At 63.7% G+C, this 44,186-nt stretch carries 46 protein-coding genes and 2 tRNA genes (1 of these 48 only partly in view); 43 read left to right on the top strand and 5 right to left on the bottom strand.

The features are described from left to right. On the top strand, window positions 1-117 hold a 117-nt coding region (locus Q8K99_02790; protein MDP2181479.1), incomplete at its 5' end, for a hypothetical protein. 89 nt (window positions 118-206) lie between these two features. Here the strand turns inward: Q8K99_02790 and Q8K99_02785 are convergent. Together Q8K99_02785 and Q8K99_02780 are read right to left on the bottom strand one after the other, a co-directional pair. Next, entirely contained in the window at window positions 207-908 is a 702-nt protein-coding gene (locus tag Q8K99_02785) for a glycerol-3-phosphate acyltransferase (protein ID MDP2181478.1), read from the bottom strand. Then, window positions 905-1,813 (bottom strand): diacylglycerol kinase family lipid kinase, encoded by a 909-nt coding sequence (locus Q8K99_02780; GenBank protein ID MDP2181477.1) that lies wholly within the window; start codon window positions 1,811-1,813, stop codon window positions 905-907. Before Q8K99_02780 ends, Q8K99_02785 begins: the two co-directional genes overlap by 4 nt. Window positions 1,814-1,933: 120 nt before the next feature. On the opposite strand from Q8K99_02780, the gene Q8K99_02775 reads away from it, so the two are divergent. Then, window positions 1,934-2,009, top strand: a tRNA-Arg gene (locus Q8K99_02775). 70 nt (window positions 2,010-2,079) lie between these two features. On the opposite strand, the gene fusA is transcribed toward Q8K99_02775, so the two are convergent. Beyond that, window positions 2,080-4,149, bottom strand: a complete 2,070-nt coding sequence (fusA, locus tag Q8K99_02770) for an elongation factor G (protein MDP2181476.1) — start codon at window positions 4,147-4,149, stop codon at window positions 2,080-2,082. Window positions 4,150-4,503: 354 nt separating this feature from the next. On the opposite strand from fusA, the gene Q8K99_02765 reads away from it, so the two are divergent. The 40 genes from Q8K99_02765 to Q8K99_02570 all read left to right on the top strand — a co-directional run bounded on the left by Q8K99_02765 (window position 4,504) and on the right by Q8K99_02570 (window position 41,045). Then, window positions 4,504-4,986: a peptidylprolyl isomerase gene (locus Q8K99_02765; protein MDP2181475.1), complete on the top strand. Its 483-nt coding sequence runs from the start codon at window positions 4,504-4,506 to the stop codon at window positions 4,984-4,986. Between the two features lie 18 nt (window positions 4,987-5,004). After that, window positions 5,005-6,387: a tetratricopeptide repeat protein gene (locus Q8K99_02760; GenBank protein MDP2181474.1), complete on the top strand. Its 1,383-nt coding sequence runs from the start codon at window positions 5,005-5,007 to the stop codon at window positions 6,385-6,387. Between the two features lie 48 nt (window positions 6,388-6,435). Further along, on the top strand, window positions 6,436-6,840 hold the full coding sequence (gene ndk, locus Q8K99_02755; protein ID MDP2181473.1) for a nucleoside-diphosphate kinase: 405 nt from the start codon (window positions 6,436-6,438) through the stop codon (window positions 6,838-6,840). 95 nt (window positions 6,841-6,935) lie between these two features. Next, on the top strand, window positions 6,936-7,958 hold the full coding sequence (locus tag Q8K99_02750) for a 4Fe-4S dicluster domain-containing protein (protein MDP2181472.1): 1,023 nt from the start codon (window positions 6,936-6,938) through the stop codon (window positions 7,956-7,958). Further along, a complete protein-coding gene (locus Q8K99_02745; GenBank protein MDP2181471.1) occupies window positions 7,955-8,809 on the top strand; it encodes an FAD/NAD(P)-binding protein in 855 nt (284 codons plus the stop codon). The genes Q8K99_02750 and Q8K99_02745 overlap by 4 nt, the downstream gene beginning before the upstream one ends. A gap of 1 nt (window position 8,810) precedes the next feature. Beyond that, a complete protein-coding gene (locus tag Q8K99_02740) occupies window positions 8,811-9,557 on the top strand; it encodes an NADH:ubiquinone oxidoreductase (GenBank protein MDP2181470.1) in 747 nt (248 codons plus the stop codon). Further along, complete coding sequence (locus tag Q8K99_02735) at window positions 9,554-10,816, top strand: Ni/Fe hydrogenase subunit alpha (GenBank protein ID MDP2181469.1); 1,263 nt, start codon at window positions 9,554-9,556, stop codon at window positions 10,814-10,816. The genes Q8K99_02740 and Q8K99_02735 overlap by 4 nt, the downstream gene beginning before the upstream one ends. Before the next feature lie 76 nt (window positions 10,817-10,892). Further along, entirely contained in the window at window positions 10,893-12,194 is a 1,302-nt protein-coding gene (gene rsxC, locus Q8K99_02730; protein MDP2181468.1) for an electron transport complex subunit RsxC, read from the top strand. Next, on the top strand, window positions 12,191-13,198 hold the full coding sequence (locus Q8K99_02725) for an RnfABCDGE type electron transport complex subunit D (protein ID MDP2181467.1): 1,008 nt from the start codon (window positions 12,191-12,193) through the stop codon (window positions 13,196-13,198). Before rsxC ends, Q8K99_02725 begins: the two co-directional genes overlap by 4 nt. A gap of 1 nt (window position 13,199) precedes the next feature. Next, window positions 13,200-13,790, top strand: coding sequence for an FMN-binding protein (locus tag Q8K99_02720; GenBank protein ID MDP2181466.1), 591 nt, complete (start codon window positions 13,200-13,202; stop codon window positions 13,788-13,790). Further along, window positions 13,787-14,449, top strand: coding sequence for an electron transport complex subunit RsxE (rsxE, locus tag Q8K99_02715; protein ID MDP2181465.1), 663 nt, complete (start codon window positions 13,787-13,789; stop codon window positions 14,447-14,449). Before Q8K99_02720 ends, rsxE begins: the two co-directional genes overlap by 4 nt. Further along, on the top strand, window positions 14,449-15,069 hold the full coding sequence (locus tag Q8K99_02710; GenBank protein MDP2181464.1) for an Rnf-Nqr domain containing protein: 621 nt from the start codon (window positions 14,449-14,451) through the stop codon (window positions 15,067-15,069). Before rsxE ends, Q8K99_02710 begins: the two co-directional genes overlap by 1 nt. Before the next feature lie 10 nt (window positions 15,070-15,079). Beyond that, window positions 15,080-15,979 (top strand): 4Fe-4S binding protein, encoded by a 900-nt coding sequence (locus tag Q8K99_02705; protein ID MDP2181463.1) that lies wholly within the window; start codon window positions 15,080-15,082, stop codon window positions 15,977-15,979. A gap of 4 nt (window positions 15,980-15,983) precedes the next feature. After that, the gene (locus Q8K99_02700) at window positions 15,984-16,346 is read left to right on the top strand and encodes a NusG domain II-containing protein (protein ID MDP2181462.1); all 363 of its coding nucleotides are present in this window, start codon (window positions 15,984-15,986) and stop codon (window positions 16,344-16,346) included. After that, window positions 16,330-16,866 carry a Gx transporter family protein gene (locus Q8K99_02695; GenBank protein MDP2181461.1) on the top strand — a complete coding sequence of 179 codons (537 nt, stop codon included), beginning with the start codon at window positions 16,330-16,332 and terminating at the stop codon, window positions 16,864-16,866. The genes Q8K99_02700 and Q8K99_02695 overlap by 17 nt, the downstream gene beginning before the upstream one ends. 13 nt (window positions 16,867-16,879) lie before the next feature. Next, window positions 16,880-17,542: a DNA repair protein RadC gene (radC, locus tag Q8K99_02690; protein ID MDP2181460.1), complete on the top strand. Its 663-nt coding sequence runs from the start codon at window positions 16,880-16,882 to the stop codon at window positions 17,540-17,542. Between the two features lie 220 nt (window positions 17,543-17,762). Then, window positions 17,763-18,788 carry a rod shape-determining protein gene (locus tag Q8K99_02685; GenBank protein ID MDP2181459.1) on the top strand — a complete coding sequence of 342 codons (1,026 nt, stop codon included), beginning with the start codon at window positions 17,763-17,765 and terminating at the stop codon, window positions 18,786-18,788. A gap of 16 nt (window positions 18,789-18,804) precedes the next feature. Then, window positions 18,805-19,662: a rod shape-determining protein MreC gene (gene mreC, locus Q8K99_02680; GenBank protein MDP2181458.1), complete on the top strand. Its 858-nt coding sequence runs from the start codon at window positions 18,805-18,807 to the stop codon at window positions 19,660-19,662. Continuing rightward, window positions 19,659-20,174, top strand: coding sequence for a rod shape-determining protein MreD (gene mreD / locus Q8K99_02675; GenBank protein ID MDP2181457.1), 516 nt, complete (start codon window positions 19,659-19,661; stop codon window positions 20,172-20,174). Before mreC ends, mreD begins: the two co-directional genes overlap by 4 nt. A gap of 81 nt (window positions 20,175-20,255) precedes the next feature. Then, window positions 20,256-22,112 (top strand): penicillin-binding protein 2, encoded by a 1,857-nt coding sequence (mrdA, locus tag Q8K99_02670; protein MDP2181456.1) that lies wholly within the window; start codon window positions 20,256-20,258, stop codon window positions 22,110-22,112. A 3-nt stretch (window positions 22,113-22,115) separates the two neighbouring features. Continuing rightward, window positions 22,116-23,264: a rod shape-determining protein RodA gene (rodA, locus tag Q8K99_02665; GenBank protein ID MDP2181455.1), complete on the top strand. Its 1,149-nt coding sequence runs from the start codon at window positions 22,116-22,118 to the stop codon at window positions 23,262-23,264. A 24-nt stretch (window positions 23,265-23,288) separates the two neighbouring features. Continuing rightward, on the top strand, window positions 23,289-24,257 hold the full coding sequence (locus Q8K99_02660) for a hypothetical protein (GenBank protein MDP2181454.1): 969 nt from the start codon (window positions 23,289-23,291) through the stop codon (window positions 24,255-24,257). Continuing rightward, window positions 24,247-26,118 carry a TIGR03960 family B12-binding radical SAM protein gene (locus tag Q8K99_02655; GenBank protein ID MDP2181453.1) on the top strand — a complete coding sequence of 624 codons (1,872 nt, stop codon included), beginning with the start codon at window positions 24,247-24,249 and terminating at the stop codon, window positions 26,116-26,118. The genes Q8K99_02660 and Q8K99_02655 overlap by 11 nt, the downstream gene beginning before the upstream one ends. After that, entirely contained in the window at window positions 26,105-26,794 is a 690-nt protein-coding gene (locus Q8K99_02650; GenBank protein ID MDP2181452.1) for a TIGR03936 family radical SAM-associated protein, read from the top strand. Before Q8K99_02655 ends, Q8K99_02650 begins: the two co-directional genes overlap by 14 nt. A gap of 11 nt (window positions 26,795-26,805) precedes the next feature. Next, complete coding sequence (locus tag Q8K99_02645; GenBank protein MDP2181451.1) at window positions 26,806-28,293, top strand: Rne/Rng family ribonuclease; 1,488 nt, start codon at window positions 26,806-26,808, stop codon at window positions 28,291-28,293. A 68-nt stretch (window positions 28,294-28,361) separates the two neighbouring features. After that, on the top strand, window positions 28,362-28,922 hold the full coding sequence (gene rplU / locus Q8K99_02640) for a 50S ribosomal protein L21 (protein ID MDP2181450.1): 561 nt from the start codon (window positions 28,362-28,364) through the stop codon (window positions 28,920-28,922). A gap of 55 nt (window positions 28,923-28,977) precedes the next feature. Then, the gene (rpmA, locus tag Q8K99_02635; protein ID MDP2181449.1) at window positions 28,978-29,232 is read left to right on the top strand and encodes a 50S ribosomal protein L27; all 255 of its coding nucleotides are present in this window, start codon (window positions 28,978-28,980) and stop codon (window positions 29,230-29,232) included. A gap of 74 nt (window positions 29,233-29,306) precedes the next feature. After that, the gene (gene obgE / locus Q8K99_02630) at window positions 29,307-30,662 is read left to right on the top strand and encodes a GTPase ObgE (protein MDP2181448.1); all 1,356 of its coding nucleotides are present in this window, start codon (window positions 29,307-29,309) and stop codon (window positions 30,660-30,662) included. 5 nt (window positions 30,663-30,667) lie between these two features. Further along, entirely contained in the window at window positions 30,668-31,765 is a 1,098-nt protein-coding gene (proB, locus tag Q8K99_02625; protein MDP2181447.1) for a glutamate 5-kinase, read from the top strand. 38 nt (window positions 31,766-31,803) lie between these two features. After that, window positions 31,804-33,057 carry a glutamate-5-semialdehyde dehydrogenase gene (locus Q8K99_02620; GenBank protein ID MDP2181446.1) on the top strand — a complete coding sequence of 418 codons (1,254 nt, stop codon included), beginning with the start codon at window positions 31,804-31,806 and terminating at the stop codon, window positions 33,055-33,057. Next, window positions 33,054-33,671, top strand: a complete 618-nt coding sequence (nadD, locus tag Q8K99_02615; protein MDP2181445.1) for a nicotinate-nucleotide adenylyltransferase — start codon at window positions 33,054-33,056, stop codon at window positions 33,669-33,671. Before Q8K99_02620 ends, nadD begins: the two co-directional genes overlap by 4 nt. 1 nt (window position 33,672) lies before the next feature. Beyond that, the gene (yqeK, locus tag Q8K99_02610) at window positions 33,673-34,254 is read left to right on the top strand and encodes a bis(5'-nucleosyl)-tetraphosphatase (symmetrical) YqeK (protein MDP2181444.1); all 582 of its coding nucleotides are present in this window, start codon (window positions 33,673-33,675) and stop codon (window positions 34,252-34,254) included. Further along, window positions 34,251-35,477: a LytR C-terminal domain-containing protein gene (locus tag Q8K99_02605; protein ID MDP2181443.1), complete on the top strand. Its 1,227-nt coding sequence runs from the start codon at window positions 34,251-34,253 to the stop codon at window positions 35,475-35,477. Before yqeK ends, Q8K99_02605 begins: the two co-directional genes overlap by 4 nt. Next, window positions 35,474-35,905 carry a ribosome silencing factor gene (rsfS, locus tag Q8K99_02600; GenBank protein ID MDP2181442.1) on the top strand — a complete coding sequence of 144 codons (432 nt, stop codon included), beginning with the start codon at window positions 35,474-35,476 and terminating at the stop codon, window positions 35,903-35,905. The genes Q8K99_02605 and rsfS overlap by 4 nt, the downstream gene beginning before the upstream one ends. A gap of 3 nt (window positions 35,906-35,908) precedes the next feature. After that, on the top strand, window positions 35,909-36,883 hold the full coding sequence (locus Q8K99_02595; GenBank protein ID MDP2181441.1) for a DMT family transporter: 975 nt from the start codon (window positions 35,909-35,911) through the stop codon (window positions 36,881-36,883). 225 nt (window positions 36,884-37,108) lie between these two features. Beyond that, window positions 37,109-37,927, top strand: a complete 819-nt coding sequence (gene thiM / locus Q8K99_02590; GenBank protein MDP2181440.1) for a hydroxyethylthiazole kinase — start codon at window positions 37,109-37,111, stop codon at window positions 37,925-37,927. After that, on the top strand, window positions 37,924-38,592 hold the full coding sequence (gene thiE, locus Q8K99_02585) for a thiamine phosphate synthase (GenBank protein MDP2181439.1): 669 nt from the start codon (window positions 37,924-37,926) through the stop codon (window positions 38,590-38,592). Before thiM ends, thiE begins: the two co-directional genes overlap by 4 nt. Further along, the gene (gene thiC, locus Q8K99_02580; GenBank protein MDP2181438.1) at window positions 38,589-39,881 is read left to right on the top strand and encodes a phosphomethylpyrimidine synthase ThiC; all 1,293 of its coding nucleotides are present in this window, start codon (window positions 38,589-38,591) and stop codon (window positions 39,879-39,881) included. The genes thiE and thiC overlap by 4 nt, the downstream gene beginning before the upstream one ends. Further along, window positions 39,878-40,705, top strand: a complete 828-nt coding sequence (locus Q8K99_02575) for a bifunctional hydroxymethylpyrimidine kinase/phosphomethylpyrimidine kinase (GenBank protein MDP2181437.1) — start codon at window positions 39,878-39,880, stop codon at window positions 40,703-40,705. The genes thiC and Q8K99_02575 overlap by 4 nt, the downstream gene beginning before the upstream one ends. Window positions 40,706-40,969: 264 nt before the next feature. Further along, window positions 40,970-41,045, top strand: a tRNA-Ala gene (locus Q8K99_02570). A gap of 208 nt (window positions 41,046-41,253) precedes the next feature. Here the strand turns inward: Q8K99_02570 and Q8K99_02565 are convergent. Together Q8K99_02565 and Q8K99_02560 are read right to left on the bottom strand one after the other, a co-directional pair. Then, entirely contained in the window at window positions 41,254-42,084 is an 831-nt protein-coding gene (locus Q8K99_02565; protein ID MDP2181436.1) for a hypothetical protein, read from the bottom strand. Then, the gene (locus Q8K99_02560) at window positions 42,078-43,139 is read right to left on the bottom strand and encodes a type IV toxin-antitoxin system AbiEi family antitoxin (protein MDP2181435.1); all 1,062 of its coding nucleotides are present in this window, start codon (window positions 43,137-43,139) and stop codon (window positions 42,078-42,080) included. The genes Q8K99_02565 and Q8K99_02560 overlap by 7 nt, the downstream gene beginning before the upstream one ends. 642 nt (window positions 43,140-43,781) lie before the next feature. Between Q8K99_02560 and Q8K99_02555 the strand changes: the two genes are divergently transcribed. Continuing rightward, a protein-coding gene (locus Q8K99_02555; GenBank protein MDP2181434.1) for a hypothetical protein crosses the window boundary here: on the top strand, window positions 43,782-44,186 show its beginning. The gene runs 615 nt beyond the window's last position; only the first 405 of its 1,020 coding nucleotides appear in the window; it begins with the start codon at window positions 43,782-43,784; its stop codon lies off the right edge, out of view.

Here is a 44,186-nt window from a genome sequence, read left to right as displayed (position 1 = left end):
ATCCGGCTCATACAGCAACGAGCCTACGGCTTCCACGACCCCTTCGCACTGATAGCGCTCGCCCAGCTCACGCTCTCCGGACTCTGCCCCCCGCTACCCGGAAGAGGTCGGGCGTGACCCACACATGTGTCACAAGATCCCCTTTCTGCATGTTCCGGATCGCGTGTAGGGGGAGTGCCGGGCCGGTGGCTTGCGATGTTCCAGGGTCAGCCCCTCGGTCCCATTCGGTCGTTGATATAGAGCTTCGGCTCGCGCCCGTCCAGCAGGCCCATGAAGCGCTTGTGGTGAGCCACATAGACGAGCAGCCCCATGACGAGCATGAAGGGCCAGTCAGGCGAACGGAGCGCGACGGCGGCCACAGGTAGGGTGAGGGCCGCGGCGACCTGGCCGGCCATCATGTAGCGCGTGATGGCGATGACCGCGAGCCCGACGGCTACGACCGCCATGAAGTAACGCCAGTCATAGGCGAGAAGCGCGCCACCACCCGTTGCGAGTCCCTTGCCGGTACGTGCGAACTTCCTCTTGAGTAGAGCCATCCACAGCGAGTAGTTGTGACCGAGAACGGTGCCGGCAAACACCGCCTGAGGTAGGAGTAGCGGCAGATATGACGCGGTGGCCTGAGTGCCCGCCGGTGCAATGAGCCATGTGATCGAGAAGTCCCCCACAACACCCTTCGCGACAGCAACGGGAATGAGGCCTTTGAAGCCGTCCGCAAACATCGCGACCGTGAACCACGCCCACGAGCCCGTTGACCGGCGGACGTTCATCGCTCCAACGTTCCCGGTGCCGTGTTGCGTGACGTCCTCGTGAGCGACGACACGCACGATGACATACGCCCAAGGGATCGAGCCGATGAGGTAGCCGATAGTCAGTGCCAGGATGACGCCGGGGGCGCTGGAGTCGATCACGGTGCGCTCCGCCTGGGGACGATGCACTCGATAGCGCCAGGAAGCATTGATATCTCGTAGCGCTTCTGAAGGAGTACCTCGCCGTCGATCTGGGCGGGTATGGGGGAGTCACACTCTATGGTGACTGAGCTGTGGCGTGACATGTGGACGGGTCGCATGCGGGTGTGCTTCCCGGTCACCACGAAGGGCAGGCGCACCAGCGCCTCAGGGAGCGAGAGGGGGTCGATCATGCAAACGTCGAACAGGCCGTCTGTCGGAATCGCTTCGGGCGTTATGAAGAAGCCCCCACCGTACGTGGGGCCGTTGGTTGCCGCGAGTATGAGGGTGTCGTGGACTTGCGGTTCGCCCCCATCGAACGCAACGAGCATTTCGAAGCTATCGAGTTCATTGAAGAGAACGTGGAGGAGCGCAGTCAGGTAGAGCCACAGGCCGGAGCGTTTCGTGGTCACCTTGTACTCGACGGCCTTCGCGGTGACCTTGGCGTCGAGCCCTGCGGCGAAGCTGTTGCTGAAGTAGATCCCGTTGCACATGCCTACATCGAACCGGCGCCGCTCGCCGGTGGCGAGCTCCAGTGCAGCCTGCGTGAGATCGGTCGAAATGCCCAACGTGCGTCGCGTGTCGTTCCCGGACCCGGTCGGAAGAAGGCCTAGAGCAGGCCGCAACTGGGGCGAGATACGCATCAGTCCGTTGAGCACCTCGTGAACGGTCCCGTCACCGCCGACGGCGACGACGAGATCGTACGCGGAAGTGTCCTGTGCGAGCATCGTGGCGTGACCGTTCGACTCGGTCACGACCGTGTCGTGGGGCAGGTCGTTCAGCAGCTTCTCGACAACCGGCAGTAGTTTGGCGGACTCACCGTGCTTGGCTGCGGGGTTGGCTATCACGAGTGCGCGGCCTGAACTCACGTTCACCTCCGTGTTGGGGGGTCGTCACGACAAGAATAGCGGCACGGAACGTTGCGCGCTAACGGTCGTGGTGGTGAGCTTCCGGGTATGGTACTCTGCGTGGGCGCGCGGCCCACGCATGCCCTCTTGGCTCAGCGGATAGAGCGTCTGCCTCCGGAGCAGAAGGTCGCAGGTTCGAGTCCTGCAGAGGGCGCCAATCGATGTGACGACGAAGGCCGGCCCTCTTGATGGGCCGGCCTTCGGTTTTCGCTGAGAGCGGGTGCGCTCTAGTGCCCCTCGGCGCGCTCCTTCTCATAGGCGTCGACGATCTTCTTGGCCATGTCTCCGGGGACCTGCTCGTAGCTGTCGATCGCGATCGTGTACGTGCCGGTCCCGCTCGACAGGGAGCGAAGATGCGGCGAGTAGTGCACCACCTCGGCGTAGGGTACTTGCGCCCTGATGAGCTGCACGCCCGGGCCGGGCGCACCCATGCCGAGTATGCGACCACGGATCGAGCTTATGTCGCCCATGACGGCGCCGGCGTACTCGTCCGGCACGATGATCTCCAGCGTCGCTATCGGCTCGAGCAAGATCATGTCGGCCTTGGCCGATGCCGCACGGAAGCCGACGCGCGCGGCCGTCTTGAATGCCATCTCGTTCGAGTCGACTGAGTGATAGGAGCCGTCGTAGACGGTGACCTTGACGTCCACGATCGGGTACCCGGCCAGGGTTCCCTCGGCCAACGTAGCCTGCACACCCTTATCGATCGCCGGGATGAACTGACGCGGTATGCGCCCGCCGACGATCTCGTCGACGAACTCATATCCATTGCCGGGGTTTGGCTCAACGCGAAGCCAGCAGTCACCGAACTGGCCTGAGCCCCCGGTCTGCTTCTTGTGACGGCCCTGGGCCGCGGCTCTCTTGCGAACGGTCTCCCGATATGGGATGCGAAGTTCCTCAAGTTCCGCTTCGACGTGGAAGCGGTCCTGCAGCCTGCTCAGCACCACGTCGATCGCAGCGTCGCCCAGAGAGGAAAGCACGGTCTGGTGCGTTTCCTCATCGCGCTTCATGACGAGCGTTGGATCCTCATCGACGATGCTCTTGAGCGCGGTGCCGAGCTTGTCCTCGTCAGCCTTGGTCTTGGCGACGATGGCGACGGGGTACAGCGGATCAGGGAAGGGTATAGGTGCGAAGACCACATTGCCCGTGGCGGACAACGCGTCGCCTGTGGAGACATCGCCAAGCTTGGGCAACACTGCGATATCGCCGGCAGGGACCGCATCGACGTCGGCGGATTCCTTGCCGGTCAGCTTGAAGACATGACCGATTCGCTCCTTCTTGCCCGTGCGGGAGTCTATGAGCTCGCTGCTGGGCGTGAGGGTGCCGCTGATCACTTTCACGAAGCTCAGCCGACCGACGTAGGGGTCGGACATCGTCTTGAATACCCAGGCTACGGTCTCCCCGCTGGTCGATATCTCCATCTCTCCGCCGTCCGCTGTCGGCACAGGGCCGTGAGCGGTAGGCTGCGGGAAGAACGACACGATCTCATCCATCAGGTCGGTGACGCCCTGCATGGTGATGGCCGATCCGACGAACACGGGAATGAAGATGCTCTGTGCGATCGCTTCATCGAGCAGCGTCTCGAGTTCTTCCTGGGTGAGGCGCTCGCCCTCAAGGTACTTCTCCATGAGGGCGTCGTCCGCTTCTGCGACGAGTTCGCATAGGCTCTCCCGCGCGGCCTCGGCGATATCCACGAGGTCCGCGGGGATATCGGTGACCTCTTCCTTGGCGTCCTCGTGGTAGTAGGCCTTCATGCGGATGATGTCGACCACTCCGCGGAAACCGGCCTCCTTGCCGATCGGGAGTTGAACCGCCCCGACGCGGTGTCCGAAGGAGTTGTCCAGTGCCTTCATGACCGCATCGAAGTCGGCGTGTTCTTTGTCCATCCGGTTGATGAAGACCGCTCTCGCGATGCCCATCTCGCCGGCGATCTTCCAGAGTCGGTTGGTCTGGACTTGTGGCCCGGAAACAGCGTCTACCACGAAGAGCGCCATTTCCGCGGCTTCCATTCCGGCGACGGCATCGCCAAGGAAGTCCGCATAGCCGGGGGTGTCGATCACGTTGATCTTGACGCCCTTGTGAGTAACGGGCGCGAGCGCGAGGTTGACCGTCAGCTTGCGCTTCACTTCCTCGGCATCGTAGTCGAGGTTACTGTGTTCCTCGTCCACGCTCCCGAGACGCTTCGTCACGCCGGCCAGGAAGAGCATTGCTTCCGCGAGAGATGTCTTGCCCGCACCGCCGTGGCCGACGAGTACGACGTTGCGGACCGTGTCAGTGCTTGGTGCTCCCAAGTGCATCTCCTCCTTGGTTATCCGTCGCCGGGTTCGGAGTCTGCGGCGACTCTGGGAAGGTGGCGCGCGACGGCGCACCCCGACAGCATACTCCTTATCAGCGTGTGGCCGCACTGGTAGAATGACCTTCGGCCCGCACCCGATCCGGGTACAGGGATCACGAGCTAGCCAGGAGGCGCTGCACACATGTCGCCAAAGCTTTCACGAGTCATCCTCGTCCTGTTCGCCATCATCCTCGTGGTGTCCGTGTTCGCACTTCAGGGGTGTTCGTCGGGTGACACCGTCGAGAAGACTGCCGATGAGCCTGCCCAGACGACACAGGAAGCCGAAGAGCCGCCGGCCAGCCCCGAGGAGGAGCCGTTGCACACTGCCACGTACAAGCCGAATGGCGACGAGGTCGCTGTCATCAAGACCGCCAAAGGCACGATCAAGTTCAAGTTCTATGCCGAGGATGCACCCAATCACGTGGCAGCCTTCATCGAGCTTGCCAACGCCGGCTTCTATGATGGGACCAAGTTCCATCGCGTCGAGCCGACTTTCGTCATACAGGGCGGGGACCCGCTCTCCAAGACCGACGATGCCATGGTAGGCACGGGTGGGCCCGGCTACCGTTTGGGGGCAGAGTTCAACTCTCGGCAGCATCTTGAAGGAACCGTTGCGATGGCGCGATCCATGGACCCCGATTCAGGCGGTTCGCAGTTCTACATCTGTCTGTCTCCGCAGCCTTCGCTAGATGGACAGTACACGGTGTTTGGGCAGGTTACAGATGGCATGGACATTGTGAAGAAGATCGCCGTGGGTGACGTCATGGAGTCGGTAACGATTGAGAATGCTTCGAAGTAGTCCTAACAAGGGGTGACTGTGGACCAAGCACGGTTCCAGGAGGCAAAGAACGCCTACAACGCCGGGGATTTCCGCGCTGCGGCAAAGGGTTTCCTCGCGGCGGCCGGGAGGGGCACCGAAGGCAACGGCTCGGCCTACCATATGGCCGGCAACGCGCTGCTCCGGTTGCGCCGCTACAACGACGCGGTCACCGTCTTCGGCCATGCCCTGAAGGACGAGCTATACGACAAGCGCGGTGCTGCAATGGCGAACCTTGCAGCTGCGCACGTCGCACTCGGTGAGTACGCCGAGGCGGTCGAGCGCTATCGGGCAGCGCTGGAAGAGCCTGACTACCACGCGCAGTACAGGGCGCTCCAGGGACTTGCGGGCGCCCTGCTTGAGATGGGTCGCTACGAAGACGCGGCCGTGGCGTACCGGCAGGCCGCTCTCGACGGTGACAACCCCGACTCGGGCAAGGCGCTGAACAACCTCGGACTGTGCTTCATGGCGATGGGGCGTCCTGTGGACGCTATCGAGGCATACAAGGCTGCGCTCGGTTTCGACACGTACAGCGGAAAGGGCCGTGCGCTTGCGAACCTGGGCATCGCCTTCGGGAGCCTCGGTCAGCATGCGGACGCCGTGAAAGCGCTTGAGAAGGCGACGCAGTTGCACGGCCACACACTCTCCGCTCAGGCACTCGAGGTCTTTGAGGCGAGTCGCGACGCGCTCGCCAGCAAGAGAGAGATCGTCGAGGGCTGGTCGACCGGTGAAATGCCACCGGTGATCGAGCAGGATTCGACCGAGCAACCGGGCTGGGATACAGGAGAGCTCGCGTCGATGTCCGGCGTTGGCCAGGCGACCGCCGTCATGCCGCAGGTAGGCGCCGAAGAGGTCGAGTCCAGCGGAGGTGTCGTGTCGGTCCCCGAGCACGATGACGAATCCGCGTTCTTCACCAGGACCGATGAGGAGATGAAGGAGCACGATAAGGCCAACCGGCGAGCGGAGCGAGATGAGAGGCGCGAACATCGCAATCCATGGATTCCGGTGTTTGCCGCTCTCGCGATGACTCTGGTGGTTGTCGGCGCGTTCGCCGCGGCGTACTTCGTGGGTCTCGGGTATCCGAGCCAGTCGATGACCGTGAAAGGAATGATGGACGCTCGTGCCGAAGGTAAACCCGTCGAGGGGTACTGGGTTGCCGTGCCCACGGCGGAGGTAGACAAGGAGATGGCGAAGCTGCCACCTGCCAAGGAGTACGGCATCGAGTCAGTCGAACGCTCACCTCGCACGTCGAAGGTCGTCATCACGGTCACTCCCGATAGCGGTGCTCCTCTCAGCTACGAGATAACACTGGCCCGTGAAGGAGTCGGTTGGAAGGTGGCTGGAGTGGAGAATGACTGGCGGTCGACTGGCGGCGGCTCGTAGGGCATACTGCGCGAGAATGCGACTCAGGCAGACAGCGAAAGGACGCGCGTGGACCAGAAGACCTTCATCATGATCAAGCCCGATGCGGTTGCCCGTGGGCTCATCGCCCCCATCCTTCAGAGGTTCGAGAACACCGGTCTAGTGATCGAGCGCCTCGAACTCGGCGTTGTCACCCGCGAACAGGCCGAGGAGAACTACCGCGAGCACGAGGGCAAGCCGTTCTATCCTGGTCTGATCGAGTACATCACATCGGGGCCTGTCGTGAAGATGGTTCTGTGCGGCCCAGACGCCGTGCTCGTATGTCGCAAGATCATGGGAGCCACCAACCCGCGTGACGCCGCTCCGGGCACGGTTCGCGGAGACTACGGTCTCATCGTTGATGCGAACATCGTGCACGGTTCGGACTCGCCAGAGTCCGCAATGCGCGAGATCGCGGTCTTCTTCGGCGACTAGGCGCGGATCTCATCCAGGATCCTGCCGAACGTGGTAACAGGCAATGGGGGGAGAGCCGGTCGTCCGTGCGCTCTGCCGGGAGTTAGGGGACACACATGTTCTTTCGAATGATGGACACGTCGCGCCTGCCCGACCTCGTGCGCGGTTTGTCCCAGAGGTATGAGGTCATCGGTCCGGTGGCCAAGGGAGCAAGGTTCGTCTTCGGTCCGATCGAAGATCCGGCCGACCTGAGGCTCGACTACGACACGACGTTGCTGCCGCCCAAGAAGCTGTTCTTCCCTCCAGAGGATCAGATGATGCGGTTCCGGGTAGCAGACAATGAGGTTGTGGACGACGAGGTCTACGCTGCCCCGCGCGTTGTCTTCGGCCTGCATCCGTGCGACATCAACGGCCTGCTGCTCATGGACAATGTCTTCCTGAGCGACTACGAAGACCCGTACTACAAGGCCCGCCGCGAGAACACGCTACTTGTCGGCGTGTCGTGTATGCCGAGCGATACGTGCTTCTGCAACGCCTGGGACACCGATGAGGTCCATTGGGGCTTCGACATCTTCCTTACCGATCTCGGCGACCGGTACTTCGTGTCTGTGCGGTCGGTGCAAGGCGCCGAGTTGCTCGACGAGTTCGTGGATACGTGCGACGTCACTGAGTCAGATACTGCAGACTTCCAGCGGGTCACGCGCGAGTTCAAGGCTGCGTTCACCGATGAGCTCGATACCACGCAGCTGCCACTGCTTCTCGATGCGAAGTTCAACGATCCGCTCTGGGACGAGCTTGGTGACAGATGTTTGTCCTGTGGCGCGTGCTCAATGGTGTGTCCGACGTGCTACTGCTTCGACGTGATCGACCGTCTGGAGGCCGACCGGAAGACCGGCGTTCGCGTCCGCAAGTGGGACTCCTGCCAGTTCACGGAATTCGCTGCCGTGGCTCATGGGCAGAACTTCCGCGAATCCCGCAGCAGCCGGGTCAAGTATCGCTACTACCACAAGCAGTGGGGCTATCTCTCGAAGTTCGAGCGCGTGCTCTGTGTTGGCTGCGGCAGGTGTCAGCGCGCGTGTCTGGCCGGCATCAGCCCCCGTGAAGTCGTCAGAGCGCTTGAGGCAGGAGGCGCCCGATGATTCTTTCCGAGTGTCAGACTCTTGAGACCAACCCGTACCGGCCGTGGCCGGCGCGAATCACGTCGATCATCGATTTGACTGACAAGGAGAAGCTCTTCGAGTTCCGCATCATCGACCCCGCGGTGCGCGAGGCGTTCCGATTCAGCTCGGGGCAGTTCGTGGAGCTGTCCATATTCGGGGTCGGCGAGGCGCCCATCTCGATCTCCTCGGCACCGAGCAAGCAGGGCTTCATCGAGTTGTGCGTCCGCAAGGCCGGTGACGTGACGGGAGTGCTGCACTCCAAGCAGTGCGGCGACATAGTTGGCCTGCGCGGACCCTTCGGCCGCGGCTTCCCGTTCCAGAAGATGAAGGGTCACGACATCCTGCTCGTTGCCGGCGGTCTCGGCATCGCGCCGCTCAAGTCGCTCATCAATCACATCCACGATGACCGTCACGAGTTCGGCAAGGTCACGATCCTCTACGGAGCCAAGAACCCTTCCGAGATACTCTTCCGCTACCAGTTCGACATGTGGAAGCACCGGGACGACTTCGACCTGATACTCACCGTCGATGATGCCGATGAGACCTGGACCGATGAGGTAGGGCGGGTCACGAACCTCTTCGAGATGATCGATGTCGATGCGGACAACACCTACGGCGCGATCTGCGGGCCCCCCGTCATGTATCGCTTCGTGATCGACGAGATGCGCAAGAAGGGCATGCATCCCGACAAGATGTACGTGAGTTTCGAGCGCCGCATGAAGTGCGGAATCGGCAAGTGCGGTCACTGTGGCGTTGGCCACCAGTACGCGTGCATCGATGGCCCGGTGTTCAACTACTGGGAAGCCATGAACCTCCAGGAGGCGATATAGGATGGTGCCTCGAGTCGTAGTCATAGGTTTGGCCAGCGATTTCGGGTGCCAGGTGCAGCTGACGAACATGGAAGACGACCTGCTGGATGTCCTCGGCGGCATCGATCTGGTGTACTGGCAGCTCGCGTCGAGCGGCCACATGCCCGAGGAGTACGATGTCGCCGTCATCGAGGGCGCTGTCACGACCGAGGCCCACATCGAGCTGCTGAAGCGAGTCCGCGAGACCGCTGCGGCGGTGATCGCCATCGGTTCCTGCGCGCTTACGGGCGGCATTCCGGCTCTCGCCGCACAAGGTTTCGATTCCCGCTACGAGGTCGTCTACGGAGACGACGGTGTGGCTGTTGCGCGAGGACGCATCGTTCCAAGGCGGGTGAGTGACATCATCACCGTCGACTATCAGGTGCCGGGTTGCCCGATCGACCCGCCCGAGTTCGTGCACGTTCTTGGTCGAGTAGCCCAAGGGCTCTCCGACCGCACTCCAAAGGAACCGATGTGCGCGGTGTGCAAGATGAAGGAGAACGTCTGCTTCTTCGAGCGCGATGAGGTTTGCCTGGGTGTCGTCACCCGGACCGGCTGCAGGGCGCGGTGCGTGAGCCTTGGTCGTCCCTGCACCGGATGCCGGGGCCTGGCCGAGGACGCCAATCTCGAGTCGGCGTTCGCGCTGCTCAAGGAACGCGGCATCGCGCGTGATGAGGTAGTGCGGCGACTTGAGATCTACAACGCCCTTGAGGAGGCGGTTGGCCGATGAGCACGCTGACGATCGAGCACATCGCCCGCATCGAGGGCCACGGAACGATCACGATCGACGTCGACGGCGGTGTCGTCCGCGACGTGCGGCTCGACGTTGTGGAGCCGGCGCGTTTCTTCGAGTCGATGGTCGTGGGTCGCCGGTTCGACGAGGCCCCTCTGATCACGAGTCGTATCTGCGGAATCTGCTCTCCGAATCACGCCCTCACATCTATCAAGGCCGTCGAGGCGGCGCTGGGCGTGGAGCCGAGCGAGCGCACGATTCTCATGCGCAAGCTCCTCCTGTACGGAAGCTACCTGCAGAACCACGCGACGCATCTCTATCTGTTCGCAGCTCCGGACTTCGTGGGACTCCCGAGCGTGTTCCCGCTCGTCGAGACGCATCCTGACGTCGTCGAGCGCGCTCTGCGCATCAAGAAGCTCGGCAACGAGCTGACCAAGCTGGTCGGAGGTCGTCCGGTCCACCCGGTGACCGCGGTCATCGGCGGGTTCACGCAGGAACTCGATCCGAGGGCACTCGAGGGGTTCGCGGGCATGCTCGACGAGATCGCGTCAGACGCCGCTGCAACAGTCAGCCTGTTCGGAGCGTTCGAGATTCCGAACTTCCGTACCGACGGAGACATGCTCGCGCTACGTGCCGAGGACGACTACGCGATCTACGAGGGTGACACGACTGCTCTCGACGGCGCCTGGAGTCGGCCGGTGGGCGAGTACCGCGAGTTCATCAGCGAGGGCCTGATCGGTCACAGCAACGCAAAGCATTCGACCGTCGACGGACGCCCGTTCCTGATGGGGGCTTTGCCGCGCATCAACATCTCCTCGGACAAGTTGATGCCGAAGGCACAGAGCACACTCGCCAAGTCTGGTTTTGCACACGGATCCCGCAACACGTTCCATATGAACGTGTGTCAGGCTGTGGAGCTCGTGGATGCGGCGGAGCGGTGCGCCGACTACATCCGACGCTTGCTCGCTATGGGCGGAAGCAGCGCACCCGTCGGGTTCGAGGTGCGGAAGGGCTCCGGATCAGGAGCGACGGAGGCTCCGCGGGGCACTCTGTACCATTCGTACACGATCGATGACGACGGGTTCATCACCGCGGGCGACGTCATCACTCCTACGGCCCAGAACCTCGCCAATCTAGATGCTGACCTGCGCGCCTTTGCGCCCACCGTTGTTGGTCTTGAGCGGGACGAGTTCCTTCTTGCCATCGAACAGCTTGTTCGGGCGTACGACTTGTGTCTATCCTGTTCCGTACACTAGGGGGAACTCGGAGGAGGATTCGACCCCGGTAGGTCGAATCAGTGCCTCACTAGCAAGAGCCGACGAGGAGAAGTACGTGACGAAGGCCGGCTTCAGGGGTGGGGTTCATCCGCCGACGTACAAAGACGCGACATGCGCGTCGGCGACACAGAGAGCACCGATACCGCAGCGGCTCGTCGTGCCCATGAGTCAGCACCTGGGTGCCCCGTGTGCGCCGCTGGTCGCCGTAGGGGACCGCGTCGAGCGCGGACAGCCCATCGGCGATGTCGATGCCATGGTGAGCGCTCCCGTCCACAGCCCGGTCGCAGGCGAGGTTGCGGCCGTGTCCTCGCGCCGTACCATAGCGGGGACGAGCGCCGTGGCTGTCGAGATCGTGCCAGATCCCGAGCAGGATTTCGACTCGTTCGTGAAGATCGACCCGATCGACAACGTAGCCACGCTCGTTCGCTCGGCCGGCATTGTGGGAATGGGCGGTGCGGCGTTTCCAGCGCACGTGAAGCTCAGCCCTCCCAAGGACGCCACGATCGAGGCGGTCATCCTCAACGGCTGCGAGTGCGAGCCTTTCCTCACGTGTGATCACCGGACGATGCTCGAGCGCGCAACTCGTGTGGTCGAAGGCTCCCGGATCATCGCGCGGACCGTTGGCGCCACGCGTATCGTGATCGGCATCGAGGACAACAAGCCTGACGCGATCGCGGCGGTGCGAGCTGCCGCCGACACCGACATCGAGGTTCTTGCGCTTCCGACGAGCTACCCACAGGGTGCCGAGAAGCAGCTCATCTGGGCCGTCATGGCCAAGGAGGTCCCGCACGGTAAACTGCCGTCCGCTGCTGGTGCTCTTGTTCACAACGTGGGCACGGCCGCGGCGATCGCCGACGCGGTTCTCGATCGGCGTCCGCTCATGGAGCGCGTGGTGACGGTCAGCGGGATGGTCTCGCGCCCGGGCAACTACCTGACGCTCCTTGGTACGCCTCTCCAGGATGTGATAGACGGCGCCGGCGGGTTCACGGGCGATGTGGGTCGCGTGATCGCCGGCGGACCCATGACCGGCATGCCTGTCGTCGACTTCTCCGTTCCGGTCGTGAAGGGTACGTCCGGAGTGGTCGCACTTGCCCCGGGTTATCTGTCCCCGGCGGTACTCGGCGACCAGCCGTGCATTCGATGCGGACGCTGCACTGAATCATGTCCGATGCTGCTTGAGCCGTTCGCCCTTGGAATCCGTGCGAATCGCCTCGATTGGGACGGCTGCGAGAACTACCACGGTCTCGACTGCATCGAGTGCGGGTGCTGCAGTTATGTGTGCCCAACCCGCCGACCCCTTGTGCAGCTCATTCGTCGAGCCAAACATGCCCTGCTCGAAAGGGGGGCGCGGTCGTGAGTGATACAACGGGGGCCGCCCGAATGAGCGTTGCGGATTCACCACACATCGCCGCCAAGGAGAACGTCACGCACATCATGCTCTGGGTGGTCGGCGCGCTCGCACCTGCAGCGCTGTGGGCCGTCTGGAACATGGGCGCTGTTGCTGCCGTTCTCCTGGTGTCGTGTATCGGTTCGTGCCTGGGCACCGAAGCTCTGTGGAACTACGTTGCCAAGAAACCGCAGACATTGCTGGACGGTAGCGCACTTGTCACCGGCTTGCTCCTGGCAATGACGCTGCCGCCACGGACGCCGTGGTGGATCGGGGTCGCAGGCGGAATCGTGGCCATTGCGCTCGCCAAGATGATCTTTGGCGGGCTCGGGTGGAATATCTTCAACCCTGCCCTCGTCGGGCGCGCCATTGTGACCATCTCGTGGGCGGGCGTTCTTGCGGAGTCGAGCGTTCCGGGGGGCTGGTTCGCGGGGCTCGACCTGCCAGCGGTAGGCAAGTTCGATGCGGTTTCGGGCGCCACACGACTCGCGCTTGCCGCCGCCGACCGGGCGGCGAGCGGCGCCTACGGGTACGACCTGCAAGCCCAGTACGGCAGCCTGCTCACCCGCAACCTCTCCGGGTGTTTGGGCGAGGTGTCCGGCGGACTGCTCATCCTCGGCGGACTCGTGCTCATACTCAAAGGCATCATCGACTGGCGCATTCCGGCCGGCTACATCGGGACTGTCGCCCTGCTCTCGTGGGCGTTCGGTTCCGACCCGGTGTTCAACGTGCTTGCCGGAGGCGTTCTCCTGGGTGCCTTCTTCATGGCTACAGACTATGTGACCTCGCCCATGACCAAGACCGGGCGCCTGATATTCGCCTGCGGATGCGGGCTCATCAACGTCGTGGGTAGGTTCTACGGACCCATGCCTGAGTCCACGACATTCGCCATTCTGTTCATGAACGGCTTCGTGCCGCTGATCGACCGTTCCCTCAGGCCAAGGACGTTCGGATGGGGGGCGCGCCGTGGATAGGATGCCCTCGACTCCGGCGCGCATGGTGCTGAGTGTGCTGGTTACGTGCATAGTCGCGGCCGCTGGTCTCGCATTCACGTACCAGCTCACCGCCGAGCGAATCGCCGCGCAGGCTCGCCTCGCCGAAGAGAAGGCGCTGCAGGCGGTACTGCCCAATGCGACCGAATTCACGCTGGTCGGTGATGACGTGCTTGCAGCGGCCGCGGAGGCCGCTGGTGAGACACGCGTCGATGCGGTGTTCGTGGCCGAGAGTGTGTCGGGTGAGGTCGGGTGGGGAGTGAAGGTCGCTCCGCGCGGCTACGGGGGACCGATGCAGATGGTTGTAGGTTTGGATAGAGATGGGTTAGTCACGGGTGTCAGTGTCATAACACACAATGAGACTCCGGGGTTGGGCTCGAACGTCGTCACCAACCTTGACTTCATGGGCCAGTTCGAAGGCTGGAACGGTGCCGACATAGACAAGGCCGCGAAGGCTCTCGATGCGGTCTCCGGTGCGACGAAGTCCTCATACGGGGTCAGGAAGGGCGTTCTGGCTGCCGGACATATCTACGCCGATGTGCTGGGAAGTGCGGAAGGGGGGAGTGGGCAGTGAAGAGATGGTTCGAAGTCTTCCAGCGCGGTCTGTCCATCGACAATCCGCTGACCGTTCTCATGATCGGGTTGTGCGCCACACTTGCCGTCTCGACGAAGTTCGATGGTGCGCTGTTCATGGGAGCAGCTGTCATCTTCGTGCTTACTATGTCCTCGGCTATCGTATCCGCCCTGAGGCGTCTGACGCCCGAGCAGGTCCGGATTCCGATCTTCATCGTGGTCATCGCTTCCTTCGTGACGATCGTCGACCTGACGATGCACGCGTTCTTGCCCGGGGTGTATGGATTCCTTGGCGTGTGGATACCGCTCATTGTTGTGAACTGCATCATCCTTGGCCGTGCGGAGGCCTTCGCGTACAACAACACCGTGAGCCTCTCGATTGCCGACGGTCTCGGCATGGGGATCGGGTACTCGGTGATCATCGTATTGATGGCAGCGTTCCGGGAGTTGGCCGGTACGGGCCAGATCGAGTTTCTGGGACAGCGCATCATCGGGTTCCCAGAGTGGTACCGCGGGCCGAGCATGATACTGCTGTTTCCGGGAGCGTTCATTCTCTTCGGGTTCATGATCGCGGGGGCTCGCGCTCTGGAGAGCCGCATGTACGCCCGCAAGGTCGAGACGCAGTTCCATTGCACGATAGACGAGGGCGGGCGGGCATGATGGAGACGCTTGCGAACATGGCCCTGCTCCTGGTCGGTGCGGCTCTGGTCAACAACATCTTGCTCACGAGGTTCATCGGGCTGTGCCCGTTCTTCGGGGTTTCGAACTCGATGGAGACCTCGGTTGGAATGGCCAGCGCCGTCATCTTCGTCATGACCCTCGCCACGGCGTCGACCTGGGTGTTCTGGAACTGGTTGCTCGTTCCGCTCGGTGTAGGGGAGTTTCTCTACATCCCGGCGTTCATCCTTGTGATTGCCGCTCTCGTGCAGTTCGTCGAGATGTACCTGCGCAAGTCGAGTCCAGGTCTCTACCGCTCTCTCGGGATCTACCTCCCGCTGATCACGACCAACTGTGCTGTGCTCGCCACTGCAACCGAGGCGGTCAAGCCCGGGTTCTTCAAGATGAATCTCGCCTACTCTTTTGGCTTCGGGCCTGCCCTGGTGTTCACGGTGGGCGTGGCTCTTGGCTTCGGCATCGCTCTGGTCAGTTTCGCGGCGCTGCGCGAGCGTCTCGAGCACGCCCCGGTCCCCGAGTTCATGCGTGGCACACCGATGGCCTTCGTCACTGCGGGCCTGCTATCGATTGGCTATGTCGGTCTGAGCGGTCTGTTCGGCCTGTAGGAGGCTGTCTGTGGATCTTGCGCTCGTCATCAAAGCAGTTGCGGCCCTGAGCGTCATCGGTCTTGCCGCATCGTTCATGCTTGCGGCCGCCTCGAAGCGCTTCCACGTCGAAGTCGACCCACGCATCGAGGCGGTTCTCGCAGTCCTGCCCGGCGCCAACTGCGGCGCGTGCGGGAATCCTTCGTGCTTCGGAGCGGCTGAAGCGGTCGTCGCAGGTACCCTGCCCGTCACCGCTTGTACCGCCGGCGGTCAGCCGGTCGCTGACGCGGTCGCCGAGCTTCTCGGCGTTGACAAGTGCGCGGTCTCGTCACAGGTGTCGCTCAGGCATTGTGGCGGCGGCCGCGCAGCGGTCCGCCTCTTCGACTACAGCGGCGTGATGTCGTGTGTCTCGGCCTCGAAGGTGGCCGGAGGGGACTTGGCCTGTCCCTACGGGTGTCTGGGGTACGGAGACTGTGCCCGCGCCTGTCCGTTCGGGGCCATTTCGATGGATGGACGAGGATTGCCTGTTATCGATCTCGATGTCTGTACCGGCTGCGAAGTCTGCGTTCGCGAGTGCCCTCGTGGCTCTATACATCTGTTCGCGATGGTGCCGGCCGATGGTCAGGTCGCGGTCCGCTGCAACTCGCATGACAAGCCCCGCGCCCGCAAGGACTACTGTTCGATGTGCTGTATCTCGTGCAAGAAGTGCGAGAAGGCGTGTCCATCGGATGCGATTCACATGATCGATCTTCTGGCGGTCGTGGACTACGAGAAGTGCACGGGTTGCGGCGAGTGTGTTCGCGTGTGTCCGCAGGAATGCATCGACCTCACAGGACGAGAGGCGATTCTTCCCGCTGCTCGCCTCGATGGCCGGGGACCGAAAGTCGACGGCTTCACGCAGACCGAAGAGGCAGTGCCCACAGGGGTGTGACCTCATGACGCGCGCAGACCTCAGACTCCTTCTCGTACTCGTTCTCGTGACCGTGCTGTCGGTCCCTGCGGTGACCTACGCTGCAAGGAACAGCGATACCGTGCTGATCAGTGGACCCGCCGGTCGCAGCGAGGTTTCCCTTTCAGAACCCGGACGCTACGTCGTGCCGGGTGTGCGGGGCGATGTGGTGTTCGAGGTGATCGGTGCGCAGCTTGTCTGCGTGGAGTCCGACTGTCCCGATCAGACGTGCGTGCGTGAACGCGTTGTGCGACCAGGACGACCGGTCGTCTGTGCGCCAAATGGCGTGAGTGCAGTGATGACTTCCGGCAACGGCTCGGAAGGCGGTCTCGATGCGGTATCGCACTGATGCCACATCGTCGCTGACCGCGGCGACCGGCCTTCTGATGGCGATGGCGGCAACGCTTGGCTATCTCGAGGTCGTGCTGCTGCCTCCGCTTCCGGTCCCAGGAATGCGATTGGGGCTCGCGAACATAGCCATCGTGCTAGCGCTTGTGACCGTAGGACCTGCGCGTGCGCTTGCGGTCTCACTCGGTCGCGTCCTACTGGTCGGACTGGCGACGGGGGCGCTTGGTGGTCCTGCAAGCGTGTTGTCGGCTGTCGGAGCGTTGGCGGCGTGGGGCGTGATGAGCGCCATCGCGTCCCGAGGCGATCGATACTCCATGATCGGATGGTCACTGGCCGGTTCCTCGGCGCACGTGATCGCACAGCTCTGTGCTGCCACGGTTTTGGTTTCGTCTGCAGCTCCGCTACTCCTCGCTCCGGTGTCCCTTGCCCTAAGCCTTCCCACCGGGCTTCTCATCGGGTACTCCGCCCGCCTTCTCCTCTCCCGCGTACCCCTCCAGACGGTGTCGGTCGCAAGTAGGTAGGAGGTGGGCGGGCATGGCGCCACGCCTTGTCGGAGGGTCGAGTGACCCTCGGAAGATGGTGTTGTCCGGCAGGTCAGATGTTGTGTCCGACGCGGGACTGTTTGCCGTGATGATCGGCGAGAGCGATGAAGCCTGCGGGCGGGCGATTCTTGAGGCACACCCGGTTCCGGATGCCTTCTGGAGGGTAAGTGCCGAGGAGCTCTGTGCGGTCCCTGGGGTGGGCCCGGCTGCCGCCGCGAGATTCCTGGCCTGCCTGGAGGTGAGCCGTCGCGCGTCGGCCTGGCGGGGCGGTCGCCGCACGACGATCTCTACACCCGAAGACGTCGTGGCACTGTGCTGGCCGCAGATGCGCGGGGCGGACCGAGAACACTTCTGGGCGCTTGCGTTGAGCACGAAGAACCACCTGCTCAAGATGGTCGAAGTATCAGTAGGGAGCCTGAATGCATCGATCGTCCATCCGCGGGAGCTCTTCAAGGAGGCGGTCAGGGCGTCGGCAGCCTCGATGGTGGTGGTGCACAACCATCCGAGCGGCGACTCGACACCGTCCGGCGCCGACATTCAGCTGACGCGTCGGCTCGTCAAGGCGGGCGACGTCCTTGGCATAGAAGTTCTCGACCACGTCGTCATCGGCGACGGTGGGGAGCACTCGAGTCTACGTGATCTCGGACTCATGTAGGCCAGACCCGTCATATACCCTTCTACCTGCGGATGTTGCCGTTTCGTTGGGGATTCGCGCACGGTTCCCTGTGCTACACTTGTCCAGATTTGCATGCACGGCCGCCGGGCATGGGCCCGAGGGGTCGGTTTTGTCATGCATGAGCGCTGCGCTCCGGATGGGCCGTGTGGCGTGTCCGGGCGTTGATGTGGAAGGAGCGAGCGACTTGTCGCTTATCGACATGTTCTTCAACTCGTGGGGCGGCGACATGGCCGTCGACCTTGGAACAGCCAACACTCTTGTCTCGGTCCGCGGTCGCGGAATCGTTCTCATAGAGCCGTCCGTCGTCGCTGTCGAGAAGGACACCAAGCGTGTTCTGGCCGTAGGAATCGAAGCCAAGCGCATGCTCGGTCGTACGCCCGGCAGTATCGTCGCGATCCGTCCGCTCAAGGATGGCGTCATCGCTGACTTCGAGGTCACCGAATCGATGCTTCGGTACTTCATAAACAAGACACGGATCAAGCGCTTCCCGTGGCAGCCCAAGCCCCGCGTGGTCGTTTGCGTGCCCTCGGGGGTGACCGAGGTCGAGAAGCGTGCGGTTTTCGAGGCCACCATGCAGGCCGGTGCGCGCCAGGCCTACCTCATCGAGGAGCCGATGGCCGCAGCGATCGGTGCCGGGTTGCCGATCCAAGAGCCGACGGGCAACATGGTCGTCGACATCGGAGGCGGCACGACCGAGGTCGCCGTCATCTCGCTCGGCGGCATAGTCTGCGCGCAGTCGATCCGAATCGCGGGCGATGAGTTCGACGAAGCAGTCATCGCCCATGTGAAGCGCGTCTACAACGTGCTCGTGGGTGAGCGTACGGCCGAGGAGATCAAGTTCGAGATCGGATCGGCCTGGCCGCTGCTCGAGGAAGTGGACGTAGAAGTGCGCGGACGCGACCTACTGACCGGGCTGCCGCGCACGATCACGATGGAGTCCGAGGAGATCCGTGAGGCCCTTGAGGAACCATTGCATGCGATCGTTGCGGCCGTGAAGGCCACGCTCGAGCAGACACCGCCCGAGCTTGCGAGCGACCTGATGGAATACGGCATCGTTCTCACGGGCGGTGGCTCACTACTCCGTGGACTTGACGAGAGACTCAAGCACGAGACTGGCATGCCGGTGCACGTCTCCGAGAATGCATTGACCAACGTCGTTGACGGTTCAGCGATGGCTCTCGAGGAGATCGACGCGCTCAAGAAGGTTCTGACCGGCGCCCGATGAGAGTGATCGCGTGGCGATGAAGCTACCCCAACCTGAGAGATCGGGTGGTACGAACGCATTGCTCGCTGCGCTCGTAGTCGTTTCGCTCATCATCACTACTGTCTACTACCGCGAAGGCGACAATGGCTTGCTGCATCGGGCCAGGCGCGGAACCGAAGCGCTCACGGCCCCGGTCTCCGCAGTAGGGGAGTGGGCCACCAGTCCGCTTAGGGCCACGGGCGAGTGGTTCAGCGGTCTGAGCGTTTCCAGGGACGAGTACAACACTCTCAAGACACAGAACGCTGAATTGCGTTCCAGCGTTGCAGAGCTTGAGGAGGCTCGACTCGAAAACGAGCGCCTCCGTGAACTTGTCGGCTTCATCGAGGCGCGGAAGCTCGAGGGTCTTGGCGCCCGCGTCATTGGCCGCCCGGCGAGCGCGTGGGAGGGCGTGATCACCATCGACCGCGGCTCGGCGGACGGCGTGGATATCGGGATGCCTATCCTGGGCGCGCAGGGGCTCCTTGGCCAGACGATCGATGTGACTGCCTATAGTGCGAAAGTCCGGCTGATCACCGATCAGCGCAGTGGTGTCGCCGCACTCATCCAGTCCACGCGTGCTGACGGTGTCGTTCGTGGATCGATCGACGGTGCGCTGTCCATGGAGTACGTCAGCCGTGAGTCCACTGTGGTCGTAGGCGATGTGGTTCTGACGTCAGGAATGGGAGGCGTCTATCCAAAGGGGCTGATTGTCGGAGAGGTCTCCGACGTGCAGTTGGCCGCCAACGACCTGTACCAGCACGTTGTCGTGCGGCCATCCTCACGTATTTCGGGCATCGAAGAAGTCATCGTACTCGTCGGTGCACCTCCGACGGCCGACGTTGGAGGTGGCGAGTGAACAACAAAGCGATTCCCGCGATAGTCGCGATCCTTGGCGCTGCCCTCTTGCAGGTCGCCATCGCGCCCTACATCGCCATCGGTGGCATCGTGCCGAACCTGCTGCTACTCGTCGTGGTGACGCTTGCACTCGTGGAAGGTCCGCGTTCTGGTGCATCCGCCGGCTTTGCGGCCGGGCTGGCGTTCGACCTGCTGGGCAGTGGTCCAATCGGTCCGATGGCGCTTGTGCTCGCCATCGTTGGACATGTGACCGGATCGCTCCAGGCCAACATGTTCGCAGAGGGCTGGCTTCTGCCGACGACGGTCGTGTTCTTCGGCGGTCTGGTTGCCGAGGTATCGTACGGGCTTGTGCTCATGCTCCTTGGCTCGGGTGCGCCGTTCTGGGCGATGCTTGGGCACGTGATGCTGCCGGGCGCGGTGTACAATGGGGCCTTGGCTCTGCTGATCTACCCGTGGTTGGCCCGGCTCTTGCGCAGGGACCGGCCGATGCAGACATTCCGCCGTCTGGCGTAGGCACCCTCCCCGTGTGTCGTGACGGACATGCGCGCACGATGCGCAGACGCAATACCATTCTCTCCGTCTAGGAGCCGCATCATGTCGACATTCCGCGAGCAGTTGAAGGGGCGATTCGCCACACTCGGCATCGTCGTGCTGCTCGTACTCGGCGTGCTGTTCGTGCGTCTGTGGAGCATCCAGGTGATTTCGGGTCGCGAGTACACCGCTCTTGCCGAGAACAATCGGATTCGCGAGATATCCCTCGACGCGCCGCGCGGCCGCATTCTCGATCGGAACGGGGTCCCGCTCGTCACCAACCGGCCGACGCGTGCCGTGTCGGTCTCGCCAACGGCACTTGAGGACACCGAGATGCTGTACCGGCTATCGACGTTGCTCGACATGCCGCTTGAAGAGGTCGTTGCCAGTGTCGCGTCGAAGCGGGAAGCGGCCTTGCGCCCGCGCATCGTCGCCATCGATGCCTCGAACGAGGTTGTGAGCTACCTCGCCGAGCATGAGTCGCAGTTCCCCGGGGTCGAGGTGCAAGTGCTGGCAGTGCGGGAGTATCCACAGGGCAAACTCGCGGCGCACGTGCTCGGCTACACCGGAGAGATATCCGAAGAGCAGGTAGACCAGCCGAAATTCGAGGGATATGCGCTCGGGGACCAGGTTGGGAAGACCGGCGCGGAGCTCGAATTCGAGTCAGTCCTCCAAGGTGACAAGGGCTATCGCCGCATGGAGGTCGACGCCAAGGGGATACCCCAGCAGATCATCGAAGAGGGCGAGCCCATTCCTGGCAGCGACATCGTGCTTACCATTGACTCCGAGGTGCAGAAGGTCGCCGAACAAGCCCTGCAGAACGCATTCGAGGACGCCCACAAAGACAAGTTCACCAGTGCTCGCGCGGGTGCGGCCGTCGTCGTGGACGTCAAGACCGGCGAGGTTCTTGCGATGGCGAGCGCCCCCTCCTACGACCCGACGCTATTCCTTGGCGGGATATCCGAGAAGAACTGGAAGAAGCTAAACGCTAAGGATTCAGAGTACCCGCTCACCAATCGGGCTGTGATGGCGCTCTACCCTCCGGCTTCGACCTTCAAGGCGTTCACCGGGCTTGCCGGGCTGTCGCATGGCGTGGCGAGTGAGTGGACGCAGTTCTACTGCCCCGGGAAGTGGACCGAGATGGGCGAGCAGTGGCCGAAGTGGTGCTGGAAGAAGTCCGGCCACGGGACGATCAGCTTTCACCAGGGCATCGTGGATTCGTGCGACACGGTCTTCTACGAGATCGGCTACGAGTTCTACAAGCAGAAGGACGAAAAGCTGCAGAAGTTCTCCAGGGAGTTCGGCTTCGGCGAGAAGTTGGGGATCGACTTGCCGGGCGAGGTCGGCGGTCGTGTGCCCGATGCCGCATGGAAGAAGAAGTTCAACGAGAACTACCCCGAGTTCCAGAAGTGGCTTCCCGGAGACACGGTCAATATCGCCATCGGCCAAGGAGACCTGCTTGTGACCCCCCTGCAGCTCGCTTCCGCCTATGCGGGCGTCGCCAACGGCGGCAAAGTGATGCAGCCGCACATCCTCGAGCAGGTGCTCGACACGAAGGGCGAAGTAGCGCGGACGGTCGAGCCCGAAGTGTTGCACAAGGTGAAGGTCTCCTCGGCCAATCTGGCGGTGATGAGACGCGGTCTCATCGATGTGACCGAGTCTGGCACTGGCGCGGAAGCGTTCCGGGGTTTCGGCGAGACAGTGGCCGGCAAGACCGGTACGGCGCAGGTCACTGGCAAGGACGACTACGCGTTGTTTGCGGCATACGCGCCGGCGAACAAGCCCCGCTACGCGGTGGCGGTCATCATCGAGCAGGGTGGCCACGGCGGTTCGGTCGCTGGTCCGGCGGCGAGGGAGATTCTCGCATCGCTTCTCGGACTCCCCGTTGAGCACGTGACCGCCACGGACTTGTCGAGGTAGCCGATGGTGCGCATACGCGGACACACTCTCGCCGGCTGGGTCAACGTGCCGCTTCTGCTGTTCGCGGCGCTTCTGACTCTGTACGGGAGTGTGATGGTGCAGTCTGCCACCTCGGACATGAGTTCGGGTCGGGCGCTGTTCCTGCGCCACATCATCGGTGTGCTCATCGGCCTGGTACCGCTGGTCTTCTTGTGGCTGATCGACTACACGAAGCTCCAGGGTTGGCTTGGACCCCTAGTCCTGTTCGACGCACTGCTGATCTTGAGCCCGCGCATTCCTGGTCTCGGCTACGAGGCCGGTGGTGCGACGTCCTGGCTGGCCATAGGGGGCCTGCGGCTCTTCCAGCCCTCCGAGCCGGCCAAACTGGTCACGATCGTGATCATGGCGATCGTGATATCCCAGTACAAAGGGTTCATCGAGCGTCCCCGTGACGTTGCGCGGGTGATGGGCTATCTCGCGTTGCCGCTTGGGCTGATCTTGCTGCAACCCGACCTGGGAACCGGCATGGTATTTATCGCGATCGCTTCAGGCATGTTCTTGATCGGTGGGCTCAAGCCGCGCTGGTTCGCCGTATTCGGGTTGACCGCGGTGCTGCTCGTGGCTGCGATCGTCGGCATCGACAACGTGGCGGACCGTGCAGCCGGGAAGGATGTACTCGTCAAGCAGTACCAGAAGGACCGGCTGATGGTGTTCGTCGACCCTACGCGCGATCCGCTCGGCGCGGGCTACAACCTCAAACAGGCCAAGATCGCCATCGGTTCGGGTGAAATCACCGGCAAGGGGCTTGGCTCCGGTACGCAAGGCAACTTGAACTTCCTGCCCGAGAGGCACACTGACTTCATCTTCGCGGTGCTCGGTGAGGAGCTAGGCTTCGCTGGAGCGGTGGTACTCCTTGGCCTGTATCTGGCCCTGCTCATAATGGCGCTCGAGATCGCTGTATCCTCGCGTGACCTGCTCGGCTCGCTGATCGTAGCGGGCGTGATCGCGATGTGGACGTTCCAGGTCCTCGAGAACGTCGGCATGACGATCGGACTCATGCCCATCACAGGCATCCCACTGCCGTTCATGAGCTTCGGCAGTTCGTTCATGGTCACCAACCTGGCGGCAACGGGTATGCTTCTGTCAGTGTGGTCCCGACGCTACGGCACGTGATATCTGCCAAGGAGAGTGCCATTCGTGCGACTTCCAATCGACGTGCGCGACCTCGTGAAAGCCGGCTCCAAGATCCAGGAGACCCGGGAGAAGACCGTGCGCATCGCCGTCTTCGTCGAGCTTGATGCACCCGATGAGCTTGTCGAGGTTGTTCGCGACCGGCTTCACCCCTTCACAGCGGGTGCGCGACTGCATATCGAGGTAGTGGAGCCGGGGGTGGAGCTGCTTGTCGACCCCGCGGCCGACGTGCTTGTTGCGGTCGTGGGCTCGGGGCGGACCGGCATTGCGCAGCAGCTCGAGACTGCGCGCGAACGGGCGGTACCGACCGTGGTGATCGCGCTTTCCGAGGAGATCGGGCCCGTGGCGGACGTCCTCGGCCATCCGTACCGCGACACGCTGGTATCGACAGACTCCGAGGAGCTCGTCGATGAGAAGCTGGGCGAGTGGCTCGTCGATCGCATTCCTGCCAAGCGCCTCGCTCTCGCTCACAACTTCACGTTCATGCGGCGGGCGGTGGCGATCGAGGCGGTGAAGGCCACGGCGCTCCAGAACGGCCTTATCGGCGCGGTCGCGGTGATTCCCGGCGCGGACATGCCGCTCATGACCGCTAACCAGACCAAGATGCTGCTTCAAGTCGCTGCGGCATACGGGGAGAAGCTCGGTGTCGAGCGCTGGCGCGAGCTTGCGGCTGTCATCGGTGGCGGGTTCGTGATGCGCGGGGTAGCACGGCAGTTCCTGTCCTTCGTCCCCGGTTTCGGGTGGGCGGTCAAAGGCGGAATCGGGGCGACGGGCACACTCGCGATGGGCTATGCGGTTGTGTCGTACTTCGAAGGCAGCGCGGATACTTCTGGGCTGACCGAGCGCTTCGAACGCATGAAAGGGCAGGTCACAGCCAGCATTCGCGAACGGACCCAGCGGCCAAAGGCAGGACAAACGCCCGCTATCGTCGATGCTTCCGTCCCCGCCGAGGAGACGTTTGCCGGTGACGCATAGCTTCTGGGAACGGATCGAGCGGCTCTTCGGGCACGTCGAGCGTCCGGTACGCTACATCGACTCGGAATGGGGCGCGCGCCGTCCCGAACCGCAAGACTACCGCGTGGCGCTTCTGTATCCCGATGCCTACGAGATCGGCATGGCGAACTCCGCGCTTGCCATTCTCTATGAGAAGCTCGGCACTCTCGACGGCGTGTCGGCGGAACGCTGCTATGTACCCTGGATCGACATGGCCGATGCCCTGCGGGATGCCGGGCTTCCGCTCACGTCCTTGGAGTCGGCAACACCGCTGCGCGAGTTCGACCTCGTCGGCATCACGTTGCCCTATGAGCTGACCTACACCAATATCCTCGAGATACTCGATCTATCCGGGATTGCGCTGCGGGCAACAGACCGTGGTGAGAACGGCCCGATCGTTGTCGGGGGCGGGCCGTGCGCGTTCAACCCCGAGCCCGTGGCGGCGTTCTTCGACGCCATCCTGATCGGCGAGGGCGAGGAAGCTGCGGCTGAGATCGTGGCAGTCCACAGGGCCGCGAAGGCCCGCGGTGCCGGGCGTGTGGAAGCCCTTCGCGACCTGTCCCGCGTTGTCGGCGTGTACGTTCCGTCCCTGTATGGCGCAGTGGACGGCCCAGGCGACGGAGGAGCGTTCGTGTCACCGGTCGCGGGAGCGCCCGCAGTCATCGACAAGCGTGTCGTGGCGGACATGGACGCCCATCGCCCGCCCGTGTGTCCGGTCGTTCCCTATATGGATGTCGTACATGACCGGGTCGGGGTCGAGGTCCTGCGCGGGTGTACACGCGGATGCCGATTCTGCCAGGCGGGCATGATCTATCGTCCCGTGCGCGAGCGCTCGGCGGACACGATCGTGCGTGACGCGATGGAAGGGCTGCGCTGCACCGGGTACGACGAGGTGTCACTCACCTCGTTGTCGACGACCGATCACTCGCAACTGGGGGATGTCCTGAGGCGGATGTCGCGTCGACTCGAGGGTACGGGTGTGTCGATCTCATTGCCGAGCCTGCGTGTCGATGCGTTCTCCATCGAGATGGCCCGCCTCATCGCGGGCGGGCGCAAGACGGGCCTGACGTTCGCCCCCGAAGCCGGGACGCAACGTTTGCGGGACGTCATCAACAAGAATGTGACCGAGGAGGACCTGATTTCCACCGTCGAGCGTGCTTTCGCCGCTGGCTGGCGTCGCGTGAAGCTCTACTTCATGATCGGCCTTCCGACCGAGACCGATGACGACATCGCCGGAATCGGCAAGCTCGTGCGGCGCGTGCTGTATGCGGCCCGCGAGGCGACGCCGAAAGACCAGCGTGGTGCGATTCGCATAGGCGTATCCGTTTCCACGTTTGTGCCCAAGGCCCATACCCCGTTCCAGTGGGCCGGTCAGGTGGCCTACGAGGAGATCGTGCGCAAGCAGGCCGTGCTTCGGGAATCGGTGCCGCGCAAAGGGGGCGTGGAGCTCTCGTGGCACGACCCGGAGGTCTCGCTCCTCGAAGGCGCGATGGCTCGCGGCGGTCGTGACATCGCGGACGCCATCGAAGCTGCATGGAAGAGCGGGGCTCGTTTCGACGCCTGGACCGAGCGATTCGACTTGCACCGGTGGCGGGAGGCGTTCTCCTTGGCGGGGCTCGATCCGGATGAGATAGCCACCCGGAGCTTCGAGCCAGGAAGTCCGCTGCCGTGGTCGCACATCTCCACGGGCGTCAGTGAGACCTACCTTCGTCGCGAGCTAGCGCGCTCGCTCGAAGGGGTCACGACGCCTGACTGCAGTTTCGACGGGTGCACGGGGTGCGATGTGTGCCAGGACCTGGGCGTCGAGGTTCGCCTCGGAGGTGAGCGCCGTGGCTCCGGGTGAGTTCAGGCTTCGTGCGTGCTTCCACAAGCGCGGGCGTCTGCGCTATCTGTCGCACCTCGAAGTCATGCGGGCGACCGAGCGCGCGGTGCGCCGGGCGGCTCTTCCATACGCGCTCACGCGGGGGTTCAACCCGCACATGAAGCTTGCGTTCGGGCCTGCACTGCCGGTGGGCACATTGGGCGAGCGCGAGTACTTCGACCTGTGGCTTCGCGAGTACGTACCTGCCGAGGAGACACTGGCCAGGCTCGTGGCGTCGACGCCGCCCGACCTCGCGCCTGCCGAGATGCGTTATGTCGCGGGTACGTTGCCGTCGCTTTCCGCGGCGTGTAACGTAGGGGTGTACGAGTTGTCAGTCGATCCGGAAGGAGCCGATAGGGAGTCGCTGCAGGCGGCGTTGGACGACGTCGTGGCGGGTGGAACACTCGAAGTAGAGCACAAAGGCAAGACCAAGGTTTTCGACCTCGCGCAATGTCTCCCGAAGGAGACGCGCGTGCGGTTGCAGGACGACGGGGCCGTCATCGACATGATGACTCGCATGGGACAGGAAGGCTCCCTTCGCCCTGAGGCTCTCATTCGAGAAGCGCTCTCCCGGCTCGGCATTCCACACGCCGCCATCCATGTGGCGCGCACCGACATCCTCATAGAAGAGGAGGGTCGGTTGCTGCGTCCCATCTGACGGGAGTGCGCGTGGCCGAGGTCCTTCGCGAGATGCTGATCTCGCACGATTCTAACGAGACGCGTGTAGCGCTTCTCGAGGATCGGGAGCTGGTCGAACTCTATATCGAACGCCCGAAGCGATCCGTGGTCGGCAACGTCTACCTCGGCAAGGTGAAGGACGTCCTGCCGGGCATGCAGGCGGCCTTCGTGGACATCGGCCTTGAGAAGAACGCCTTCCTGTATGTCGATGAGGTCGTGACCCCTGAAGGCGTGGACGGTGTCCCGCGCAGGGACATCCAATCGCTTCTCAAGCCCGGCCAGCAGATCATGGTGCAGGTCCTGAAGGATCCGATGGGCACCAAGGGCGCACGCATCACGACTGAAGTCACGCTGCCGGGGCGCTTCCTTGTGCTGATGCCGTTCTCGGACTTCGTGGGGGTTTCGCGGAAGATCAGCGACGAGGAGCGCGACAGACTTCACTCCTCGGTAGCCGGACACGTGCCCGACGGGCTGGGTGTCATCGTCCGGACGGTAGCCACCGGTGCCAGCGAGAAGGATCTCGTCTCGGACCTGGACTTCTTGTTGAGGCTCTGGAAACGGGTGGATCATCAGTCCCGGGAGGGTCTTGCCCCGGAGGTCATCTACACGGAGATGGATCTTGCCTTGCGCCTCGTACGAGACGTCTTCTCCGAGGACTTCAAACGACTCATCGTCGACGACAAGTCCGTGTTCGAGAAGGTGGTCTCGTTCCTGAAGAAGACCTCGCCCCAGCTGGTGCGGCGCGTGTCGTTGTACCGTGAACATACACCGCTGTTCGACAGCTACCGGTTGCAGCCCGCTATCGAATCGGCGTTGCGGAGAACCGTACGCCTGTCGTCAGGCGGTCACATCACGGTAGACAAGACAGAGGCGCTGACGGCTATCGACGTCAACACAGGCAAGTTCGTCGGGCGCAAGAACCTCGAAGACACGATAGTGCGCACGAACTTGGAGGCTGCCGAGGAGGTGGTGCGCCAGCTGCGGCTGCGCGATCTCGGCGGCATCATCGTGATCGACTTCATCGACATGGAGGACCAGTTCCATCGTGCCGAGGTCATGCAGCGGCTGACCTTGGCTCTCGAGCGCGACCGCACGAAGACTCGTGTGACAGAGATATCTCGCCTCGGGCTGGTGGAGATGACCCGGAAGAATGTGACGGACGGGCTCTACGGCATCCTGACAGAACCTTGTCCCTGTTGTGCCGGGGAGGGCAGGGTGCTTTCGACAACCACACGCAAGATCGCAGTCGAACGCCGGATGCGTGAGATTCTTGCCGCGGGCAAGTCGCCCGCGTATCTATTCGGCCTCAATCCCGAGACCTACGAGTTCGTCATGGCCCCAGGTCAGAACGTCATCGCTGCGCTCAGATCGTCGACTGGCAGGCAAGTCGCCATTGTGGCCGATGGAGAGTGTGGTCCCACCGAGGTGCGAGTGCTCATCGAGGGTAGGGCAGGAGCTGTCCAACGCGCGTTCGAATAGCGTTGACGCTGGTCAGGCCGTATGCTAGAGTACCCCCTTGCGCACACACGCGAGTGAGAGGTTTCCAGATGTACGCTGTGGTTTCTACCGGCGGAAAGCAGCTCAAGGTCGAAAAGGGCACCGTCGCCGTTGTCGAGAAGATCGATGCAGAAGTCGGCGATACCGTTGCTCTTGACGTCCTATTCGTGGCCGATGGTGATGAGATCACCACCGATCCTGCTGCACTGACCGCTGCAACTGTGACCGCCGAGGTCGTCGAGCACTTCAAGGGCGAGAAGGCGGTAGTGTTCAAGTTCAAGAAACGCAAGGGCTACAAGCGTCTGAAGGGCCACCGGCAGCAGCAGACCCGCATCTTGGTGACGGACATCGTCGCTGCTGGCGGAGGCACGAGGGTCGCGAAGGCTGTTCACAAGGCGCCGTCCAAGGCCGCACCGAAGGCAGAGGTCGCTCCCAAGGTCGAGAAGGCCCCCAAGGTAGAGGCCGCGCCCAAGACCGCCGAGAAGCTGGCCCTGACTGAGGTCGCTGAGAGTCAGTGCGCCGCCGTGAAGGCCAGCGGCGAGCGCTGCGCCAACAAGGCGAAGGAAGGCTCCAAGTACTGCGGCGTTCACGCCAAGAAGTACGAAGGGTAGTCGGACGAGGGTAAGGCCCGGCGTCCCCGTTTTTCACGAAAGCAGGTAGCGAGTCATGGCTCATAAGAAGGGTCTAGGCAGCACCAAGAACGGTCGCGATTCGGCCGCACAGCGACTTGGTGTGAAGCGCTTCGCCGGTCAGGTCGTGACCGCAGGCTCGATCATCGTGCGGCAGCGCGGCACGCGGCTCAAGCCTGGCGAGAACGTCGGTATCGGCAAGGACGACACCCTGTTCGCCAAGGCGGACGGTGTTGTGGACTTCACTCACGGGAAAGACCGTCGGGTGCACGTCCGACCGATCGAGGGCTAGGGCCCTCTCTCGAGGAACGCTTGACGGGCCCCTCGCTCCACAGGAGCGGGGGGTCTTTACGCTTAGGGAGCACAATGTTCGTTGATGAAGCAAAGATAAGTGCGAAGGCTGGCAACGGCGGAGCGGGCTGCAAGTCCTTCCGTCGAGAAGCGTACGTTCCAAAAGGCGGGCCGGACGGCGGCGATGGTGGACGGGGAGGCGACATCGTTCTGGTCGCCGACGGCGCGGTATCGACGCTGCTCGACTACCACTACAAGCGCCACTACAAGGCCGAGCGCGGCCATCACGGCAAGGGCGCCGTGCGTCACGGTTCGAGTGGTGATGACCTTCTGCTGACCGTTCCGCTCGGCACGGTGGTGCGCGACGCCGAGACGGGCGAACTCATCGCCGACCTCACGGATCAGGATCAGCGAGTGGTCGTGGCGCGCGGCGGACGCGGTGGCCGCGGCAACCCCCATTTCGTGACACCTACCAGGCGTGCTCCTGCATTCGCGGAGCTTGGGGAACCTGCCGAGGAGCGGTGGATCTCGCTCGAGCTCAAGCTGCTGGCCGACGCGGCGCTTGTCGGCTTGCCCAGTGTGGGCAAGTCGTCGCTGATTGCGTGCATGAGCGCTGCACGTCCCAAGATCGCCGACTACCCCTTCACGACGCTCGTGCCGAACCTGGGCGTGGTGCGCGCCGGCAATCGCTCGTTCGTCGTGGCCGATGTGCCGGGACTCATAGAGGGCGCGAGTGAGGGCAAAGGTCTCGGACATGCCTTTCTTCGGCATATCGAGCGGACGGCACTGATCATTCACGTGGTCGATCTCACGGGAGGATACGAGCAGCGTGACTGCGTAGATGACATCGATGTCATCAATGGCGAGCTTGCCGCACACGCGACCGACCTTGCTGATCGCCCGCAGATCATGGTGGGCAACAAGGCCGATGTGCCCGGAGTGCAAGAGGCTTCGGCGCGTGTACACGCGTGGGCCGAGGAGCGTGAGTTGCTCTACTTCGAGGTTTCTGCCGCTACCGGTGCAGCAATCGATCAGCTATCGCGTGCCGTCGCCGAGCGCGTTCATGAGCTTCGCGAGCAGGCCGTGGCGCAGGCGGCATCCGAGCCGCACCAGGCCCGCTACATCCACGAGCCACGTGAAGAGCGAGGCTTCGCCGTCGTGCGGACCGGTGCCCACGCGTTCGAGGTGAAGGGTCGGGGTATCGAGCGAATGGTCATCATGACCGAGATCGGGAATGAGGAGGCCTTGGCTCACCTGCAGAAGCGCCTTGTCAAGGCTGGCGTCGAGCAGGCGCTCGAGGATGCTGGCGCGTTCGATGGCGACGAGATAACTATTGCGGGAGCCACGTTTGAGTTCCAAGGAGCTCTTGCAGTGGACCCCGAGGTGGCCTACATAGAGGATGAGCCCGACAAGGCGGGAGACGACGGGTGAGCAACATGGAACGCATCGTGATCAAGATCGGCAGTTCGATCTTGACCGCCGCCGACGGCGGTCTTGACCGCGCGTACGTCGAGACTCTCGTCGGGCAGGTGGCGCGTCTGCGCTCGGGCGGTGCCAAGGTGATCATTGTGACGTCCGGCGCGATTGCTGCGGGCGTTGAGGTGCTCGGGATGGGGTCGCGTCCGTCCGACATGCCCACTCTTCAGGCTGCGGCATCTGTCGGACAGGTTCAGGTCCTCGGCATGTATGCAGCGCTGTTCGCGGCGCAGGACGTGCCTGTCGGCCAGGTTCTTCTCACGCGGCACGACACGGCGCACCGCCAGGCGTATCTGCATGCCCGTGACACTCTCGAGCGACTCATGGCTCTCGATGTGGTACCGATCGTCAACGAGAACGACACGGTTGCGGTGGACGAGATCAAGTTCGGGGACAACGACACGCTTGCAGCCCTCGTGGCGACCATGACGAAGGCCGATCTGGTCGTGCTACTCACCGATATCGAAGGGCTCTACGATGCCGACCCGCGTCTCGACGAGGAGGCCCGGCTGCTCGAGCACGTGGAGGAACTCACGGAGCAGGTCGTCGCGGCGGCCGGCGGGGCAGGGTCTATCGTGGGCTCGGGAGGGATGCTCACGAAGGTGGAGGCGGCCAAGGTGCTCATGAAGGCCGGCATCCCGACGGTTGTGTGCGATGGGCGACGCCCGAACGTTATCGTTGATGCAGCGGACGGCAAGCCGGTCGGGACGTACTTCGCCGGTGGCGCGGCGCAGCTCGGGGCACGCAAGCTTTGGATCGCGCTCGGGCAGCGTCCCCGCGGTGAGGTCACCGTCGACGACGGGGCCAAAGAGGCGCTCTGCCAGCGGGGCAAGAGCCTTCTGCCTGCGGGTGTCGTAGCGGTAGCGGGAAGCTTCGATGTCGGCGATGCGATAGTATTGAAAGACCGTAGCGGCAGCGTCATCGCACGCGGTCTGACCGCTCTGTCCTCGGCAGATCTGGAACGTGTCAAGGGGCTGAAGAGCTCCCAGATCACGGAGTTGTTGCCGCAGGTCGCGGGCAAGGAAGTGATTCACAGGGACCACCTGGTGATTCTGTAGACGGACCTGCACGTACGCAACGCGGATAGGGGATTGCGATGTCGGAAGTCTTGACGCTGGCGACGAGAGCGCGGGAGGCGGCGCAGCGACTGGGGACTACCTCCTCGGAGCAGCGCAATCGCGCACTCTTGGCCATGTCGCACGCGCTGACTCACAACCAGGATGAGATTCTGGCCGCCAACGGGCGCGATATGGAGGCAGCGCGGGCCAAGAACACCCCGGCGCCGCTCCTCGATCGCCTCGAGTTGAACCCGGCACGTATCAAGTCGATGTCGGAGGCGCTCAAGGCGCTCTCGCTGCTGCCCGATCCCATCGGCGAGGTCGTGGAGGGACATACGCTCCCCAATGGCATCCAGCTCACACAGGTCCGCGTGCCCCTCGGCGTGGTGGCGATGATCTTCGAGGCGCGTCCGAACGTGACCGTCGATGCTGCCGGATTGTGCATCAAGACCGCGAATGCGGTGATCCTGCGCGGTGGGTCCCTCGCGATCCAGAGCTGCCTTGCGCTCACGCGCGTGCTCGCCAACTCGGCGACGGCAGCGGGGATGCCCGATGGTTGCATCCAGTCCGTCGAATCGACCGAGCGTGAGGCCGCCGAGGAGCTCATGGGGCTGCACGGATACATTGACGTGCTCATTCCCCGGGGCGGGGCGGGTCTTATCCAAAGCGTGGTGCAGAACGCGAAGGTCCCGGTGATCGAGACCGGTGTTGGCAACTGTCACGTCTACATTCACAGCGCGGCCGATCCGGAGATGGCGCGGCGCATCGTCGTCAACGCCAAGACGCAGCGTCCGGGAGTGTGCAACGCGGCAGAGTCGCTGCTGATCGACGAGGAGATCTACCAGCAGGTGCTGCCGCCCATCCTGAGGGAGCTAGAGGAGAAGGGCGTCAAGATCCACGCTGACGAGGCGGCTCGATCGCTCGGGGCCGTGATGCGCGTAGAGCCTGCGACCGAGGAGGACTGGGCGACGGAGTATCTCGACCTCAAGATAGCCGTGAAGGTCGTGTCGGGACTCGACGAGGCCATCAACCATGTGAACAAGTACGGCACGAAGCACAGTGAAGCGATAGTCACCGGGGACTACTCGGCAGCCCAGCGCTTTCTGCGCGAGGTTGACGCTGCAGCGGTCTACGTGAACGCTTCGACACGTTTCACGGATGGCGGCGAGTTCGGCATGGGTGCTGAGATCGGAATCTCGACCCAGAAGCTTCACGCGCGCGGCCCGATGGGACTCGATGCGCTGACGTCGACGAAGTTCGTCCTTATGGGGAGCGGACAGATCAGGGAGTGAGAACGAAGGCGCGCCTCGGCATAATGGGTGGGACGTTCGATCCCATTCACTTCGGCCATCTGGTGACGGCCGAAGAGGCCCTCGTCCAGTTCAACCTGGACAAGGTCGTCTTCATGCCCACCGGTCAGCCCGCGCGCAAGACGCACCAGCAGGTCACGTCCGCAGAGCATCGATATCTCATGACCGTTATCGCTACGGCGGCAAACCCGGATTTCGAAGTCTCGCGCATGGAGATCGAGCGTCCGGGCACAACCTACACTGTCGACACGCTCAAAGCGATGCGCGATGCGTCGGGGCCGGGCACGGAGCTCTTCTTCATCACGGGCGCCGACGCGGTATGGGAGATAGTGACCTGGAAGGATGCAGAGGCGTTCGCCGGGTTGTGCACGTTCATCGCGGCAACGCGGCCCGGATACGACCTGGATGCCGCCCGAGAGCAGCACGCGGAAACACTCCAGCAGCTGCGCATAGAGTTCATCGAGGTGCCCGCTCTCGCGATCTCCTCGACTGACATCCGTCAGCGCCGCGCAGAGAGACGCCCGGTGCGCTATCTCTTGCCCGAGCCGGTAGTCGCCTACATCGAGAAGTACCGGCTCTACCGGGAGGCCTTCTAGCATGGCGGGCCCAGACTACCAGGTCGCTCGCGAAGTGCTCGCATGTCGCCTAGGGCCTGAGGCGCTCGCCCACTGCGTCGGAGTGGCCGAGACCGCCGCGATGCTCGCCGCGCGCCATGGCGTTGATGCAGAGGATGCCCGCATCGCCGGGCTGCTGCACGACTGGGCCCGCGAGGACGGCCGCGAGCGACTCCTCGAAGAAGCGAATGCTGCGGGGATTCCCGTGAGCGACATCGATCGCACGGTCCCGTACCTGTTGCATGCGCGACTGGGTGCTGCGGCGGTACATGCCGAGTTTCCCGGCCTTGCCAAGGAGGTCGTGCGCGCCATTGAGCGGCACACGCTCGGAGCGGTGGACATGAGCGATCTCGACCGCGTGGTCTACGTGGCAGATCTCATCGAACCTGGTCGGACGTTCGAAGGCGTCGATGACCTGCGTCTGGCTGCGAGTGAGGTCTCCTTGGCGGAGCTATACGCGAGGGCGTATGAGGCGTCGCTCATCCACCTGATCCGCACGCGTCGCCACCTGCACCCCGGCACCGTCGAGGCATGGAACGCGATCGTTTCCGAGGACACGCCATGAGTCGAGACCGCGACAACGACCTCCCCCGTGAAGAGGAATGGGAGCTGACTGGCGACGAGCTGACAGGCGACGAGTCGGAAGACGATGAGCGCGACGCACGCGATGAGCCTCCTCGGCGCGCGAAGCGCCCGACAGCGGGTCCGGCGGTGCCGAGCGGATGGAGGACGACGCGGCGCGGCTCGAAGACCCGGAAGAGGGTCCGACGACAGGCCAAGGTCCACGAGAAACGCGAGAAGATCTCAGAAGCTGCCGGCAGAGCGGGCCGTGCCGTTCAGGACGCATCGTACCTGGCCGGCGTGACGCTGGTGGGGCTGGTGGTAGTCGTTCTGGCGTTTGTCCTGGTGTTCACCGGTATCAACTCGGTCGCGCGTTGGAATGCCGAACGCAGGGCCCAACGCGAGAGCTCTCCCGAGGCCTTGCTCGAGAAGGCCAAGGAGAACCTGCTGTTCATCGCTGTCGAGAACGGGTCGGCGACGGGTTTCTTGGCGGTTCGCGTCGACCCGGAGCAGAAGATGATCTACGGGATCGCCATCCCCGATGCGGCGTTCATCGAGGTTCCGGGTCAGGGATTCGAGCGTATCGGCGACTCGTACCAGGCCGGCCCCGATGTCTCCCTTGCTGCGGCGACCAACTTCTTCACCGTGCCGTTCAACACGTACGTCGAGATCACGCCGGAGGCGTACCAGACGGCACTGACCTCCCAGAGCATGGTGGGGATCATGAACGAGACCTCGGTATCGAACCTGGGCACCGAGGAGAAGGAGCGCTGGATAGCGGCGCTCGATGCCGCCCCCTCCGATGGTGTGGCGTTGGTGCCGATGCCGGTCAAGCCCATCACACTCGGGGCGCAGACGTACTTCGAGCCGCAGCGCGCCGAGGTCTCAGATCTTGTCGAGCAGTGGTGGGGCGTCTCTATATCAGACACCGACAATGCGACGCGCGCGATCATCTACAACGGATCGGGAACTCCAGGCGTGGCCGGAAGGGCCGCGCAGCAGCTCATTCGCAACGGTGTGCGTGTCGTGGACACGAAGAATGCAGACCGGTTCGACTACACGAAGACGCAGGTTATCGTCCAGAACGGTGACGGAGCGCTCGGCGAGGAGATCAAACGCGTCCTTGGTGCGGGTGTCGTGACCGTGCAGCCGGCGGATCAGAAAGTCGCGGACGTGATCGTGATCATCGGGAAAGACTACAAGCCGCCCGCGGGGGCGACCGAGTGACTGACAGAAAGAGGGCGATCGAACTGAATTCGAAGGACTACGCGTTGCTGGCTGCAGAGGCCGCATCAGACAAGAAGGCAGCCGACATCGTCGCGATCGACGTGGCCGAACTGCTCGTGGTGACCGACTACTTCGTGATCTGTACCGGCAACAACGACCGGCAGGTCCGCACGATAGCCGACGAGGTGGAGTCCAAGCTCAAGCAGGCAGGGCTTCCTGCCATCGGCATCGAGGGCAGGGAGGAAGGCAAATGGCTCCTCCTCGACTTCGTCGACGTTGTGGTGCACGTGTTCCAGCCTGCCGAGCGCGACTTCTATCGACTGGAGAAGCTGTGGGGCGAGGCGAAGTCCCTTGAGTTGCCCGAGAGCGTGACAGGACCGGTGCCGATACCTGCCAAGGCGCCCACACCCGCAGAAACCGAGGTATAGCGGGTGGCCTCGGCCCACAGGCGCTACTGGATCCAGTTCGCTCTAGCAGGCGTCGCGATGGTTTGGGGCGCGACTTTCGTCATGGTGAAGGACGCAGTCGCGCTCTACCCGGTATACGGGTTCCTTGGCTTGCGCTTTGCGATAGCCGTGGCGGCGTTCGTCGTGCTGTTCCCGAAGTCCATCATGCGCCTCAGTGCACGGACGGTGGGTGTTGGACTGGTGGCCGGTGCGTTTCTGTGCGCGGGCTACGTGTTTCAGACCTGGGGACTCCAGGGGACCACCGCGAGCAAAGCTGCCTTCATCACCGGGATGTTCGTGGTGATCACGCCGGTGATGCAGGCCGTGCTTCTACGGCGAGTACCCGGTTGGGCGACCGTGGTCGGTGTCGTGCTGGCGGTCGGTGGCCTGTGGTTGCTGTCCGGTGGATCCGGAGGCGGGTGGACCGCCGGCGACACGAGGGTGTTCTTGTGTGCGGTGGCGTATTCGGCGCACATGATCGTGCTCGGGAGCGTCGGGCGCGATCACGACGTGGGTGCGCTAACACTCGTGCAGCTTGCGACGACTGGCGTGGTGTGCGGAGGGGTTTCTCTCGCTATCGAGCGCCCGGGCCTTCCGACCGACACCAGCATCTGGATCGCGCTTGTTGTGACCGGCGTCCTGGCCTCAGCGGTGGCGTTCGCAGTGCAAACCTACGCGCAGCGACACATCCCGCCAGCGCGCACCGCACTGATCCTGATCTCCGAGCCAGCATTCGGCGGTCTGTTCGGTTGGCTTGCCGGCGAGGCTCTCGGGCTTTCGGGACTTGCAGGTGCCGCGCTCATCCTTGGCGGCATGATACTGGCTGAGATGGTCGGCGCGAAGTCCGACGCGCACGGGAAGGTGGTGCTTGAACCGGCAATCGAGGGTCCGAGCGTGTCGGTAATCGAGACTGCCAAGGGCGGACCACGCTCGAGGGTCTCTCGGTCAGCAGGTCGGTAGCCCCGTTGCGTCGCCGTGCGCGCATACACTACGATGCGTGCACAACCGCATATGCCTACGGGAGCTGCTGGACATGCGGCTGAGAGGAAGGGGGTCACCCTTCGACCGTTCGAACCTGTTCGGCGCGGCGACGCGCCCTGGGTAATTCCAGCGCAGGGAAGTGCTCGTAGGCCGTCTTCACGTGGAGGCGGCCTTTTTGTTTACCGCGACAAGAGGAGTCACGACATGTGTGTGAACCGCTCCGTTCCCGACGCCACTTCGACTGCCGAGCACCTCTCGGCGATTCGCGAGGCCAAGCCGCTCATCCACAACATCACCAACTTCGTGGTGATGAACGAGACCGCGAATGCGATCCTGGCGCTCGGCGCGCTGCCGGTCATGGCGCACGCGCCCGAAGAGGTCGAGGAGTTCGCACGGATGGCGGGTGCCGTGGTGCTCAACATCGGTACCCTCTGGCCGGGCCTCGTCGACTCCATGGTTCTTGCGGGTCGCGCGGCCAACGAAGCTGGTGTCCCGGTGGTATTCGACCCGGTCGGTGCGGGTGCGACTGCGCTGCGCAACGATGCCGCTCGCCGTATCCTTGTCGAGGTCGATGTCGCACTCGTGCGCGGCAACGCCGCCGAGGTCGCGTTCCTCGCGGGCGAGTCCGCCGAGATCCGCGGCGTCGAGTGCATGGGCGTCGCAGGCGAAACTGCGGTGACCGCACAGGCGCTCGCTCGGCAGCACGGTTGTGCCGTCGCGGTGACCGGCGCGGTCGACCACATCGCCGACGCCGAGCGCGTCTTTGTCGTGGCAAACGGTCACCCGCTTATGGGCCGCATCACCGGCTCGGGTTGCATGTCGTCGACGATGTGCGCGTCATTCCTCGCCGTCGCCTCCGATTACGCAGCCGCCGCTGCCGAGGCGCTCGCCGCCTTCGGAGTGGCGGGCGAACTCGCCGCAGTCCGGTCGCAGGGGCCGGGCACGTTCCACGCCGCCCTCTACGACGCGCTCGATGCGCTGGACGCCACCGCGCTGACGAGCGTCCGGATTGAGACGGCGTGACCGTGGAGGCCGTCCCTCGAGCGTTCGACGTCATCCGCGGTCTGTATTTCGTCACCGCCGACGTGCCGGAGTTGGGGCGCACTCACGAAGGGCTCGCGGTGCATGCAGCGGCAGGCGGCGCTTGCATCGTGCAGTTCCGTCACAAGCGCTTCGACGCCCGTAGGCTTCAGGCTGCGCGCGCGGTTCGCGACGTGTGCTCCGCGTTCGGGGCGCTGTTCATCGTCAACGACGACGCCGCTCTCGCTGTGGCCGCCTGCGCCGACGGCCTGCACCTCGGGCAGTCGGACCTCTCGGCGCTCGACGAGTGGCGAGCTTGCGGGCGCGGGCTGCTCGGCGTGTCGGTCTCGACCGCGAAGGAGGCGATGGTCGCCGTGGCGTTGGGTGCCGACTACCTGGGCGTCGGGCCGATTTTCGCGACCGGGTCGAAGGACGACGCTGTGCCGCCAATTGGCCTCGACGGGCTGCGGCGCGTCCGCGAGGCGGTCGGTCTGCCTCTTGCCGCGATCGGCGGAATCGCTGAGCGCAACGCCGCTGACGTCCTGGCCGCCGGCGGCGACGCGGTATGCGTGATCTCGGCCGTCGCGCACGCGCGGGATCCGCACGCTGCAGCACGCCGTCTCGCTGACATTGCGGCGAGCGTCCCTTTCTCCGGAGGTGCCCAATGAGCTCGACCCGTTCCCACGACGACTCCCTCGTCCCGCCGGAGGTGGTCCTTCGGCGCCTCGCCGCCGAGGAGCACACTACGCCCGACGCCTTGCGCGAGCTGCTGCTCGACGGTCGCGCGACAGTGCTCGGCTCGCATGCGCGGGTCGGGCGGATTCGCGCCTGCGTCGTCGGGACCGGGTTGCGCACGAAGGTGAACGCGAACTTCGGCACGTCAGCGCTCTCGTCCGATCTCGCTGGCGAGCTGGACAAGCTCGACGTCGCCATCGTGGCCGGCGCCGATGCGGTCATGGACCTTTCGACCGGCGGCGACATCCGCGCTGTGCGCAGTGCCGTGCTGGCGCGAGCCGACGTGCCGGTCGGCACCGTCCCGGTGTACGAAGCTGCGGTGAAGGCCGCCGAGCTTGGCGGCAGGCCTGCGGCAATGACGTCGGACTCGCTCATCGGCGCTGTCCGACGCCACGCCGAGGAGGGCGTCGACTTCCAGACGGTGCATGCCTCCATCACTTGCAGCCAGCTCTCGTCCGGCGCAATCGAACGGCGGCGCATAGGCATCGTCTCGCGAGGCGGGGCGCTGCTCGCGTGCTGGATGCGCGTCCACGACGCCGAGAACCCATACTACGATCGTTTCGACGAGGTGCTCGAGATTTGCCGGGAGTACGGCGTGACGCTCAGCCTCGGCGATTCGATGCGGCCCGGCTGCTTGGCGGATGCCGGCGACGAGGCCCAGATGACGGAGGTCGCGGTGCTTGGCGGGCTGGTTCAGCGAGCGTGCGACGCCGGGGTTCGCGTCATCGTCGAGGGGCCGGGACACGTACCGCTGCACGAGGTCGCGGCACAGATCACCGCCATCAAGCGCGCGTGCCACGGCGTGCCGCTGTATGTGCTCGGCCCGCTCGTCACCGACGTCGCGCCGGGCTACGACCACATCACCTCAGCGGTCGGCGGAACACTTGCGGCGATGTCGGGCGCCGATTTACTGTGCTACGTCACGCGCGCCGAGCACGTGCGCCTGCCTGACGCGGACGACGTGCGAGAGGGCGTGATCGCGTGCCGCATCGCCGCGCACGCCGGCGACGTGGCGGCCGGGCTGCCCGGCGCGCGCGACTGGGACGACGCGATGGCGACCGCTCGCAAGGCGCTCGACTGGCCCGGCCAGTTTGCGCTAGCAATCGACCCGGCCTTGCCCGCCGAGATGCGTGCCGACAGCGACGCTGGTGACGCGAGCGAATGCACAATGTGCGGTCCACTGTGCTCGATGCGCGTGACGAGCACGGAGGTCCTCGCGTGAGCGCGCCAGTCGCAGCGCCGCGAGCACTCGCCGTGGGTGGGCTCGACCCCTCGGTGGGCGCGGGCGTGCTCCTCGACGCGTTCGTGATGTCGCGCCTCGGCTATCAGCCCGCGGTGGTGGTCACCACTGTCACCGCACAGAACTCGGCAAGCTTCGCTGGTGCTTGGCCCGTCGAGCCCGAGACGCTCATCGCGCAGCTCGAAGCCGTGCTTGCCGAGGGCAGCTTCTCGTGCGTGAAGGTCGGTGCACTCGGCTCGGACGTGCTCGCTCTGGCCGTCGGCGAGTGGCTCGTGCGCGCCGACCTGCCCGCCGTCGTCTCGGACCCGGTGCTCGCAAGCTCGAGCGGCGGTTCGCTTGTCGAGGGCGCGGTGCGCGCGGTGGACATGGTGGCGCGGGTCTCAACCCTCATCACCCCCAACGCCGAGGAGGCTGCGCACCTCGCCGCCGTCGACGGCGTTGCGAATGCGGACGCCGCAGTCGCGGCGGCGCGAACGCTCGCATCTCGCTATGGCTCGGCGGTGTGCGTGACGGGGCTGCCGGGTAGCAGCCCTGCTGAGGCAGTCGATGTCCTTGTGCTTGCGAACGGGAGCGCCGTGTGCGCAACGCACCCGCTCGTCGCCGGAGTCGGCGATGTCCGCGGAACCGGCTGTATGCTCTCCTCAGCGCTCGCGTGCCACCTGGCCCGTAGGCTGTCGCCGGTCGATGCCCTCGCCGCAGCGCACGCGACCGTGCGCGACCTGCTCGGGTGCGCACGGTCGATTGGCCAAGGGCGCTGGCAGGTCGACCTTGCGCGCCTCGTTCAACCTTGGGAATACATGCGATGACCTACTTGCAAGCGATTCTCATCAGGCTGATTCAAGGCGCAACCGAGCGCGTTCGAGTACATTTCCGGTGAGGCAACGCGAGCCATTGATAGCGGCATCCTCGGGCCCTTTCGCCGGTCGATCCGGCAAGGGCCGGTTCGAGTACCTTCTTTTGTGAGGCATCGAATCGATTTCGAGTACACTCTTCTCGAGTCAACGCGCTAGCTTGACCGCCCGTGACGTGCTGGTATACTACCGCTTGCCGCTCAGGCGGTGCCCAGACGTGGGGCCATAGCTCAGCTGGGAGAGCGCATGGCTGGCAGCCATGAGGTCAGGGGTTCGATCCCCCTTGGCTCCACCAAAAGAACTCCGAAGCCCGTCGGGATACCGGCGGGCTTCTTCGCATACGCCCTTTGCGGCTACGCGACAGGGGCTGAAGGGGCGAAGAGGGGCCGAGGTCTGCGGAAGGACTGCGGAATGACTGCCCGAACTGGGGCGGCAGCGGCGTGAACCCTGACTTCCGGCGTCGGGTGAGGGCGGGAGCCAAGCGGGACTCCTGAGCCGTTGCTCTAGTCCCGCAACGCTCCCAGACCGTCAAGCAGCGCTTGAACACGCTCAAATGCGTCGCGCTTGGTGAGCACCGCCGCATCGCCGTCATGCTCAAGAAACACCGCAACCGAGGTTGGCCCGAAGTGCTCAGGGGAGGTGAACTTACCTTCCAGAACCGAGACGGTTTCGCGCACGAGTCCGTGGTCCGCGAACGGAGTGAACTCCTCGACCACTGCTGGGATTCCACCCGGGTAGTTGGCCAACGTGAACCAGATGTCGTAGGCGTCCTTATCTTTGATTCGCGTCTCGAGTGCCGAGCTCTTCATCACGAGGTATGACACGACTCCGGCAACCTTTACCGAGACGGTGTCCAACGCGCCGCTGGGGAGCCGACCCTCTATCTCGCGTTCTCTCGTCTCACTGAAGAGGAGATCGGCGCCGCGCGCCTTGCGCGGCTTGAGGTCCTGGACTCGCTGTGTTCGATGGTGCTTCCCGGTGCCGCCGTACTCACCCGCGAGGAAGTCGATCTCGACGGTCACGACGCCGCCGCCCAGAGAGACCTCTCGAAACCAGATGAATGGTTGAGACTCGTGCTGCACATAGCCGTTGGTCAGCAGTGATGCACTGATCCTGGCGTAGACTTCGTCGTTCTCAGCCATGTGGTTCAGCGCGATGTCGACGTCGGTGCTGCCCACGTGCCCCGTGCTGTCGGGCATCAGAAGCGGCGGTACCCATCCGCCAACGATCACCATGTCGTCGCGATACTCTCCGAGGATATGTACCAGCTCCACGAGGACTGATCTTGCCGCCTCGACTGCGTCCGGCGGGTAGTCTGTTCTGTTCTTCACCATGAGGGACGCAGCTCCCTCGCCAGAATCTCCTCTGCAGCCTCTTCGCCCCGTCCCGCCATGGACTGCAGATCCAGGTAGAGCTGAACAGGGCAGACGGTTCGCATCTCATAATGGACTCGCGCGCCGTTGAAGACGCCGTCGTCATAGGGTTTAAGCAAAAGGACATTCCCTCCTGTGTCGACTGGCTTGAGACCCGTGTTCTCGGTAAGGCTGTCCATCCTCGAGCGCACGTACACACTTGCGCGATTGTAGCGAACGCGGGGAGAGGAGAGCCGGGCTCCCGAGAAGCCAGTGAGCGCGTACTCCACTTCGCTCTCGCGACACCAGTCGGCTATCGTGGTTTCGGCATCGCTCAGGTCGTCGAGCGTGTAGTATTCGCGGACTTGATTCTGCTTGTAGGAATAGACAGTTGCCCATGCTTGCAGCATAGCCTCGGGCTGGGTGAGGCGGATTCCGCTCTGGCCGACGACAATCCACTCCCGGTCCTCGAGCTGACGCTTGATCTTTGACGCCAGACCGATGCTCACCTCAGCCGCCTTGGAAAGCTGCTGAACCTGCCAGTCGCGTTGCGGCTCGTTCAGGAGAACTCGCAGAATCCGAGATGACTTGGGAGTGAACAGAGAGGCCTCGTTGCGCTTCTCCTTGAGTGGATTGTCGGCCGATGTCTTCTCTACGTAGATGTCGTCCAGCGCGAAGCGGCAGTTGCCGGCCAAGTCGAAGAAGCCAATCTGAGACTCCTGACAGATGGCTGCGCTGGCCTCCGAGACATAGGGCGCGGCGAACACGGGATAGGCGCCTTTGAGGCGGTCATCGAGCAGGAAGCGTTTGAGCTGGTCGGCCGCCTCTCTCGCTCGCTTCGGTTGACCACTGCCTTTGGCCTCGATGACCATCGTTCGCTTGCGGCCCAAGATGCTGAGGCTGACGATGAGATCGGCTCTCATGCCGTTGGTCAGAAGCTGCTCTCGCTGGGTTGCTTCGATACTGGTCCTGGGCACATTCTCGAGACATGCCCGCAGGGCCTCGGGGAGCTGTTCTATGAGTTCGAGTTCTTTCACTGTAGTGGCCCCTTTCACCAGGCGGTGAAAGCGACCATATCAGTGAAACCGGCCAACCGTCAAACCGGGCGACGACGGTCTGGAGTTGATAGCCTTGCTCCCGATGCGTTCGCTAGTGATGCTCTGTGTACACAATCTGCCTCTCGAAGGCACGTTGTGTACACAGAGCATGATTCCATTTGGCAGATTGACCGCCGCCTGCTATGCACCGGTGCACAAGGGACTTGTCGCTCCGTGGATCCGAAAAGGCCTCTTTCAGAGCTGCTCCCGTGCGGGCGCCAGAGCGGCTCGGGGCGTCTCGGTGACGCCGATAGCCGCTCGTGGCTCACGGGTGAGGCTCAGTGGCTCTTGCGCTGCTCACCGGCTTAGTCGGCGATGCGTTCTCTCCACAGCGCCGCGCCTTGAGCGGCTCTGCTTATCCTGCGTTCTCCTTCTCAAGGTCTGCACTCGATCTTCACTGCCCTCGACCGTAAGTTCGGAGCTCTCGACCCCTTGAACAGGTCGAAGGCGGTGCGGTTGCCCACGGCGATCTGTGCTGTGGTCAGGCGGACGGATAGGAGACGGGAGGGGATGAGGTCACGTGGCGCGATTTTCACCCATGTGGTATTTTCAGTGCGCAATGAAAATGGCAATGGAGTGAAAATGGATGCCGAGACGCAAGCTCTTGAACTTGCTCGCCGCCTGACACAAACGGAGGTCGCTCGCTTTCGTGCAGTGGGCGACACCGTGGACCTCGACGGCGACTACGACTACCACGTCCCGCTACAGGTGGTCGATGCTGGATCGGGAAGGACCGAGCAAGTTGAGCTGGCGCTCGGCCGTTCGAAGGCTTCGTCGGGCGTGCCCGTGATCGTAGGCCGCCATTTCAGCCAAAAGGCACTCGCAGAATTGAATGCCGCTGAGGCGAACTACATGGACGACCGTCACATCAGGGTGCGGCTGATGACGCCGAGTATTCTCATACGGCTCCAGGACGAAGCCGAGCTGCCACCGGAACGGCCCGCTGCGTCTCTAAGCCTGAGCGGTGCCGCGGGGGGCGTTGCGCTC

It is taken from the genome of Actinomycetota bacterium (assembly GCA_030682655.1).
In the GTDB taxonomy this organism is placed as follows: domain Bacteria; phylum Actinomycetota; class Coriobacteriia; order Anaerosomatales; family JAUXNU01; genus JAUXNU01.
This window is presented reverse-complemented; position numbering and strand designations above follow the sequence as displayed.

What these genes read in the sequence shown, in the direction of transcription:
- fusA (MDP2181476.1), bottom strand. Translation starts at nt 4,149, where the DNA reads ATGCACTTGGGAGCACCAAGCACTGACACGGTCCGCAACGTCGTACTC.
- Q8K99_02750 (MDP2181472.1), top strand. Translation starts at nt 6,936, where the DNA reads ATGTTCTTTCGAATGATGGACACGTCGCGCCTGCCCGACCTCGTGCGC.
- Q8K99_02745 (MDP2181471.1), top strand. Translation starts at nt 7,955, where the DNA reads ATGATTCTTTCCGAGTGTCAGACTCTTGAGACCAACCCGTACCGGCCG.
- Q8K99_02740 (MDP2181470.1), top strand. Translation starts at nt 8,811, where the DNA reads ATGGTGCCTCGAGTCGTAGTCATAGGTTTGGCCAGCGATTTCGGGTGC.
- Q8K99_02735 (MDP2181469.1), top strand. Translation starts at nt 9,554, where the DNA reads ATGAGCACGCTGACGATCGAGCACATCGCCCGCATCGAGGGCCACGGA.
- Q8K99_02720 (MDP2181466.1), top strand. Translation starts at nt 13,200, where the DNA reads ATGCCCTCGACTCCGGCGCGCATGGTGCTGAGTGTGCTGGTTACGTGC.
- Q8K99_02710 (MDP2181464.1), top strand. Translation starts at nt 14,449, where the DNA reads ATGGAGACGCTTGCGAACATGGCCCTGCTCCTGGTCGGTGCGGCTCTG.
- Q8K99_02700 (MDP2181462.1), top strand. Translation starts at nt 15,984, where the DNA reads ATGACGCGCGCAGACCTCAGACTCCTTCTCGTACTCGTTCTCGTGACC.
- Q8K99_02695 (MDP2181461.1), top strand. Translation starts at nt 16,330, where the DNA reads ATGCGGTATCGCACTGATGCCACATCGTCGCTGACCGCGGCGACCGGC.
- radC (MDP2181460.1), top strand. Translation starts at nt 16,880, where the DNA reads ATGGCGCCACGCCTTGTCGGAGGGTCGAGTGACCCTCGGAAGATGGTG.
- Q8K99_02685 (MDP2181459.1), top strand. Translation starts at nt 17,763, where the DNA reads ATGTTCTTCAACTCGTGGGGCGGCGACATGGCCGTCGACCTTGGAACA.
- mreC (MDP2181458.1), top strand. Translation starts at nt 18,805, where the DNA reads ATGAAGCTACCCCAACCTGAGAGATCGGGTGGTACGAACGCATTGCTC.
- mrdA (MDP2181456.1), top strand. Translation starts at nt 20,256, where the DNA reads ATGTCGACATTCCGCGAGCAGTTGAAGGGGCGATTCGCCACACTCGGC.
- rodA (MDP2181455.1), top strand. Translation starts at nt 22,116, where the DNA reads ATGGTGCGCATACGCGGACACACTCTCGCCGGCTGGGTCAACGTGCCG.
- rplU (MDP2181450.1), top strand. Translation starts at nt 28,362, where the DNA reads ATGTACGCTGTGGTTTCTACCGGCGGAAAGCAGCTCAAGGTCGAAAAG.
- rpmA (MDP2181449.1), top strand. Translation starts at nt 28,978, where the DNA reads ATGGCTCATAAGAAGGGTCTAGGCAGCACCAAGAACGGTCGCGATTCG.
- obgE (MDP2181448.1), top strand. Translation starts at nt 29,307, where the DNA reads ATGTTCGTTGATGAAGCAAAGATAAGTGCGAAGGCTGGCAACGGCGGA.
- proB (MDP2181447.1), top strand. Translation starts at nt 30,668, where the DNA reads ATGGAACGCATCGTGATCAAGATCGGCAGTTCGATCTTGACCGCCGCC.
- Q8K99_02620 (MDP2181446.1), top strand. Translation starts at nt 31,804, where the DNA reads ATGTCGGAAGTCTTGACGCTGGCGACGAGAGCGCGGGAGGCGGCGCAG.
- yqeK (MDP2181444.1), top strand. Translation starts at nt 33,673, where the DNA reads ATGGCGGGCCCAGACTACCAGGTCGCTCGCGAAGTGCTCGCATGTCGC.
- Q8K99_02605 (MDP2181443.1), top strand. Translation starts at nt 34,251, where the DNA reads ATGAGTCGAGACCGCGACAACGACCTCCCCCGTGAAGAGGAATGGGAG.
- thiM (MDP2181440.1), top strand. Translation starts at nt 37,109, where the DNA reads ATGTGTGTGAACCGCTCCGTTCCCGACGCCACTTCGACTGCCGAGCAC.
- thiC (MDP2181438.1), top strand. Translation starts at nt 38,589, where the DNA reads ATGAGCTCGACCCGTTCCCACGACGACTCCCTCGTCCCGCCGGAGGTG.
- Q8K99_02565 (MDP2181436.1), bottom strand. Translation starts at nt 42,084, where the DNA reads ATGGTGAAGAACAGAACAGACTACCCGCCGGACGCAGTCGAGGCGGCA.